This is a genomic window from Streptomyces sp. NPDC005899 (genome assembly GCF_040629645.1).
Taxonomy (GTDB): domain Bacteria; phylum Actinomycetota; class Actinomycetes; order Streptomycetales; family Streptomycetaceae; genus Streptomyces.
On sequence record NZ_JBEXWB010000001.1, the window covers coordinates 16956 to 74163 of the forward strand.

Sequence of the window (57208 nt, forward strand, 5' to 3'; positions counted from 1 at the left end):
GGGGCGCGGCGGGGGCGGGGGTGAGTGCGGGGGGGGGGGGGGGGGGGGGGGGGGGGGGGGGCGGGGCCAGGGGGGGGGGCGGGGGGGGGGGGGGCCCCCCTCTCCGGTGGTGCGATGTGTGGTCAGCCGTGGAAGTTGCCTCGCTTGAACACGGCCTTGCGGATGTTGACTGTCGTGCCCGGGATGGTGTTGCGGGTGCGGCGGCCGGCCAGGAGCACGGCGGCCAGGACGGCGAGGACTGCGATGGACATGACGGCCTGGCCGAGGGCGGCGAGGATGTCGTCAATGACGGCCAGGCCGGGGGCTGCGGCGCCGATGCCGTATCCGGCGAGCGCGATGAAGCCGCCGGAGGACAGGGCGAGCGCGCTGTACTGCCACACCCAGCCAGGTACCCCGGGCATCGGTACCGGTGCGGCCGGAGGCGAGGGCGGCCTGACGAAGGCCGCAGGGACCGGGGCCGGGGCGTCGGTGGGCGGGACGGGATGGCCGGTGCGGGTCTCTTCTTCGCGGCGGATCAGGGACCAGACCCGGGCCATGTATAGCTCGTCGGAGAGGAGGTCGCGGGCGTCGGCCGGGTCGAGGGGGAGCCGGTCGGGGAGGACCGGCGGGACCGGTGCGGGGGTGAGTGGGCTGGAGGTGTGGGTGGTGTTCATGGCGGGTCTCCGGGGTGTCAGGCGGTGATCTGGGCGAGGGCGGTGGCGAGGCTGGAGAGGGCGTTGTTGACGGCGGGGGCGATGCCGGTGGAGCCGAGGAAGAAGCCCAGGAGGACGGCGGCAAGGGCGGGTCCGAAGCGGAGCGATCCGGTGCGCAGGAGGATGGCGACGACGACCAGGAGCAGGACGACGGCGGAGATGGTGATGCCCATGAGCGCGATGTTCCTTCACGTTGGGTGACTGGTTAGGGGGTGTGGTGTGGGCCGCCCACGGCGGAGCCGGAGGAGGGCCGGGGGTGCCCTCGGGGGCCCCCGTCTGCCTGGTCACCGGGCCGGCCGGGGTGGGCAAGACGGCGCTGGCCCTGCACTGGGCCCATCACAGCGCCTCGGTCTTCCCGGACGGGCGGCTGTTCGCCGACCTGCGGGGCTTCAGCGAGACCGGCGCGGCCGCCCTCATCGACGTCCTGCGCGAATTCCTGCTGGCCCTCGGCGTCGCACCGCGCCGCGTGCCCGAGTCCGTCCCCGCCGCCGCCGCGCTGTTCCGTTCCCTGACCGGCCGGCGCCGCCTGCTCGTCGTCCTCGACAACGCCCGTGACTCCGCCACCGTCCGCCCCCTGCTCCCGGGTGGCACCGACTGCGTCACCCTTGTCACCAGCCGCCACCGGCTGGAGGGCCTCATCGCCTCGGACGCGGCCCGCCCCGTCCCCCTCGACATCCTGGAACCCGAGGACGGCACCGCGCTCCTCGCCGGGGTCCTCGGCGAGGAGCGGGTGTCCGCCGAACCGGTGGCGGCCCGTCGGCTCGCCGAGCTCTGCGGAGGCCTGCCCCTCGCCCTGCGCGTGACCGCCGCCCGGCTCGCCGGCCGGCCCGGCCGCACCCTCGCCGGCCTGGCCGACGAACTGGCGGACGAGCGCAGCCGCCTGACGTACCTCGAAGTGGACGACACCGGAGTCTCGGCCGCTCTGCGGCTGACGGTGCAGCAGCTCCCACCCGACGCCGTGCACCAGCTGGCGCGGCTCGGGCACCACCCGGGCAGCCACTTCGATCCCCACACCTGTGCCGCGCTCGCGGGGACGGACCCCACCCGGGCGGCGGCGGCCCTGGAGCGGCTCGGCGCCGCCCACCTCGTGAGCGAGACGGTGTCCGGGCGCTGGGTGCTGCACGACCTGGTACGCCTGTACGCCCGCGGGCTCGAGCCGGCGGCCGCACCCGAGACGCTCGTACGGGTCCTCGACCACTACATCGCCACAGCCCTCGCCGCCGCCGACACGGCGGAGCCGGGCGGTGAACCCTGCTTCGTCCTGCCGGACGGCTACCACCGCCCCTCGGCCGTCCGGGATTTCCCCGACCGGGCCGCGGCGATGGGCTGGCTGGCCGCCGAGCGCGACGACCTGACACTGGCCGCCGTCGCCGCGCGGACCGCCGGCCTCCACGACCGGGCCTGGCGGATCATCCTGCTGCAGTGGCCGCAGGTCGTGTGGCGGGTGCGGGACAGCTGGTCCCCGCTGCTGGAGCTGGCCCTGGACTCCGCCCGCGCGCAGAAGGATCCGTACGCCGAGTCACGGGTGCGCAACCTGCTGGGGTGGGTGCTGACGGAGGAGGGCAGGACCGCCGAGGCCGTGAGCCTGCTGAGCGCCTCACCCGGCCTGGCCCGGCAGGCCGGTGACCGGCTGGGAGAGGCGACGGCGCTGGTCAACCTGGCTGTCGTGCAGGCCGCCGAGGGCACCATCGGTGCGGCTCTGGAGGGCTGCGAATCGGCCGTCCGGCTGGCCCGGGAGGAGCGGGACCGGCACACCGAGATGCTCGCCCTTCAGCACCTCGCGCGGATGCTGCTCACCGCCGACCGGCCCCGGGAGGCCCTGGAGGCCGCCCGGACCGCCCTCGACCTGGGACCCGAGCACGAGGAGGCGGCCCGCCGGACGCTGCTGCTGGCCGTCGCCGGGGAGGCCCGGCTGGCACTCGGCGGGACGGACGAGGGGATCCTGCTGCTGGACCGGGCGGCGGCCGAGGCGGAACGCGCCGGGTACGACGAGGGCACGGTACGCGCCCTGGAGGTGCTGCTGCGGGTGGCACCGGGGGCGGACTACCGCAGGCGGTACGACGACGCCCGCAGAAGGCTCACCGACGAACGCTGACGGTCACGCAGAGGTGCGTCAGCGGAACGTCAGCCGGACAGCAGCGATACGTGAGCAGCGGGACCCAGACTCATGGATGTCAGCAGGTCGGCGGCCGATCGCCCGTGACCAGGCGATCGCCGCATCCATCTTCCGGGGGAATCTCCATGCGTACGTTCCGTAACCGCACCACCGTCCTCGCAGCCGCGGCCACCGCCGCGCTCGCCCTGACCCTCACCGCCTGCGGTGACGGAGGGACGGGCACCAGGTCCGCCGGCCCGGCGAACGTGCCGCAGTCGGCCGCATCGCCGGCGGAGGGCGCGAAGGCCACCGGGGGGACCGCGTCCGTGCGGGACGCCGGGGCCGCGAAGGCCGCCGGCACGTCGAGGACGACCGTCGGCGCCACCACCGTCGGCACGGCCGAGGGCACCGGCGCCTCCTCGTCCACCCCCGTCTGCACCACGAAGGACCTGCGGATCAGCGCGGCGACGCAGGACGGCCCGCCCTACACCCACATCGTGCTGACGGCGAAGAACACCACCGGCCACAACTGCCGGATGGAGGGCTTCCCGGAGGTCCGCTTCCTGGAGAACGCCCGGGGCGCCGCGCCGGCGGTCGCCCGGAGCAAGCCCGCCGCCCCCGTGGTGCTCACGGCGGGCGCCCCCGCCTACGCGCTGGTCCGGCTGTCGGACGGCGGCGTGGACGAGGACGTCGAGGCCGTCGAGGACTTCTCCGTCACCCTCCAGGGCAAGGGCGGCATGGCCATCGTGAAGGCTCCGGGTGCCGGCGGCATCGCCGTCGACCCGGCGAAGTGGGCGACGGGCTACTGGACGTACGAGCTGCGCAACGGTGCCGACGACTTCTGAGTCGCCGTCCCGGTGTACCGGACCCGGCCGGGGTCAGCCCCGGACCCGCTCGTTGATCCCGGCCGGGATCACTCCCGCTCGTCCATCCCGGCCAGGACCAGCGGGAGTCGTGACGCCCCGCCGTCCGTGACGCGGACGGGCACGCCCCAGTCCTGCTGGTGCACGTGGCAGGCCGGGTACTCGTTCGCCGGGTCGTCGTCGCAGGAGGCCGCCATCGCCGACACGTGCAGGACGCCTTCGGTGACCTCGCCCGACAGGACCAGGTCCCGGCCCAGGTCCGTTCCCTGGCCGGAGCCCCCGGCAAGGAGCTCCGGCGGGGTCGAGGAGACCAGCAGCCGGGTGGACGGGCCGTACCGGGTGTCCAGCTTCTGCCCGGCGGGCGCCTGGAAGACGACGTCCAGCCGGAGGGTGCCGGCGGCGATGTCGGTGGCGGCCCGCCGGGTGCGGTGGGCCCGGTCCGCGACGCGCACGGCCTCCTCGGGGAGCCGCAGCCGGGTCAGCCGGTGCCGTGCGGACTCGACGACCACCAGATCGCCCTCGACGAGGACCGCGTCGCTCGGCTCACGCAGGTCCGTGGCCAGCGTCGTGACCTCGCCGGTCTCCGGGTCGTAGCGCCGCAGGGCGTGGTTGTACGTGTCGCTGACCGCGACCGAGCCGTCGGGCAGGGCCGTGACTCCCAGCGGGTGCTGGAGGAGCGCCTGGCCGGCCGGGCCGTCGCGGTGACCGAAGTCGAAGAGGCCGGTGCCGACCACGGTGTGGACGGCGCCCTCGAGGTCCACGTACCTCAGCGCGGAGGTCTCCGCGTCGGCGACCCACAGCCGGTCCCCCGACGCGGCCAGACCGGACGGCTGGGCGAACCACGCCTCGGCACCCGGCCCGTCGACCAGGCCTTCGTTGGTCGTCCCCGCGGCGACGCGCACGGTGTCCGCGGCGGGATCGTACGTCCACAGCTGGTGCACCCCGGCCATGGCGATCCACAGGCGGTCGCCGAACCACGCCAGGTCCCACGGCGAGGAGAGGTCCACCTCGGTGGCCGGACCCTCGGTGGCCGATCCCTGCCACCACTGGCGTCCCGTCCCGGCGAGGGTGGTCGTCACGCCCGTCACCGGATCCAGCGCCCTGATCGCGTGGTTCACCGTGTCGGCGACGGCGATCCGGCCGTCGGGCAGGACAGCCAGGCCCTGCGGCTCGCTGAACCTCGCCCGGTCCGGATCCCCGTCCGCGAAGCCGCGCTCACCGGAGCCGATGTGCCTGCGCACCGTCTCGCCGTCCGGCTCCAGCTCGACCAGGCGGTGCCGGGTGGTGTCGGAGACCAGGAAGCCGCCGTCGGGCAGCAGGAGTGCCTTGGCGGGAAAGCGCAGGTGGGTGGCGACCGGTTCCGGAGCCACGTAGGGCCCGTCCCCGCGCCGCAGGGTGCCCTTGGCCGCGTGCTCGGCCTCCAACTCCTCGACGAGCTTCCCGATGGCGTGCGCGTGTCCCTCACCGGCGTGCTGCGCGACGACGTACCCCTCCGGGTCCACCACGACGAGCGTGGGCCAGGCCCGTACGGCGTACTGCTTCCAGGTGGCGAGCTCGGGGTCGTCGAGGACGGGGTGGTGGACCCCGTAGCGCTCGACGGCGTCGATCACGGCCTGGTGCTCGGCCTCGTGCACGAACTTCGGCGAGTGGACCCCGATGATCACCACGGTGTCGCGGTGCTTCTCCTCCAGCTCGCGCAACTCGTCCAGGACATGCAGACAGTTCAGGCAGCAGAAAGTCCAGAAGTCGAGGATGACGATACGTCCCCGCAGGTCGGCGAGGGTGTATGAGCGGTCGCCTGTATTGAGCCAGCCGCCCTTGCCGATCAGTTCGGGGGCGCGGACACGTGCACGAGCTGTCATGACACCAGTCAACATCACCGTGGCCTGCGCGCATTCCGGCAGGGCGTCGGGGAACCTGTGATCCATGAGACTTCTCGTGCGTGAGCGTCTGTTCGCCGTGGGTGACGACTACTGGATCGAGGACGCGGACGGACGGAAGCTGTTCCTCGTCGACGGCAAGGCGATGCGGCTGCGCGACACGTTCGAGCTGAAGGACACGGACGGCCGGGTGCTCGTCGACTTCCACCGCAAGCTGGTCAGTCTGCGCGACACGATGGTCATCGAGCGCGGTGGCGAGGCGCTGGCGCAGATCAAGCGGAAACGCCTCTCCCTCCTGCGCAACCACTACCGGGTGTCCCTGGTCGAAGGCACCGAGCTGGACGTCAGCGGCAGGATCCTCGACCGCGAGTTCGCCGTCGAATACGACGGGGAACTGCTCGCCCAGGTCTCCCGGCGGTGGCTGACCGTCCGTGACACCTACGGCGTCGACATCATCCGGGAGGACGCCGATGTGCCCCTGCTCATCGCCGTGGCCGTGTGCGTGATCGTCCTCGCCGACAAGGAGCGCGACGAGGGATGAGTGGCCGCCGAAGCGCCGCCCCCGGTTTCACGTGAAACCGGGGCGTCACAGTCCCGCCCACTCAGTGCGGCGGGGCGAGCCCGAGGCGCCGGTCCTTCAGGGCCGGGAACTGCTCACGCGTGGCGGATACCTTCGCCGGGTCGAACTCCACCGTGAGCACCTCCTCGGCCGATCCGGCCTCGGCGAGCACCTCTCCCCAGGGATCGACGACGATGCTGTGCCCGGCCTGCTCGACGCCGCCATGGGTTCCCGCCGACCCGACGGCCAGGACGTACGCCTGGTTCTCGACGGCCCGCGCCTGGGCCAGCAGCGTCCAGTGCGGGCGGCGGCGCTCCGGCCAGCCCGCCGCGACGACGAGGGTCTCGGCACCGGCGCCGACGAGGCCGCGGAACATCTCCGGGAAACGCAGGTCGTAGCAGGTGGACAGGCCCAGGGTGGTCTGCGGCAGGTCGACCGTGACCAACTCCTCGCCCGCGCCCATCATCACCGCCTCCCCCTTGTCGAAACCGAAGCGGTGGATCTTGCGGTAGGCGGCGGCCCGCTCGCCCTCGGGCGAGAAGACGAGCGAGGTGTTGTAGAGGGTGCCGTCCTCGGCACGCTCCACGAACGAACCCGCGTGCAGCCAGACCCCCGCCTCGGCGGCGGCCTTCGCCATGACGTCGTACGTGGGACCCCGCAACGGTTCGGCCTCGTCGGCGAACTCCGTGTAGGCGAAGGCACCGACCGGCCACAACTCCGGAAGGACCACCAGGTCCGCTCCCCGCTGGGCCACGACCATCGAAGCCGCGCGCTCTCTGCGGGCATTGACCGACTCGTCCGGGTTTACCGCGATCTGGATGAGGGAGGCGCGCACACTACCACCGTCCTGGCATGGGGGCCGTCAACACGGGCCTACGATCGTCACACGAAAGCACTGCCGGGGTGCCTGCTCGCAGCGTAACTTAGCGAGCGAACCTCCACGCAGCCCGCAGACAGCGCCGTCAGTGCCGGCCAGCCCGCCGGCACTCCCTGCTCTCCAGCCCATGCACCGCAGAACCGCACGAGGGGTCCCGTGACCGTCCATCCCAGCCTCCAGACCTACGCCGACGCCTGGACCCACTCCATCGAGTCGATAGCCGAGCTGGTCAAGCCGCTCGTCGAGGGGGAGTGGAACCGCCGTACACCCTGCCCCGGCTGGTCGGTGCGCGACATCGTCTCGCACGTCATCGGCATGGAGTGCGAACAGCTCGGCGATCCACGGCCGATCCACACGCTGCCGCGCGACCTCTACCACGTGCAGAACGACCACCAGCGCTACATGGAGATGCAGGTGGACGTGCGGCGCCACCACACGGCCCCGGAGATGACGTCGGAGCTGGAGTACACGCTCATCCGGCGCATGCGTCAACTGCGCAACGAGTCCCGCGCTCCCGAGACGATGGTGCGGGCGCCCCTCGGGGCCGAGCAGACACTGGAACTGGCGCTGCACATGCGCGCCTTCGACGTCTGGGTGCACGAGCAGGACCTGCGCACGGCCCTGGGCCGGCCCGGCAACCTGGACTCCCCCGGCGCGCTGGTCGTCCGGGACACCCTCCTGGCGGGGCTGCCCAAGGTGGTCGCCAAGGACGCGGGGGCGCCGCCCAATTCGGCCGTCGTCCTGGACGTCCACGGTCCCGTCGAGTTCCTGCGCACGGTGCGGGTCGACGGCGACGGCCGCGGTTCGGTCGACGGTGCGCCCTCGCTCGGCCCCGCCGTGACGCTGGCGATGGACTGGGAGACGTACTACCGGCTGGCGTGCGGACGGGTACGGCCGCACGCGGTGGAGGACCGGATCAAGATCGACGGTGACCAGGAGCTCGCGGCCGCGATCCTGAAGCACTTCGCCCTGACCCCGTAGCGCCGCCGCCACGCCTCGGGAGGGGCGGGAAGACCGCCGCGGCCCGCGCGGTGGTGCCGGGCCGGCGGCCGATCCCCGCCGCCACGCGGGCGGGCGACCGGCCCCCGGGGACCTCGACGGACAGGCCGGGCCGGCACCCCCGGCGGGCCGCACACCGCGCCCGCGCGAACGGGCCGTCAGGCCGGCACGTGCACGGCCTCGACCCGGCTCACGACGTGGTGGTCGCGTTCCCGGTGCGTGGCGCCGGCGTGCAGCCGCAGGATCTGCGCCACGCCGATCGCCTCCAGGACGAAGACCGAGGCGAAGGCGACGCGGTAGTTGTCACCGGTCGCGTCGAGCAGGACGCCGACCGCGAACAACGTGGTCATCGACGCGACGAATCCGCCCATGTTGACGATCCCCGAGGCGGTGCCCTGGCGCTCCGGCGGATTCGCCGGCCGGCCGAAGTCGAACCCGATCATGGATGCGGGCCCGCAGGAGCCGAGCACCAGGCACAGGGTGACCAGGAGCCACATGGGCGCGTGCGGACCCGGATAGAAGATCGTCGACGCCCAGAGGAGCGCGGTCAGACCGACCGTACCGAGGGCGAGCGGGGTGCGCGCGCCGTGGTGCCGGGCGATGACCTGTCCGTAGACGAGTCCCACCACCATGTTGGAGAGCACGACGAGGGTGAGCAGCTCCCCGGCGGTGCCCCTGCTCAGCCCCTGGGCCTCCACCAGGAAGGGCATGCCCCACAGGAGCAGGAAGACCATGGCCGGGAACTGGGTGGTGAAGTGCACCCACATGCCCAACCGGGTGCCCGGCTCCCGCCAGGAGGCGGCGATCTGCCGGCGGACGAAGGCGGCGCCGGCGTGCTGGGCGGGCGGCGGCTCGTGGCCTTCGGGGTGGTCCTTCAGGAAGAGCAGCAGCAGGACGAGGACGACCACACCCGCGACCGCGCTCCCCGCGAAGGTGGTGGTCCAGCCGAACCCGTGCAGCGCGCGGGCGATGACGAGGGTCGAGACGAGGTTGCCCGCCATGCCGAAGAGCGCCGCGACCTGACCGATGAGCGGTCCGCGCCGGGCCGGGAACCACCGGGCCCCGAGCCGCAGCACGCTGATGAAGGTCATCGCGTCGCCGCAGCCGAGCAGGGCCCGTGAGGCGAGTGCCGTGCCGTACGAGGGGGAGAGCGCGAAGCCCAGCTGTCCCACGGTGAAGAGCGCCGCACCGATGGCGAGGACCTTCTTGGTGCCGAGCCGGTCGACCATCAGGCCGACGGGTATCTGCATGCCCGCGTAGACGAGGAGCTGGAGGATGGAGAAGGTCGACAGGGCGGAGGCGTTCACGCCGAACCGGTCCGCCGCGTCGAGTCCGGCGACGCCCAGGCTCGTACGGAAGATGATGGCGACGAAGTAGACGGCGACTCCGATGCCCCAGATCCGGGCGGCCCGCCGGCCGCCGGGCGGATCCCCGGGCAGGGAGAGGGTGGGGGACGAGGAGCTCACCGGTCATCACCCCGGACGAGGACCCTGACCCGGCCGACATGGCGCCGCACGACCAGCGCCGCACCGTCCGCGTCGCCCGCCCTGATGGCGTCGAGCAGCTCGCCGTGCTCGGTGATGTTGGCGGCGATCCTGTCGGGGTGGGCCTCCATCACGGCGACGCCCATGCGCAGCTGGCGGTCGCGGAGCTGGTCGTAGAGGCGCGACAGGATCTGGTTGCCCGCGTTCTTCACGATCTCGGCGTGGAAGCAGCGGTCCTTGACGGAGACGGCCGCCAGATCCCCGATCCCGGCCAGCTGCCGCTGTTCCTCCAGGAGTTGCTCCAGCCGGGCGATCAGCCGCGCGGAGGCGGGCACGGCCTTGCGCGCGGCGAACTCCTCGACGAGCAGCCGGGTCTCCACCACGTCGGCGATCTCCTGGGCGGAGACCGCGAGCACGAGGGCGCCCTTCTTGGGGTAGAGCTTGATCAGCCCTTCGACCTCCAGGCGCAGCAGTGCCTCCCGCACCGGTGTCCGGGACACGCCGACGGCGTCGGCGAGGCCGCCCTCGGTGAGGAGCGTGCCGCCCTCGTAGCGGCGGTCGAGAACCGCTTCCTTGACGTGGGTGTAGACGCGTTCGGCGGCCGGGGGCTGTTTGACGGCGGCTTTCACGGACCGGGTGGCAACAGGAGGTGCGGCAGGCATGCACACAGCATAGATACAACATGCACGCATGAGGGGACCGGTCCGCGATACGGACACGACGCACCCGGCCCGCCCGGTCCCGCACCCGCCTTCCGGAAGTCTCGGAAATCACCCCTCCGACAACACATCCATATACCCCTCTCATGAGTCTCACCACCGAGCGGCACCCTCATGAGGCCGCAATACAGGGGTATTTGGAGCGTTTGACTTGAATATCGGTCTTAAGGGCATAAACCGCGCGACCGTCGCCGCCACCGTGGTCCTCACCGCGGGTGCCGTCCTGGGCAGCAGCGCGTTCGCCACCGCCGCCCAGGCAGCGACGCCGCCCACGCCGTCGATCACCGCCAAGGGCGGCTTCGTGATGGACAGCGCCAACGCGAAGACGCTGTACAGCAAAGCCGCGGACACCCGCCGCTCGACCGGCTCCACGACGAAGATAATGACGGCCAAGGTGGTACTGGCCCAGAAGAACCTCAACCTGAACACCAAGGTCACGGTCCAGAAGGCGTACAGCGACTACATCGTCTCCAAGAACGCCTCCTCGGCCCGGCTGATCGTCGGCGACAAGGTGACGGTCCGCCAGCTGCTGTACGGGCTGATGCTGCCGTCGGGCTGCGACGCCGCCTACGCTCTCGCGGACAAGTTCGGCTCCGGCACCACCCGCGCCGCCCGGGTGAAGTCGTTCATCGGCAAGATGAACGCCGACGCCAAGAAGCTCGGCCTGAAGAACACGCACTTCGACTCGTTCGACGGCATCAGCAGCGGGTCCAACTACTCGACGCCGCGCGACCTCACGAAGATCGCCGGCAGCGCCATGAAGAGCTCCACCTTCCGCGCGATCGTGAAGACGAAGTCGACGAAGCAGAAGGTCACGACCAAGAGCGGCGGATACCGCTACATGTCGTGGACCAACACCAACCCGCTGCTCGGCAGTTACAGCGGGGCGATCGGCGTGAAGACCGGCTCCGGCCCGACGGCCAAGTACTGCCTGGTCTTCGCCGCGACCCGGAACGGCAGGACGGTCATCGGCACGGTCCTCACCGCGACCTCCACCACCACCCGCTCGGCCGACGCCAAGAAGCTCCTGGACTACGCCTTCAAGAAGAAGTAGCCGGACGTAGCGAGGAGGGGCCTGCCGCAGCACGCGGCAGGCCCCTCCTTCGTGTCCCCGTCACCTCTCACCGAGCCGTCAGGCCCAGGTGATCAGCCGCTTCGGCTGTTCCAGGACCGCCGCGACGTCGGCGAGCACCTTGGAGCCGAGCTCTCCGTCGACCAGCCGGTGGTCGAACGACAGGGCCAGCGTGGTGACCTGGCGCGGCTTCACCTTGCCCTTGTGGACCCACGGCTGGAGCTTGATCGCCCCGACCGCCAGAATCGCGGACTCGCCCGGGTTCAGGATCGGCGTGCCCGTGTCGACACCGAAGACGCCGACGTTGGTGATGGTCACCGTGCCGCCCGCCATGGCGGCCGGGGAGGTCTTCCCCTCACGGGCCGTGGAGACCAGCTCGCCGAGTGCCTCGGCCAGCTGGGGCAGTGTCTTGTCGTGCGCGTCCTTGATGTTCGGCACGATCAGGCCGCGCGGGGTCGCCGCGGCGATGCCCAGGTTGACGTAGTGCTTCTGCACGATCTCCTGGGCGGCCTCGTCCCAGGCCGCGTTGACCTCCGGATTGCGCTTGATCGCGACGAGGAGGGCCTTGGCGATGATCAGGAGCGGATTGACCCGCACCCCCGCCATGTCCTTGTCCTCCTTGAGCTCCGCCACCAGCTTCATCGTGCGCGTCACGTCGACGGTCACGAACTCGGTGACGTGCGGCGCCGTGAAGGCGCTGCCGACCATGGCCTGCGCGATCGCCCTGCGCACGCCCTTGACCGGGACGCGCGTCTCCCGGGCGGCGTCCCCCACGGGGGCTGCCGCCGCCGGGGCGGCCGGGGTCGCCGGCGGCTGCGCGGGTGCCTCCGCGGCGACGGGCGCGGCCGCGGCGTGGACGTCCTCACGGGTGATGACGCCGCCCTCGCCGGTCGGGGTGACGGTCGCCAGGTCGATGCCCAGGTCCTTCGCCAGCTTGCGCACCGGCGGCTTGGCGAGCGGGCGGCTCCGCGGGGCGGCGACGCCGTGGCCGTTCATCTCGGCCTGGATCGCGGCGTCGGCCGGGCCTGGGACCTCGGCCCCCTTGCGGGCGCGGCGCTTCGTGGAGCTCTCGGACACGCCGTAGCCGACCAGTACCGGCTGGCGGCCCTTGGGAGTCTCCGGCTCGGGCTGCGGCACGGGCTCCTGCACGGGCTCCCGCACGGCTTCGGAGGCCGCCGGCACATCGCCGCTGCCGGGGGCCACGTCCACCGCGATGATCACCTGGCCCACGTCGACCGTGGTGCCCTCGGGGAAGCGCAGCTCGTGCACCACCCCGTCGAACGGGATCGGCAGCTCGACCGCGGCCTTCGCCGTCTCGACCTCGCACACGACCTGGCCGTCGGTGACGGTGTCGCCGGGCTGCACGAACCACTTGAGGATTTCCGCCTCGGTCAGTCCTTCGCCCACGTCGGGCATCTTGAACTCACGGAAGCGAGCAGACGTCTCGGTCATCGTCGTCACGGACCCTCTCCTCAGTACGCCAGCGAGCGGTCGACGGCGTCGAGCACCCTGTCGAGACCCGGCAGGTACTCGTCCTCGAGCCGGGCCGGCGGGTAGGGGGCGTGGTAGCCGCCGACCCTCAGCACGGGTGCTTCGAGGTGGTAGAAGCAGCGCTCGGTGATCCGGGCCGCGATCTCCGCCCCCGAGCCGTAGAACACCGGTGCCTCGTGGACCACCACGAGCCTGCCGGTCCTCTCGACGGAGGTCTGGACGGTGTCGAAGTCGATCGGGGACATCGACCGCAGGTCCACGACCTCGATCGACTTGCCCTCCTCCTGCGCGGCGGCGGCCGCCTCCAGGCACACCTTCACCATCGGGCCGTACGCCACCAGCGTGAGGTCGGACCCCTCGCGGGCGACCGTGGCCTTGTGCAGCGGGCCCGGGATGGCCTCGGTGTCGAGGTCTCCCTTGTCCCAGTAGCGTCGCTTCGGCTCGAAGAAGATGACCGGGTCGTCGCTCTGGACGGCCTGCTGCATCATCCAGTAGGCGTCGGCCGCGTTCGAGGGCGAGACGACCTTGAGGCCCGCCACGTGGGCGAACAGGGCCTCGGGCGATTCGCTGTGGTGTTCGACGGCGCCGATACCGCCGCCGTACGGGATGCGCACGACGACCGGCATCTTGACCTTGCCGAGCGCCCGGGCGTGCATCTTGGCCAGCTGCGTGACGATCTGGTCGTACGCGGGGAAGACGAAGCCGTCGAACTGGATCTCGACGATCGGGCGGTAGCCGCGCAGGGCCAGTCCGATCGCCGTCCCCACGATGCCGGACTCGGCGAGCGGGGTGTCGATCACCCGGCCTTCGCCGAAGTCCTTCTGGAGGCCGTCCGTGATACGGAAGACCCCGCCGAGCTTGCCGACGTCCTCACCCATGATGAGGACCTTGGGGTCGGTCTCGAGCGCCTTGCGCAGCGACTCGTTGAGTGCTTTCGCGATGGACATCTTCTGCATGGCCATGGCTAGTTGCCCTCCTCGGCGAACGATGCCTGGTACGCGGCGAACTGCGCGCGCTCCTCGTCGACGAGCGGGTTGCCGTCGGCGTAGGCGTGGTCGAAGATCGCCAGCCGGTCCGGGTCGGGCATGGCCCGCACCGCTTCGCGGACCCGCTTGCCGAGGGTCTCGCTCTCCTCGTCCAGCGCGGTGAAGAACGCCGCGTCGGCGAGGTCCTGCTTCTCCAGGTAGGCGCGCAGCCGGAGGATCGGGTCCTTGGCCTCCCACGCCACCCGCTCCTCGTCCGCCCGGTACTTGGTCGGGTCGTCGGAGGTGGTGTGGGCGCCCATGCGGTAGGTGAACGCCTCGACGAGCGTGGGGCCCTCCCCCCGCCGGGCGCGCTCCAGCGCCGACCTGGTGACGGCGAGGCACGCGAGCACGTCGTTGCCGTCGACCCGGACGCCGGGGAAGCCGAAGCCCTGCGCGCGCTGGTAGAGCGGCACCCGGGTCTGCTTCTCGGTCGGCTCGGAGATCGCCCACTGGTTGTTCTGGCAGAAGAAGACCACGGGGGCGTTGTAGACGGCGGAGAAGGTGAAGGCCTCGGCGACGTCGCCCTGGCTCGAGGCACCGTCACCGAAGTACGCGATCACGGCCGAGTCCGCGCCGTCCTTGGCGACGCCCATGGCGTAGCCGGTGGCGTGGAGGGTCTGCGAGCCGATGACGATCGTGTACAGGTGGAAGTTGTTGGTGTTCGGGTCCCAGCCGCCGTGGTTCACACCGCGGAACATCCCGAGCAGGTTGGTCGGGTCGACGCCCCGGCACCAGGCGACGCCGTGCTCCCGGTAGGTAGGGAAGACGTAGTCGTCGTCGCGCAGGGCCCGGCCCGAGCCGATCTGTGCCGCCTCCTGGCCGAGCAGCGAGGCCCACAGGCCCAGCTCGCCCTGCCGCTGGAGCGCGGTGGCCTCGGCGTCGAAGCGGCGGGTCAGGACCATGTCGCGGTAGAGGCCGCGCAGCTCGTCCGCGCTCAGGTCGATCTCGTAGTCCGGGTGCTCGACACGTTCGCCTTCCGGCGTCAGCAGCTGCACCAGCTGGGGCTCGGAACTCTGTGGCGTCTTCGCGGCGCTGGTCCGCTTGCTGCTGCGTCGCGGTTTGCGCGCGGCAGCAGTGCTCTCCACGGTCACGTGCGTGCTCCTCCGTCGGTCCGGCCCCCGGGATGGCCGGGAACCAGTGCGGCTCGCCTGTGTCCGGACCCGGGCACGGGGTGGGTGCCGCTCGGCCGGAACAGGCGTGACAGGTGCCCCGGCGAGCGCCCTGACATAGGCACGTTACCCAGTGCGTCGCATAACTGCGAAACACCTTGTGACCTGCGATTTTGCTTGGATTTCCAAGTAAATCGAAAAAATCGCGAAGTCCTGCTGGTCACAGCACTGGTAACGGCCTCGCGGCCGCCGGAACAACGGCACGTTATCCCGGCCGACTGCGGCAGGGAAGGGCGGACGGGAAAGGAGTGTGTGAGACTGCGATTGTGCCCCAAGATGGAAAAATCACTGTATTTCTGCTTGATGATCACGAAGTCGTCCGGCGGGGCGTGCACGAGCTGCTCTCCGTCGAGGACGACATCGAGGTCGTCGGCGAGGCCGGCACGGCGGCGGACGCCCTCGTACGGATCCCCGCCACCCGGCCGGACGTGGCCGTCCTCGACGTCCGGCTCCCGGACGGCAGCGGCGTGGAGGTCTGCCGGGAGATCCGCTCCCGGGACGAAGGCGTCCACTGCCTGATGCTCACCTCGTACGCCGACGACGAGGCCCTGTTCGACGCGATCATGGCCGGCGCCTCGGGATACGTGCTGAAGGCGATCCGCGGTAGCGAACTGCTGAGCGCGGTGCGGGACGTGGCGGCCGGCAAGTCCCTGCTGGACCCGGCGGCCACGGCCCGCGTGCTGGAACGGCTCCGGGAGGGGAGGACCGGCCGGAGCGACGACCGGCTCGCCGGCCTGACCGACCAGGAGCGCAGGATCCTGGACCTGATCGGCGAGGGGCTGACGAACCGGGTCATCGGGGAGCGGCTCCACCTGGCCGAGAAGACGATCAAGAACTACGTGTCCAGCCTCCTCGCCAAGCTGGGCATGGAGCGGCGCTCCCAGGCGGCGGCGTACGTGGCGAGGCTCCAGGCCGAAAGGCGCTGAACGGGCCGCCGCGGCGCCAGGGCGACGGCGCGGGGCAGGGCCGCCGCCGGAGCACGGTGGCAGGGGGCGCCGAAGACCTCCGGCGCGGGGGCGCCCCGGGGTCGCGCCCCGGATCGGGCGGGCGGCGCCCCGGACGCCGTGGTCGGCCCGGGCGGACCGGTGCTCCCGCCGGGACTCTGCTCCCGCCGGGACTCTGCTCCCGCCGGGACTTTGGTCCCACCGCGACGGGGGCGGCGGACCCTTACCGGGGCCCTACAGGTGACGGACAGTGGGACGCATGCTGCCCTCCCGCCCCGGTGACGAACGCCGCGCCATCGAACTGCTCGGCCGTGTCCGATACGGCCGCCTGGCCACGAGCATGCGGGCCCTGCCCTTCCTGGCCGTGGCCCGGCACCTCGTCGTCGACGGCCACGTCGTCCTCCGGATGCACCGCGGGCTCGGCCACCACGAGTCGTGCGACGGCAGCGTCATCGCCTACGGGGCGGACAACCTCGACTCCCGGGACCCCTCCCGCCCCGGCGGGACCGGAGACGCCCGGGACGGGGCCGGGGACGCCCGGGTCGGGACCGGAGACACCCGGGTCGGGACCGGGGAAGCCCGGGAACTGTGGTCGGTGCAGTGCACCGGGCCGGCGGAGATCGTGCGCCCCGGCCCGGAGCAGCGCGCGCTCTTCGGCACCGGCCCCGCCGCCGTCGACGGCGAGCCGTTCGACCCCGTGTATCTCCGCCTCGATCCGCACGTGATCCGGATGCACACTCTGAGCTACGACGCAAGTCCGTAAAACCGGCCACATAGCGTCACCTAACATGTGGCGAGTGCCGCGCTCATCTGTGACCCTCCCACCAGTACCCCCGGTCGGCGAGGTCCTGCGCCGCTATCCCGATGCCGGTGAACCCCTCGACTGCGAGCCCCTCACCAAGGGATTGCTCAACCACGGATACCGCGTCTCCACCACCCGCGGCCAGTACTTCCTCAAGCACCATCTCGACAAGCACCACCTCGACGACCCCAGCGGCGACCACGCCACCATCGTCCGCCAGCACCGGGCGACCCAGCAGCTGCACTCCCTCGGTGTCCCCGTCGCACCGCCTCTCGCGGACACGCGGGGTGAGACGGTCACGGTCATCGACGGCCGGCGCTACGCCCTGCACCCCTGGGTCGACGGGCTCCACCGGGACGGCGCACAGCTGACCACAACCCAGTCACGACGTCTCGGGGCGCTCCTCGGAGCCGTACACACAGGCCTGGAACGCGTCATGGAAGCGGATGCCCCGCCTCCGGCGCAGGGACAGAGTTCCGACCCGGCCGACACCTTCGCGCTGATCGACGAGCTCCTGGCGGCCGCCCGTGCCATGGGCCCCCGCGACGCGTTCGACGAGCTCGCCGTGCACCGCCTCGTCGAACGCCGCGCCCTGCTGGAACAGCACGCCCACCGGCGGCCCCCCACCCCCGGGGGCGAGGCCAGAGGCTGGGTGCACGGTGACTTCCACCCGCTGAACCTGCTCTACCGGGGCGCCGATCCGGTCGCGATCGTGGACTGGGACCGGCTCGGGGTGCAGCCAAGGGCCGAGGAGGCCGTGCGGGCGGCGGCGATCTTCTTCGTGCGGCCGGACGGCGAGCTGGCGCTGGAGAAGGTCCGGGCCTACGCCCGCGCCTACCGGTCGTCGGCCGGCGCGGGGGCGGCCGAGCTGGCCGCCGCGGTCCACCGGGTGTGGTGGGAAAGGCTCAACGACTTCTGGATACTGCGCTGGCGCTACGGCCTCCACGACCGCAGGGCCGACCCGCAGTTCCCTGCGGTGTCGGCCCTGGCCGTGTGGTGGACGCGCGCCTACGAGGCGGTCAGCGAGGCCTTCACGGGGTGAGCCCGTGACGCCGGCTCCCTGATCAGGACGTGGCGTCCCAGCTCATGGGGTGGTGCCCGTGCCCGTGCCGGCGGTCGTACCCGCGGCGGCGCCCGCCGCGGCCCCGCCCGGCGTGCCACCGCTGCCCTCGGTCGTCGTACCGGCCCCGTCGGTGGTGCCCTCGGTGGTGTCCCCGCTGTCGCCGCCGCTGTCGGTGGCGCCCGTGTCGCCGGTGGTGCCCTCGGTCGTCGAGCCTCCGCCGTCGCTCGTTCCCGGCTCCGGCGAGGTCTCGGTGTCCGTGGGCTCCTGGCTCGGCTGGGTCGGCGTGTCCGAGGGGCGCCACGACGGCTGCTTGCTCCGCCAGGTGTTCCCTCCCGTGGAGGGGGCCGGCTTCTCCGACTCCTCCTCCGTCGCCTCGTCCGAGGGTTCCGGGGAGGGCGTCGTCTCGGACGGTGACACGCTGGCGGACGGGGTGGTGGTCGGCTTCTTCTTCGTGCCGCCGTCGTTCGCCGCCTGGACGGCGAACGCGACCCCGGCGCCGATCGCGATCAGGGCCAGCAGGACGAACAGCCACATCTTCCCCCGGCCGCCGCTGTCGCGCCGGCCGCCGCCGGCGTACGCGCCGTCGTCGGGGTTCATGGGCGGAAGGATCGGCCCCTGCGAGGTGTCCCCGTGCAGGGGATGCGCCATGGCCGCCGTACCGCCGCCGATGGTCATCGCCGTCGTGCGGCCACCCTCGTGCGCCATGACCGGGCCCGTGTTCCACGTGCCCGTGTGCCCGCCCTGGACCTGCAGCATCTGCAGGCTGTACTGGACGAGCCCGCGCATCTCCTCGGCGCTCTGGAACCGGTCGTCCGGGTCCTTGGCGAGGGAGCGCATGACGAGACCGTCCAGCTCCGGCGGCACGCTGCCCGCGACCTCCGACGGCGGGACCGGAATGTCCTGCACGTGCTGGTACACGACGGACAGCGGCGTCTCGCCGGTGAACGGGGGCCGCAGGGCGAGCAGTTCGTAGAGCAGGCAGCCCGTGGCGTACAGGTCGGAACGGTGGTCGACCGCCTTGCCGAGCGCCTGTTCGGGCGAGAGGTACTGGGGCGTGCCCATGACCATGCCCGTCTGCGTCATCGTCGACTGGGCGCCGTGCAGCGCACGGGCGATGCCGAAGTCCATCACCTTGACGGCACCGGAGTTGGTGATGATCACGTTCGCCGGCTTGATGTCCCTGTGCACGATGCCGTGCTGGTGCGAGTAGGCGAGCGCTTCCAGCACACCCGAGACGATGATCAGTGCCTGCTCGGGCGGCGGGGCCTCGGCACTCATCAGCAGATCACGGATCGTGCGGCCCTCGACCAGCTCCATCACGATGTACGGCACGGTCGCCCCGCCCACGACGTCCTCGCCGGAGTCGTACACGGCGACGATCGCGTGGTGGTTGAGCCCCGCGACCGACTGTGCCTCGCGGGTGAAGCGGGCCTTGGAGACCGGGTCCTCCGCGAGGTCGGACCTGAGGAGTTTCACCGCGACCGTCCGTCCCAGCCGGACGTCCTCCGCGGCGAAGACCTCGGCCATGCCGCCGCGGCCCAGCCGGTGGGTCATGCGGTAGCGGCCGTCCCCGACAACGCCACCGACGCCCCAGGAGTCGGTGCCATCCGAAACTCCGCCGCCGTTTGCTTCGGAATCGGGTGCCATCAGTCCTCGCCGTCGTATCTGTCCCCGCGCGTGCGGGTTCTCACGGTGCCTTGCTGCATTGCCACGTCACGCTACAGCCTCCGGAGGACACACCGGTTTCCAGAGTGACGGGTCATCCAATCGGCTGGCGCGGCGACCACGCAAATTCCATGCGCATCCTGTAACGCTTCCGAGACGCTTCCAGCGCGTACGGTCACGGAACGGGCACCCGGCTTGACGTGTCACCCCCCTCGGGCAGACTTGCCCCGTAACAGGGATCACCGCGTCCGTCGGGCGCCGAGGGGGATGCAAGTCATGAGCCACGACGGCGCACACGGCGCACAAGGGCGCTACGCGGGCGGATCCGTGGCCGGCGGACGCTACCAGCTGCGTGACCTGCTCGGCGAGGGCGGAATGGCGTCCGTCTACCTGGCGTACGACTCGGCGCTCGACCGCCAGGTCGCCATCAAGACCCTGCACACGGAGCTGGGTCGCGAGCAGTCCTTCCGTGAGCGCTTCCGGCGCGAGGCCCAGGCCGTGGCCAAGCTGCAGCACACCAACATCGTCTCGGTGTTCGACACGGGCGAGGACGAGCTGGGCGGCGCCCTGATGCCGTACATCGTCATGGAGTACGTCGAGGGGCAGCCGCTCGGCTCCGTGCTCCAGTCGGACATCCGGCAGTACGGCGCGATGCCCGCCGACAAGGCCCTCAAGGTGACGGCCGACGTGCTCGCCGCCCTGGAGACCAGCCACGAGATGGGCCTCGTCCACCGCGACATCAAGCCCGGCAACGTGATGATGACCAAGCGCGGTGTCGTCAAGGTCATGGACTTCGGCATCGCGCGCGCCATGCAGTCCGGGGTCACCTCCATGACCCAGACGGGCATGGTCGTCGGCACCCCGCAGTACCTCTCCCCGGAGCAGGCCCTGGGCCGCGGGGTGGACGCGCGCTCCGACCTCTACTCGGTCGGCATCATGCTGTTCCAGTTGCTCACGGGGCGCATCCCGTTCGACGCGGACTCGCCGCTCGCCATCGCGTACGCGCACGTCCAGGAGGAGCCGGTCGCTCCTTCCAGCATCAACCGGTCCATCACCCCGGCCATGGACGCGCTGGTCGCCCGGGCTCTCAGGAAGAACCCGAACGAGCGCTTCCCGAGCGCCGCCGCCATGCAGGACGAGGTCGCCCGCGTGCTCAACGCGAGCGGACCGGCGGGCAGCCCGGTGATCATCGGCGGTGGTGCCCCGGTGAACAGCGGCTCGGGCGTGGGCTCGGCGGTCTTCCCGCCCGTCGACCAGACCGCTCCCGCGCCGCACGGCGTGCAGACGCCGTACCAGCCGCACCCGCACCAGCCCGGCCCCTACGGCGCACCGGCGCCCGCCCCGGCCCCCGGATACGGCTACCCGCAGACGGCCCAGACGTACGGCACACCGGCTCACCAGGCGCACGGGACCCCGCCGCCGTACACGATGTCCCCGCAGACGGCGACGGGGTCCGGCGGCAGCGGCGGGGCCAGGCGCAACATGCCGGTCGTCGTCGGATCGATCGTCGTCGCCCTCGTCGCGATCGGTGGCCTGATCGCCCTCCTGAACATGGGCGGCGGGTCGGAGAACGGCAAGGGCGGTGGCACCGGCGCGTCCGCGGAGGCGGGGGAGCACAAGCCCCCGGAGCGCAACCGGACGATGAAGACCGAGGAGTGCACGGACGCCACCGAGGACACCGACGACCCGGCGAAGGTGCAGGCACCGAACTTCATCTACAAGGACATCCTCTCCGCGAGGGCGTGCGCCGACGCGGCGGGTTGGACGGTCAAGGTCATCGAGGTGGAGGGCAACACCTACGCGGAGGACCAGGTCATCGACCAGTTCCCGACCGCGGGTTCGGCCGTGGCGGAGCGGGACACACACTTCGAGCTGCGCATCGCGACCGGCGACCCGGCCTGAGGTCTGTTCCCCGGGTCCGTGGGCGGCTGCGGGCTGGGCCGGTTGAGGGCGCGGTGCGTCTGCGGACCGGTCTGCTGGAGCCGGGTGTGTGCTGTGGGCCGGGGGTGCCCGAGTGGTGACGCCGGGGGTGTCCCGTGGGACGGTCTGCTGAGGCCGGGTGTGTCACGTGGGCCCGCGGTGCGCCTTATGGGCCGTGGGTACGCCTTGCGGGCGGGCAGGCCGGCTAGCTGGGGTCAGGCGGCGTGCTGAGCCGCGCCGCCGAGCCCGCCCCGGGATCCGCACGCGCGGCGGTTCGTCCGGGCGTGCTCGTTCGTGCCCGATCCATCGGGTCGCTGATCGTTCGAGTGGGATTGGGCCGGCCTGACCGATCCGGATGGTCGTTCCGGTCCGGTCCGGTCCGATCGGGGACGTCCGGACGGTCCGGTCGGCCCCGGCCCGTCCGGATCCTCCGGTCAAGGCGGCCGTGCGATCGACGGGGCGGGGTGCGCGGGGACGAAGGGGCCCGAAACATGCCGGTCCTCCGGCCGGGATGCCGGGCACCTCGTCGCGTGTGACGCTGATCTCATGCCTCCGGGACTCCTGGCTTCACGGTCGTCACGATGCGTGGCCTGTCTGGTGATGGCGGCCGGAGTGGCCCTCGGGCCGGTCGCCGCCGGGGCGGCCACCCCGGCTGACGGGCGCGTACGCCATGGGCGCGTACTCCCCCTCTCCGAGGCCCGGCCCGGGTACGGGCCGTCCGCGGGCGCCCTCCCCACCCGCGCCGTGCGGGACGGCGCCGGTGGTCCGGCGTCGCCGCCCCGGCGCTCCCCCGCCGCGAGTCCGTCCGCCAACGACTCCCCGATGGCCGGGAGGCAGGCGGCCAAGGGCCGGGTCCGGCCCGGGCGATCGCTGACGCCCATGGAGGCCGCGCGCATCGAGGCCACCGCGGACGAGGTCCCGCCGGGTCCGGACCCTCACGAGGTGCCTGTGTTCACTCCGCCGCCCGGCGCCTTCCCCGAACCGGGCCACGCCGCTCGGCAGCGCCGGGCGATGGAGGAGCGGGCCGCCCGGGAGGCGCCGCGGCTTTCCCTGGGCAGCGGCATCGTCCTGGTCGGGCTGGGTCTGGGATTCCTCGCTTTCCGCATGCGCCGCGCGGTCTGACCGGAACCGCGGGCCGCTCCGGAGCCGACCGCGGCCGCCTGCGGGTCACCTGTGCCTCAACCGGGCCGGCGTCGGCGGGAGCCGCGACGGCGCTTGCGCGCTGGAGCATACTCGGTATACATACTCGGTATGTCGATCCGCCACGGGCTGCTAGCCCTGCTGGAGCGCGGGCCTAGGTACGGCTCGCAGCTCCGCACCGAATTCGAGTCCCGCACGGGCTCCACCTGGCCGCTGAACGTCGGACAGGTCTACACGACGCTCAGCCGTCTGGAACGCGACGGCATGGTCGCCCAGGACGGCGAGGACGAGGCCGGGCACGCCCTCTACTCGATCACCGAGGACGGACGCGGTGAGCTGAGGAGCTGGTTCGAGACCCCCGTCGACCGCAGCAGTCCGCCCCGCGACGAGCTGGCGATCAAGCTCGCCATGGCGGTCGGGGCCCCCGGAGTGGACATCAGGGCCGTCATCCAGGCGCAGCGCGGCCACACCCTGAAGGCGATGCAGGACTACACCCGGCTGAAGGCTCGGGCACTCGCCGACGTTCCCGCAGACCGCGACGAGGTCGCCTGGCTTCTCGTGGTGGAGCAGCTGATCTTCCAGGCTGAGGCGGAGGCGCGCTGGCTCGACCACTGCGAGTCGCGTCTCGTGCGCCTCGCCGAGGCCGCCGCGACCGAGCCCGCCGTACACCCCGCCGCGTCCACGAACCGGGGGGCCGCCCGGACCGCCGCCTCACGCCGGTCCGCCCGCCACTGACGCCGGCGAAGCCGGCCGGTCCGGCCCGCGCCACCCTTCCGCACACCGTTCTCAGGGGGGAACAGCCCACCATGTCCTCGTCCGTCCCCGCACCGTCCACCGGTCTCTCCGTGGACACTCCCGTCCTCCAGCTGAGAGCCCTGACGCGCACCCACGGCTCCGGTATCGCCGAGGTCCACGCCCTGCGCGGCATCGACCTGTCCGTCCACACCGGTGAGCTCGTCGCGGTGATGGGGCCCTCGGGCTCCGGCAAGTCCACGCTTCTGACCCTGGCGGGCGGGCTGGACACCGCGACCAGCGGCCAGGTCGTCGTCGAAGGCCAGGACATCGCCACACTCGGCCGCAAGGGCGTCGCACGTCTGCGCCGGCGCAGTGTGGGATACGTCTTCCAGGACTACAACCTGATCCCCGCGCTCACCGCCGTGGAGAACATCGCCCTGCCGCGCGAGCTCGACGGCGTCCCCGTACGCAAGGCGCGCAAGGAGGCCATGGCCTCGCTGGAGGAGATGCGCCTCGGAGAGGTCGCCGACCGCTTCCCGGACGAGATGTCCGGTGGACAGCAGCAGCGCGTCGCCATCGCCCGCGCCCTCGTCGGTGACCGCCGCCTGGTGCTCGCCGACGAGCCGACCGGAGCGCTCGACTCCGAGACCGGCGAGGCCGTGCTCGCCCTGCTCCGCAACCGCTGCGACCAAGGAGCCGCCGGGGTGATGGTGACGCACGAGCCCCGGTACGCGGCCTGGGCGGACCGGGTGGTCTTCCTCCGGGACGGGTCGATCGTGGACCAGACGGTGGCCACCGCCGCCGAATCCCTGCTCGCCGCCGAAGGTGCCGAGTGAGCGGCCTCAGCGGGTGGCGCGCCGCCCTCCGGATCGCCCGGCGCGATGCCTTGCGGGCCAAGGGCCGCAGCGCACTCGTCGTCGCGATGATCGCCCTCCCGGTCCTCGGTGTGACGGCCGCCGACGTGACGTACCGCAGTTCCACCCCCACCGTCGCCGAGGGCCTCACGGCCCGGATGGGGTCGGCGGACGCCGTCTACAGCTCGGCGGGCGTGGGTCCCGTCCCCATCGAGCAGATGCCCGACGCCAGCACGTGGGGGACCACTCCCGACGGGGCGGAGATACCGGCCGAGGAGGAGCGCGACCCCGTCGACGTACGGGCCGCCTTCCCGAAGGGGTCGCGGTACCTCACCGAGCAGTCCGTCCCGGCCGCCGTCACCACCCGGCACGGGGTCGCCGACACCGAGATCGTGGAGCTGCGCACCTCCGATCCGGCGGTCCGTGGGCGGCTGGACCTGGTCGACGGGGCGTTCCCGCACGGCAAGGGAGAGGTCGTCGCGACCGAGCACTTCCTGGAGTCCGCCGGACTCGGTGTCGGCTCCCGCACGACGCTGCGGGGCCCCGAGCAGACGTACACGATCACCGGGAGCGTCGAGCTACCGGACGACCTGGGCAAGAGCGCGCTGTACGCGGACCCGGGCACGGTACTCGCCCCGTGGGCGGCGGCCGCCGCACGCGACAAGGAGATCGTCCCGCCGTATCCGGGAGACGTCACCTGGCTCGTGCGAGGCCCGTCAGGCGCCGGTGTCACCTGGCCGGACGTGCTCGAGGCCAACGAGAAGGGCGTCCTGGTGCTGTCCCGCCAGGTCGCTCTCGATCCGCCTCCGGACTCCGAGGTACCGCTGCTCGCGCACCAGGACGCCTCCTCCTACGAAGACGGCTCCTCGGAGCTGAGCGCGGCGGTGGTGACCGTCGTCGCCATGGCGGTCCTGGAGATCGTCCTGCTGGCGGGCCCCGCGTTCGCCGTGGGGGCCAGGCGTTCGCGCAGGCAGCTCGGCCTCGTCGGCACCTGCGGCGGCGACCGGGGGCAGGTGCGGGCCGTCGTGCTGTCCGGGGGCCTGGTGCTCGGCACGGTGGGAGCGGTCACCGGCACCGTGGCCGGAATCGGCCTCACCGCCCTCTTCCGCCCGATGATCGAGGGCTGGACCGCGAGCCGCTTCGGCTCCCTCGACATCCGCCCCTGGGAGCTGCTGACCATCGCCTTCATCGGCCTCGTCACCGGTGTCCTCGCGGCCCTCGCGCCGGCCGTCGTGGCCGGACGGCAGTCCGTGCTCGAATCCCTCACCGGCCGGCGCGGAACGCGCCGGAGCTCCCGCGTCCTGCCCGTCGTGGGCTGCGTGGTGCTGGCGGGTGGGGTAGCCGTCGCCGGCTACGGGGGCTCGGCCGGGGACACCGCCTTCGTCGCCGGCGGCTCGGTGATCGCCGAACTCGGGGTGCTGGCATGCATCCCCGTGATCGTCGGCTTCCTCGGCCGGCTCGGCACCCGTCTTCCGCTCTCCCCACGCATGGCACTGCGCGACGCGGCTCGCAACCGAGGACGTACGGCGCCGGCGGTCGCCGCCGTCATGGCGGCCGTGGCGGGCACCGTCGCCGTCGCCACGTACACCACCAGCGTGATGGCGGAACACGACTACGACCACGTGCGCACCCTGATGCCGGGCACAGTGGCGCTGGTGGCCTCCGAGCCGGCCGCCGTCGACCGGTTGCCCCTCGCCAGAGCGGCCGTGGAGAAGAATCTGGCGGTCAGCGGCGGCCGTGCCGACATCGGGCGGATCTGGGCCGGCTCCGACTGCAGCGTCTACTACGAGGAGGGCGGCTGCGGCACCCTCGACCTGGTCAAGCCGACCGGGGAGGGACACAGCTGCCCGCTGCAGGGACCGGGCGCGAAGAAGCTCGCCGAGAGCCTCAGCGCCGGGGAGCACAAGAAGCTGATGAACTCCCCCGCCTGCGTCGACGAGTACGTCACCGCGCAAGCCCTCTCCACAGGCGAGGGCAACATCGTCGTCGGGGACGCCGCGCTGCTCAGGTCGTACGTGAAACTCGACGATCCCGCCGCGGCCGAAGCCCTGGCGGCCGGCACGCCCGTGCTGCTCAACCCGGCGTACGCGAAGGACGGCCAGGTCACGCTCAAGGCCGTCCACACGTACAACGAGCGCGACAAGGAGAACCACGCACGTCACCCGGGCGAGGCGAAGGCCACCACGGACCGGCTGAAGGTGTACGTGGCACCCGACTCGTACGCCGCCACCCCGGGGGTCCGCATGATCCTGCCGCAGCGGACCGCCGACCGGCTCGGTCTGCACACCGCGGCCTACGGAAGCCTCTACACGGTGACGCACCCGCCGACGGACGCCGAGACGCAGGCTGTGTCGGCGGCCTTCACCCAGGCCGGGAACGGGATCTACCTCCAGAGCGAGAACCCGGCGGAGGACAGTGACGAGGACGTGATCCTGCTCGTCCTCGCCCTCTTCGCGGGCGTGGTCACCCTGGGCGCCGCCGCCATCACCACCGGACTCGCGAAGGCCGACGCGCAAGCCGACCTCACCACCCTGAGCGCCGTGGGCGCACCCCCCGGTGTGCGGCGCACCCTTTCCGGGTTCCAATGCCTGGTGGTCGCCCTGACGGGCGTCCTCCTCGGCACGGCCGCGGGTGTCGTGCCGGCCGTGGCACTGCGCCTGGTCGACCTGGGCGAGGCGATGAAGGCGATGCGGGCGCAGCCCATGGACTCCGCCTACACGCCGATCGTGATGCCGTGGGAGACCCTCGGGCTGCTGGCACTGGTCGTACCGCTGCTGGCAGGGCTGCTGGCGGCCGCATTCGCCGGATCGAGGCTGACGCTGACCCGCCGCACGGGCTGAACACGCCGGGCGCGTGAGCCTCCTCGGCGCGTCGCCCCCGCGAGAGGACCGGCGGCTGATCGGTGCCCCCGGGAAGGGTGGATCATCCCTTTCCGGGGGCACCACCGTGGTGTGCAGCAGGTGTGGGAGACAATGGCGACATGGAGATGCCGAGGAATGACCGGTCGCAGGAGCACCCCCAGGTCCTCGTGGTGGGGCAGGACGGAATGGCTGTCGGCGGCGGAGGCAGCGACGACGAGTCGCGTGAGGTCCCGGTGACGGAGATGGTCGAGCAGCCCGCCAAGGTCATGCGCATCGGCAGCATGATCAAGCAGCTTCTGGAGGAGGTCAGGGCGGCCCCCCTCGACGAGGCGAGCCGGGTGCGGCTCAAGGAGATCCACGCGAGCTCGGTGAAGGAGCTCGAGGACGGACTGGCCCCCGAGCTCGTGGAGGAGCTGGAACGGCTCTCGCTGCCGTTCACCGAGGAGTCCGTCCCCTCCGAGGCCGAGCTGAGGATCGCGCAGGCCCAGCTGGTCGGCTGGCTCGAGGGTCTGTTCCACGGGATCCAGACGGCCTTGTTCGCGCAGCAGATGGCGGCACGGGCCCAGCTGGAGCAGATGCGCCGCGCGCTTCCTCCCGGTGCGGTGCACGAGGACGAGGAAGGCGGCGCGGACCCGCACGGTCCGGCGCGCTCCGGTCCCTACCTGTAACCGCCGCGTTCGGTCCCTGCCCGTGACCGCCGCGCTCCGGTCCCTGCCCGTGACCACCGGGTTCGGTCCCTGCCCGTGACCGCCGCGCTCCGGTCCCTGCCCGTAACCGCCGGGTTCGGGCAGTCCGGCGGTGCGCGGCACACGGAACGCGCGCGCCGGACCGAACACGCGCGGTCCGGCACACCACACGCGTGGTGTGCCGGACCGGCGTGCCTGCCGAGCTGAGCGGTGCCCGTGCTGCGGGCCGCCCGGTTCGCAGGCTGACCCTCCCACCGACGGACTCGTCCACAGCGGCCCGAACCTGAGGCAGGCTGCTGCTCAGGGCATTCACATCCCGAGGCAGCCGGTTCTGCGGGCGGGTGGAACCTCGGGCAGCCGGTTCCGCGGGCGGGTCGAGCCCCGGGCGCCCGGTTCCGCGGGCGGGTCGCCCGAGGGTTCTGCGGGCGGGTCGAACCTCGGACAGCCGGTTCCGCGGGCGGGTCGCCCGATCTCAGGGCGTCGGAGCGAGCAGCAGCACCTTGCCGATGTGCGTGCTGGATTCCAGGACCCGATGCGCCTCCGCCGCGTCCTCCATCGGCATCGTGCGGTCCACGACGGGCTTGACTACGCCCTCGGCGATGAGCGGCCAGACGTGCTCCCGTACAGCGGCGATGATCGCGGCCTTCTCCGCGAGCGGGCGTGCGCGGAGCGAGGTGGCGGTGACGGCGGCCCGCTTGCTCAGCAGAGCGCCCAGATTCAGCTCCCCCTTGGCACCGCCCTGCATCCCGATGATCGCGAGTCGCCCGTTCACAGCCAGCGCCCGCACGTTGCGGTCCAGGTACTTGGCCCCGACGATGTCGAGGATCACGTCGGCCCCCGCGCCGTCCGTCGCCCTGCGCAGCTCGTCGACGAAATCCTGTTCGCGGTAGTCGATGAGGATGTCGGCGCCGAGCTCCTTGCAGCGCGCGAGCTTCTCGGGCCCGCCCGCGGTGACCGCCACCCGAGCTCCCACAGCCTTGGCGAGCTGGATCGCCATCGTGCCGATGCCGCTGGAGCCGCCGTGGACGAGCAGCGTCTCGCCGGGGCGCAGGTGAGCCACCATGAAGACGTTGGACCAGACCGTGGCGGTGACCTCGGGCAGCGCCGCGGCCACAGCGAGGTCCACTCCGTCCGGCACCGGCAGCAGTTGCCCGGCCGGCACGGCCACCTTCTGCGCGTAACCGCCGCCCGCCAGCAGCCCGCACACCTCGTCGCCCACCGACCACCCGGTGACGCCAGGCCCGAGAGCCGCGACGCGGCCCGCACACTCCAGGCCGGGATAGGGGGACGCGCCGGGGGGCGGGTTGTAGAAGCCCTGCCGCTGCAGTACATCGGCCCGGTTGACCGCACCGGACACGACCTCGACGAGAACTTCGCCATCGCCTGGTACGGGATCGGGGACCTCGGTCCAGACGAGCGCCTCGGGGCCACCGGGTTCGGGGATCGTGATCGCATACATGGCCGCGAGGCTACTCCGTAGCGCCTGGTGAACGCGTTCGACGAGCCAGCATCCCCGTTTCGGTGCCCCGGATCTCTACTGCCGTTGGTTGGAGTGCGGCGGCTGGAGCGTCGGAGGGACGTGGAGCGGCGAGGCCCGGACGATCGTGATGAGGCGGTCCGTCAGCTGCAGAGGGCTGGCCGCCGGGTCGTCGTAACCGAGCAGCCGGTGGCCGCGCAGAACGCTGACCACCAAGTCCTCGGTCTCCCGCACGCTCTTGCCCACCTCGGCCTTTATCACCGGCCGCTCGACGAGATCGAGACCGCTGCCCTGCTGGATCAGATCCTCCATCACCGTGCCGGCACTGGGGCTGAGCACGGAAAGGCCCAACAGCCTTCCCGCCGCGCTCGCGCTGGTGATCACGGCATCGGCGCCGGACTGCCGCAGCAGCGGGGCGTTCTCCTCCTCGCGCACGGCGGCCACGATCTTGGCGCCACGGTTGAGCTGCCGTGCCGTCAGGGCTACCAGCACGGCCGTGTCGTCGCGTTGCGTCGCGATGATGACCTGCCGTGCCTTCTGCAGCTCGGCCCGCAACAGCACGTCACTGCGCGTCGCGTCACCCAGCACGCCTACGAAGCCCTCGGCGTTGGCGGCCTCGATCACCTTGCCGGCCGGGTCGACGATGACGATCTGGTCCTTCTTCAGCCCGGTGGCACAGAGCGTCTGGATTGCCGAGCGGCCCTTCGTGCCGAAGCCGACGACAACGGTGTGTTCACGCAAGTTGGTTCTCCAACGGTTCAGCCGGAAGTCCTCCCGGGTCCGCTCCGTCAGGACCTCGAGGGTGGTGCCGACAAGGATGATCAGGAACAGCACACGCAACGGCGTCACCAGGAGGACGTTGACGAGCCGGGCAGGATCGCTGTACGGGACGATGTCGCCGTAACCGGTGGTCGACAGCGTCACCGTGGCGTAATAGACGGCGTCGAGGAAGTCGACCTTCCCGTCGGCGTTGTCGTGATAGCCGTCGCGGTCCGCCCACACGATGAAGACGGTGGTGGCCAGCACCGCCAGCGCCATCGCCAGCCGTTTGGCGACCTGTCGCAGCGGCCGGTCGACGACTCGCCGAGGCAGGAGTACCCGGGTGGGCACCACGTGTTCGTCGGCGCGCCTGGCCATCGCGTCTTGGCCGGGAAGTTTCACGTGAAACACCCTTCCGTCCAGGGCGTCGCGGAGGCCCACGGCAGATCGAGGATCTCCACCTCGGTGCCGGACCGTACCCCGCCGGGAGGCACGACAGCCAGTCCATCGGCCGCAGCGACCCCCCTGAGCATCGCGGGACCGTTGTAATGGAGCGGCAGCACGCTGTCCCCCCGGTAGATGACAGGGACGAGCCGGGTGTCCTGCGGATGCCCGTGCACCTCTTCGCGCATGGGCGCACGGAACGGTTCCTGGGCGGATCGGCCGGCGATCCCCCGGATCAGCGGCTCGGCCAGTGTGAGCAGGCCCGACACGGCCGCGAGCGGGTTGCCGGGCAGTCCCACCAGGTAGGGACCTTCGTCCGCGAGCCTGGCCAGGAGCATGGGGTGGCCGGGACGCACAGCCACCCCATCGACGAGCAACGTGGCGCCCGTACCGGCAAGAACCGGGTGGACATGATCGACCGGGCCGGCTGCTGTACCGCCCGTCGTGACGATCAGGTCGGCCTCCGACGTGGCGAGGGTACGGCGTAGACCCTCCGCGTCGTCGCCGAGGTGCCTGGGTGGGGTGACCTCCGCCCCGAGAGCGCGGAGCCAGGGCACCAGCATGGGCCCGAGAGCGTCACGGATCAGCCCTTCTCGCGGCAGGCCGGCAGTCAGCAACTCATCGCCCAGGACCAGGACATCGACGCGCGGCCGGGGCGTGGCGATCAGAGCGTCGTACCCCGCAGCGGCCGCCAGCCCGATCACGGGCGGGGTCACGAGGGTGCCGACAGGCAGGAGTTGGTCGCCGGAGCGGCACTCCTGGCCCCTGGGCCGGATGTCCTGACCGGGAACGACGTCCCGATCCGTGTGCAGCAGCCCCTTGGACTCGTCCGCGTGTGCGTGCTCGCTGCGGATGACAGCGGTGGCTTCGGAGGGGATGCGCGCGCCGGTGGCAATCCGTACTGCCGCGCCATCGGGAAGCGGCGCCGCTGTGCCCTGCCCGGCGAGTAGGCCCTGGCCCGCGTGCACGGTCCACGGGCCCGGCCCCGCGACCACCCACCCGTCCATGGCCGACGTGTCGAAGGACGGCAGGTCGGTCAGTGCGACGACAGCCTCGGCAAGGACGTGCCCGAGCGCCCGGTCCAGGGAGAGCCGGTGAGCTGCTCGCGGGGTGGACGTGCCGAGGCGCTCCGCCAGCGCACGCGCGTCGGGCCAGGAGGTCACTCGGTGCTGACGGGGGGAGGGGCTGTGGGGGGAGGTGCTGTGGGGCGAGGGGTTGTGCGGGGAGCGGCTGTGGGGGGAGGGGTTGTGCGGAGAGGGAGGGGCGCCGTGGGCGGACGGGACCCGTGCACCACTTCGTGAGGCTGGTGAAGAGGCGAGCGAGGGCCCGCCCACATCCGAGACCGAGGCACCGGAAGCGGCAGTGGGGTCGGAGGACGCGGTGGGGCCGGAGGGGACGGAGGAGATGGTCGGGTCGGAGGGGTCGGAGGACGCGGTGGGGTGTGAGGAGATGGCGGGGTCGAAGGAAGTGTTCGGGCCGGTCGGGTCGGGTCTGCTCGGCGTGGGGTGCGAGGTCGGCGTGCGGCGCCCGACCAGAGCCAGCGCCTGCTCGACAGCCCGTTCCTCCTCGGCGGCCCGGGCCGCCTCCGCCACGCGGAGGTTTTCTGCCGCATGGAACTCCTCGGCGGCGCGTACCGGATCAGCCGCGTGGTACTCCTGGGAGGCACTCACCGGATCAAGCGCCTGGTGCAGCCGGGAGTCAGGGAGCGGATCAGCCGCAGAGACCGGACTGGACGCGTGCGACCGCGAGGTGGCGCCGGCCGAGTGCCTGCCCAGGCGCCGCTCCGAGGCGAGGGGGTCTCCGGCCCCGCCTTCTCGCGCTGTCATGGTGTGCCGGTCTCTCTGCCGGGCTCTGTCTCTTCTTCCCAGCGGAGAGCCAACGCGGCGGCCTTGCGAGCCGCGTCCGCCACAGCGGCGGCTGCGGCCTCCGGGCTCGCCCCGCTGCTCGCCTTCGCCGCCGCGTACCCCACCAGGAACGTGGTCAACGGCGCGGCGGGCCGGGCGACACCGTGCGCGGCGTCACGGGCGAGATCGAGCAGGACATCGGTGTCGACGTCGAGTTCGATGCCCAGTTCGTTCTTGACTGTGGTGATCCATTCGTCCAGCACAGTCCCATGGTCCCTGATGCGCGCCCTGGCTGCGGCAACGTCTTCCCAGGTGTCGCAGTCGAAAGAGGCGAGAGGGCCCGCCTCGACCCGGGCCAGGTCCAGTTCGGCCGTCAGCAATCGCAGTGGAAGCCCGGCGAGCGTGCCGTGTTCGGTGGCCAGGAGCGCGAGTTCGCGGCGCAGCGGCTCGGCTCGGTAGCCCGCCACCAGCGGCTGGTCCCGGCCGTTCGGGTCGGTGCACAAAGCACCTTCCCCGGTCCCTGTCCGGATCGCGTCCAGCAGAGAACGGACAGTAGCCTCCTGCAGGAACGGCAGATCCGCGGAGAGTACGAGAACCGTTTCCTCGGTGATCTGCCGCAGCCCTGCGCCGAGTGCCGCCAAAGGCCCGCCGCCGGGCGGCGTTTCACGCGTCCAGAGGACCGGTCGCGTGGTGGGCCTACGGCTGCCCACCACCACGGTGGTCCGAGCATCGGTGCACGCAGCGAGCACCCGATCCAGAAGCGCCCGGCCGCCCACCCGGAGCCCGGGTTTGTCGGCTCCCCCTAGCCGCTTGGCGGCTCCCCCGGCGAGGACGATGGCGTCATACGCGGTCATGCCCCGAGTATGCGGTGCGCCCACTCCTACCGTCCGCCCCGGGGGAGGTCTAGTCGCCGCCCCACGCCCCCTACGGGGTGGTGAAATCGGGAGCTCCGACCGACCCCACGGACACGCGCTTCCCAGCTCCGCCCCCGCCCCCTGCCCGGTCATGCCCTGCCTCTGCCCCCCTCCCGTCCACGGGTACGGTCCTCGACCGGAACACAGCCCCGACGCCGATCGCCGTGCGTCCAAATCACAGCCCGGCCGGACCTCAACCCGGTCAGATGTAGCCCGGCCGGACCTCAGCCCGGTCAGATGTAGCCCGGCCGGATCGTGCCCTTCATGCCTGATCGGGTCGGTGGGCGGCTGGCCAGGGCCGGTGGTGAACGGAGTGGTCCAGTGGTGGACGGAGTGGTCCGGTGGTGGACGGGATGGTCCGGTGGTGGACGGGATGGTCCGGTGGCGGCCGCTTGATGCCGGGATGGACGGCTGGCGCATCTGACGAACCGGGCCCGCGTCCACCTGGCGCAACAATGCCGCACCGGCATTCGCGCCCGGTCCCGTACAGGCCCACCGAACACCTCTCGCCTCCCGGTAAGCCGACGTCGATGCTCCCCGACGGGCACTTCCGCGTGGAACACCTTCCGGCTCCCGGCCAGCCGACGTCCGATACCCGGCTACTCGGCCTCGACGGACACTCCGTCCCCTCCCGGACACCGCCCCGCCCGCTCCCGGTAGAACCGTCCCCTCACAGGGTGCGCAACAGCACCACCGGCTGTTCCACGCAGTCGGCCACATACCGCAGGAAACCACCCGCCGTGCCACCGTCACAGACTCGGTGGTCGAAAGTGAGCGACAGCTGGACGACCTGGCGGACCGCCAGTTGTCCCTGATACACCCAGGGCTTCGGCACGATACGGCCGACCCCGAGCATCGCCGCTTCCGGATGGTTCACGATCGGCGTTGAGCCGTCGACACCGAAGACCCCGTAATTGTTCAGCGTGAAGGTTCCGCCTGTCAGATCGGCCGGGCTCAGCTTCCCGCCGCGAGCCGCCTCGGTGAGCCGGCTGATCTCCGCGCCGATGGACTCAACATTGCGTACGTGCGCCCCACGGACGACAGGCACCACCAGGCCTCTTTCCGTCTGGGCGGCAAAACCCAGGTGGATCTCCGGCAGCCGCACGATCTCACGGGCTTCGGTATCGACTGTCGCGTTGAGTTCAGGGAAGCGGGTCAGAGCAGCCGTACAGATGCGGGCCAGCAGCGCGAGCACCGAGACCTTCGACGCTGCCGTGCCGCTGCCGGCGGCATTCATCGCCGCCCTCGCCGCCATCAGTTCGGTGGCATCGGCGTCGACCCAGCACGTGGCATCGGGAATCTCCCGTCGGCTGCGGGCCAGCTTGTCCGCGACCGCCCCACGGACTCCGCGCAACGGGATGCGCTCACCGGGCGTCGCCGCCTCATGCCTTGCCGCAGGGGTCACCGCGGCGACAGGCTGTTCCGCCCCGTTCCTGATCGCGGATTCGATGTCGTTACGGAGGATCAGACCGTCCGGCCCCGAACCCCTGATCTGCCGGAGATCGAGGTCGTGCTCCCGCGCCAGCTTCCGCACCAGTGGGGAGATGACCGGCACCGGTCCGTGTGCTGTCTCCACATCCGGGTTGGAAGCGGTGACCGAAGGGAGGGCGGGCACGGCGACTACACCCGGGGCGGGGGCCGGAGCCGCGGTGAACGATGTGGGTCTCACCCGGCGGCGCCGTGCCGCAGGTGCAGCCGTGCCGTAGCCCACCAGGACGTTGCCGGACGACTCGACGACCGGGTCAGGGCCGGAAGGGGCAGCCGTACCCGAGGTGGGCCCAGCAGCCGGTCCCGATCCAAAGCCGGCAACCGAGCGCGAGGTGGAACCGGCAGCCGGATCCGACGTGGAACCCTCCGTGGCACGGCCGGTTCCGGGGCTTGTCGATCCGACCGCCACCGTCAGGAGCGGGGAGCCGACGGGGAGTTCCGTGCCTTCCTCACCGAACCTCGCCGTCACCACGCCGCCGTACGGGCATGGGACCTCCACCATGGCCTTGGCCGTCTCGACCTCGACGACCGGTTGGTCAATGGCGACCACGTCGCCGACCTCCACCAGCCAGCGCACGATCTCCGCCTCGGTCAGTCCCTCACCGAGGTCGGGCAACTTGAACTCGAGCACCTGCGCCATCAGCCCTCGGCCTCCCACTGAAGACGGGCCACCGCGTCGAGCACCCGGTCCACGCCCGGCAGGTGGTGTCGTTCCTGCATCGGTGGCGGGTACGGAATGTCGAAGCCGGCTACCCGTAGCACGGGCGCCTCCAGGTGGTGGAAGCACCGCTCGGTCACCCGCGCCGCGATTTCGCCGCCCGGCCCGCCGAATCCGGAGGACTCGTGGACGACCACCGCGCGGCCTGTGCGCCGTACCGACGCGGCGACGGTCTCGTCGTCGAAGGGCACGAGTGACCGAAGGTCGACGACTTCGAGTTCCCAGCCCTCTGCCACGGCTGCCTCCGCCGCCTCCATACACACCGGGAGCGACGGCCCGTAGGTGATCAGGGTCGCGCTACGGCCGGAGCGGCGCACGACGGCACGGCCGATCGGCTCCACCGGGGTCGGCTCATCAGGAGACCAGGACGCCTTCGACCAGTAGAGACGCTTGGGCTCCAGGAAGACCACCGGGTCGTCCGAGGCGATCGACGCTCTCAGCAGTCCGTACGCGTCCTCGACCGTGGCCGGCGTGACGACGTGAAGGCCCGGTGTCGCCATGTAGTAGGCCTCGGAGGAGTCGCTGTGGTGTTCGACCCCGCCGATCCCCCCGCCGTAGGGCACCCGCACGGTGATCGGCAGGGGCATGGCGCCCCCGGTACGGTTCCGCATCTTGGCGACATGGCTGATCAACTGCTCGAACGCCGGGTAGGCGAAGGCGTCGAACTGCATCTCCACCACAGGCCGCAGCCCGTACATCGCCATTCCGACGGCGGCGCCCAGGATGCCCGCCTCGGCCAGAGGTGTGTCCGTGCACCGGTCGTCGCCGAATTGCTCGGCCAGGCCGTCGGTGACCCGGAAGACCCCGCCCAGGGTGCCGACGTCCTCACCGAGAACATGCACCGCCGGATCCTCGGCCATCGAGTCGCGGAGCGCACGTCCGAGTGCCTGGGCCATCGTGGCGGGCCTCGCCGCGCCGGTTCGCCCACCGGCCGTCGCCGCAACCGTGGTCATCGACTGTCCTCCGCGCTGCTCTCGTCGTGCTCCGCGTCGAGCTCGCCCCGGAGCCGGGCGGCCTGCTCACGCAGCTGCGGGGTCTGCTGCTCGTACACGTGGGTGAACAGGTCCATGGGATCGAGCACCGGGTCGGCATTCATCTGCTCGCGCAGTTCGGCGGCCATCCGCTCCGCCGCCTCCCTCACCACCCCGATGTGCTCCTCGTCCAGCACACCCCGTCCGGTCAGCTCGCGCTCGAGCAGCTGGATCGGGTCGTGGGCACGCCACGCCTCCACCTCGCTGTCACCGCGGTACCGGGTGGCGTCGTCAGCGTTCGTGTGCGCTTCCATGCGGTATGTGACGGCCTCGACCAGCGTCGGGCCCTCCCCGCGTCTGGCTCTCGCCACCGCCTCGCCCAGGACCTGGTGCACCGCGACCGCGTCGTTGCCGTCGACCAGCCGACCGGGCATTCCGTACCCGACCGCCTTGTGGGCGAGGGACGGCGCGGCACTCTGTTTGGCCAGAGGGACGGAGATGGCGAAGCCGTTGTTCTGCACGAGGAAGACCACCGGGGCCCGCCAGACCGCCGCGAAGTTCAGCGCCTCGTGGAAGTCGCCCTCGCTCGTCCCGCCGTCGCCGACCATGGCCAGGGCGACGACGTCGTCACCCTTCAACCGGGCCGCGTGAGCCAGGCCCACCGCATGCGGCAGCTGGGTGGCCAGCGGGGTGCACAGTGGGGCGATCCGGTGCTCGCGCGGGTCGTAACCGGTGTGCCGGTCTCCTCGCAGGAGGGTCAGCGCCTCGACCGGGTCCAGGCCGCGTACCACTGCCGCAAGCGTGTCGCGATAGCTGGGGAAGAGCCAGTCCCGCTCCTCCAGGACAAGGGCTGCCGCGACCTCGCACGCCTCCTGGCCGGTGCTGGACGGATACACCGCGAGACGGCCTTGTCTGGTCAGAGCGGTGGCCTGAGCGTTGTACCGCCTGCCGCGGACCAGCTCGGCGTACAGGCGCAGCAACAGCTCCGCGTCCGTCTCCGCAGCGGCCGCCGTGCCGAGCACCCGGTACGGTGCGGAGTCCGGAAGCAGCGGCGCAGGGTCGGTGAGCGGCTTCCAGGCCGGGGGCGGCACGGGCCGGTAAGCGGCCGCGCCGGGCAGCTCTTGGACCGTCATGGCTGGCACCTCCTGGCATCGGGATACATCGAGGATGTCGAAATCGCAGCAGCGAAATCTGCGGGAATGTCGAGGGGTGAGCAAGGCGCCGGAGTGGTGGCCTCACCTACCGATTGTTCGGTCGTGAACGCATTTTGGCTACAGGCACCGTCAGCCTGTGGACAAACGGTTCTCCACAGCCTGGGATGGGGGCAGGTCGTCCACAACAGGGAGGTGCGGGCAGATGGCCGCTGAACAAATGGCCGACGCGGGCGGCGATCCCGGTCAGGTGCCTCCTGCCCGTCCCCTCGACTCGATCGACCGCGACATCCTCCGCATCCTGCAGACGGACGGGCGGGCCTCCGTACGAGCCGTCGCCGAACGTGTCCACGTCTCGCGCGCCAACGCCTACGCCCGCATCAACCGCCTCGTCGAGGACGGGGTGATCCGCGGCTTCAGTGCGCGCGTGAACCATGAACGGGCCGGCCAGGGCGCCTCGGCCTACATCACTTTGAAGATCGTCCAGAACTCGTGGCGCACCGTGCGTGAGCAGTTGCAGGCACTGCCGGGTGCCACTCACATCGCGCTGGTCAGTGGCGACTTCGATGTCCTGCTTCTCGTGCACTCACCGGACAACCGGGCGCTGCGTGAATTGGTCCTGACAAGAATCCAGGCCATACCGGAAGTACTCTCCACCCGGACCCTGCTGGTGTTCGAGGAGACCGACCTCGGCCCGCGGCCCGACCGGCCTGCCGAACTCTCCTAGGCCCTGCCCCTCCTGGAACCTGCCGGCAGCACCGACCTGCCGACAGCGAGGACCTGCCGACCGGGCACCTGCCGGGCCGGGTACCTGACGGGTCGACCCGGCCGGGCGAGACCGGATGGTCCGGTGCGACACCGGGCCCGGCCGGTGCCGGCCTCCGGCAGCCCGCTCAGCGACTGGCCCGCATCCCCTCGAAGGCCAGCCGGACGACGGTGTCGGCCAGCTGCTCCTCCTCCGGCGACCCGCCGGGCTGAGGGCGGTACCACTCGACCAGGGAGTTCACCATGCCGAACAGAAGCCTGGTGGCCAGGCGTATGTCGACGTCGGCGCGGAGGTCGCCCTCGGCGACGGCGGCCTTGAGCAGCTCGGACACCCGCTGGTCGAACTCGCGTCGCCGCTCGAGCGCCCAGCATTCGGTACTCGTGTTGCCGCGGACGCGCAGCAACAGCGTGACGTAGGGCAGCTCACCCATCAGGACCTCGACGGTGCGGCGCGTGACGTACTCGACCCGTGCGATGGCCCGCCCCCGGGCCGCACCCGGTTCGTCGAGGATGGCGAAGAGGCCGTCGAGCGCACGGCTCACCGCCCGGCGCAGCAGTTCCTCCTTGCCCGCCACATGGTGGTAGATCGACGACTTGGAGATGCCGGCCGCCTTGGAGAGGTGCTCCATGGACGTGCCGTCGTAGCCGCGCTCGTTGAAGACACGGACGGCAACGGTGAGGAGGGATTCCGGTGTGTACGTGTCCCGCTTGGCCGTGGTCATGACCGCGATCCTCCCCCATGAGTTGTCCACAGGTCTCCCGGGGGCCTTGTCCCGACCGATCGTTCGGTTACTCTAACTCCGTCCGTACTTCCCTGCCCGGCTCGACGAGGAGTTGGTCCGTCATGGCCGCCGAGCTTTCCCCCGAGAAGCTGTCCGAGACCCACCGCCCGACGCTCGACCAGGCACTCGACGCCATGCGTACGCGCGCCTACTGGTCCCCGCACCCCGAGCATCCGAAGGCCTACGGTGAGGGCGGCCTCCCCGGCAGCCTGGGAGCGGCCGAGGGCAAGGCCGCGTTCGACGCCGTCCTGAACACCCGGCTCGACCTCGATCAGCCCGGCACCGACGGCTGGACAGGCGGCGAGGTCTCGCCGTACGGCCCGGAGCTGGGCGTCGAGTACCCGCACGCCGACCCGGACGTCCTGCTCCCGGCGATGCGCGCCGCCATGGGCACCTGGCGGGCGGCGGGGCCGGAGACCAGGGCTCTCGTCTGCCTGGAGATCCTCGCGAGGATCAGTGCCCGCACCCATGAGCTGGCCCATGCCGTCATGCACACGAGCGGGCAGGCCTTCGTCATGGCCTTCCAGGCAGGCGGCCCCCACGCGCAGGACCGCGGCCTGGAAGCGGTGGCCTACGCGTACGCGGAGCAGACGCGTACACCGCTGACCGCCGACTGGTCGAAACCGCAGGGCAAACGGGACCCGCTCCAGCTGCGCAAGTCCTACACCGCGGTCGGTCGCGGCATCTCCCTCCTGATCGGCTGCAACACCTTCCCCACCTGGAACGGCTACCCCGGCCTCTTCGCCTCGCTGGCCACCGGCAATCCTGTGCTGGTCAAGCCGCACCCCCGGGCCGTGCTCCCGCTCGCCCTCACCGTCCAGCTGGCCCGTGAGGTCCTGAGGGAGACGGGCTTCGACCCGAATCTGGTGGCGCTGGCCGCGGAACGGCCCGGCGAGGGCATCGCCAGGACGCTGGCGGTGCGCCCCGAAGTGAAGATCATCGACTACACCGGCTCCACCGGCTTCGGCGACTGGCTGGAGGTCAACGCCAGGCAGGCCCAGGTCTACACGGAGAAGGCCGGCGTCAACTCCATCGTCATCGACTCCACCGACGACTACCGGGGCATGCTCTCCAACCTGGCCTTCTCGCTCTCCCTCTACAGCGGCCAGATGTGCACCACCCCGCAGAACCTGCTCATCCCTCGGGACGGCGTGACGACCGACGCGGGCCCGAAGACGTACGAGGACGTGGTCACGGACGTTGCGGAGGCCGTGCGCGGGCTCCTCGGTGACGACGCCCGCGCCAACGGACTGCTCGGTGCGCTGGTCAACCCGGACGTGCGGGCGCGTCTGGAAGCGGCCGGGGAGCTGGGCGAGGTCGCCCTCTCCTCCCGTCAGGTCGCCAACGCCGACTTCCCTGACGCGGTGGTGCGGACGCCGGTGCTCGTAAAAGCTCGACGGCACCAAGCCGGACGACGGCGCGGCGTACCTCTCCGAGTGCTTCGGGCCGGTCTCGTTCGCCGTCGCCGTCCAATCGACGACAGCCGCGCTCGACCTGCTGCGCCGCACCATCCGCGAGAAGGGTGCGATGACAGTGGGGGCGTACACCACGTCCCCCGAGGTGGAGCGAGCGGTGGAGGACGTCTGCTTCGACGAGTCGGCACAGCTCTCGCTCAATCTCACCGGTGGTGTGTACGTCAACCAGACCGCGGCGTTCTCCGACTTCCACGGCTCGGGGGGCAACCCTGCGGCCAATGCGGCGCTGTGCGACGGAGCGTTCGTGTCCAACCGCTTCCGCGTGGTGGAGGTCCGCCGCCAGGCCTGACACGCTCCCCGCATGGCTCTGCCATCCTGTCGTGGCGGCAGGGCCATGCGCGCCGTCCGGCCGGGCAGCCGTCCCAAGGCGTTCCGCCGGTCACCTGTTCGAGGGGTCCGGGATGTCCGCGTACCGCTGCACCCAGGCGTGCATGGCGATGGCAGCCGCCGCACCCGCGTTGATCGAGCGGGTGGAGCCGAACTGCGCGATGGAGCACACCATCGTCGCGTGCTCGCGGGCTTCCTCCGTCAGCCCCGGCCCCTCCTGCCCGAACAGCAGGAGGCACCTGCGGGGCAGCTCGGTCCGTTCCAGGGGCACAGCACCGGGAAGATTGTCGATTCCGATGATCGGCAGCCCTGCAGCCGCCGCCCAGGCGGTCAGATCGGCGGTGTCCGGATGGTGGCGGACATGCTGATAGCGATCGGTGACCATCGCTCCACGCCGGTTCCACCGCCGTCGGCCCACGATGTGGATCTCCTTGGCGAGGAACGCGTTGGCCGTACGGACCACCGATCCGATGTTGAAGTCGTGGCCCCAGTTCTCCACCGCCACGTGGAAGTCGTGCCGGCGGAGGTCCAGGTCGGCGACGATGGCCTCCCGTGTCCAGTACCGGTAGGCGTCGCCCACGTTGCGCCGGTCGCCCTGGGCGAGCAGCTCGGCGTCGTACCGCTCCCCCTCGGGCCAGGGAAGCGGATGAGGGCCGACACCGATCGGGTTGCCGTACCCGTCGTCGTACTGGATCGGCTCCGCAGGGGGATCCGTCTCTCCGGGTCGATCGGTCTCCCCGGACGCGAGGGAGTCCGCCGATACGCGTGGTTCTTCTGCACTGCCGGTCTCGCTGGTCACCCGACGAGCGTATGGCCCCCGCCGTGACCGTGGGGCAGGGGCTCCTCCTCGCCGTCGGCCCGCCGCTGTCGCGGCAGCCGGACCTTGCTCCCGGCTCGGGACGACAGCCGGTCCCGGCCGGACGTCACCCTGCCGCCCAGCCACAGCAGGAAGGCCGTCGGAAGGAAGACCGCGTCCGCGGCGATCATCGCCATCGAGAAGAACGGCAGTCCGAGCAGGACGGCGATCCCGGCGTGTTCCCCGATCATGAGCACCAGAAGGACGTTCTTGACCCGCCGGTTGAACAGGGTGAACGGGAAGGCGACCTGCACGATGACCGTGGCGTACGTCAGCACCATGACCACCAGCGCGCTGGACGCGAAGAGACCGGACAGTTCGGGCCACGGCGTGAAGTAGTCCAGCTTGAGCGGATAGTAGAGGGCCGTACCGTCCTGCCAGCGGGACCCCTGGACCTTGTACCAGCCCGCGGTCGCGTAGATCAGGCACACCTCGGCCATGATCACGAGGAGACCGGCGTTGTGGGCGAGGTTGGCCAGGACGTCGAGCAGGGTCCGGAGCTCGGCCTCCGGTGCGTGGCGGCGCAGTACCCACCAGAGGCCGTTTCCCAGCCACAGCGCCCACAGCAGGGAGGGAAGCCACCAGGTGCCGCCGAGCCCTTCCGTGATCGTGGCCGGCACCAGCACGGAACCGGACGCGGCCCACAGGACCGGCCCCACGATGTCCCGCGCCGGGCGGTGTCCTGCCGAGTGCCGCTCGGCATCCCGTGCGGCACGCCTCGCGTCCAGCGACCAGACGCGGGCGCACCGCGTGAGCACCAGGTAGATCGCCATGAGGTGGATGACGTTGTCTCCGCCGTCTCCCATGAAGATGCTGCGGTTCTGCAGGGACAGCACCCCCACCAGGAACAGCACGGACGTGACGCGGGTCCGCCAGCCGACCGTCAGGAGCGCGGCTGAGACCAGTGTCAGTCCGTAGACGACCTCGAACCAGAGCGTGCTGTCCGACCACATGAGAACGGTGAAGGCGTCGTTGCTCTCGAGGAGCCGGCGCGCCATGTCCCAGCGCCACGGACTGTCGGGACCGTACAGCTCCCGGCGGTGCGGCAGCTCCCGCAACAGGAACAGCAGATACGTGGCAGAGACACCGATCCGTACGACGGCGCTCTGGTACGCGCCCAGCGGCATGGAGGTGACGAGCTGGATGGCGCGAGCCAGACGGCGGGCGGTACTCCGCACGCGGTACTCGGCGGACGTGCTCACTTCTCCTCCCCCGTCCCGGTCCGCTCCGCGTCCGCGCCGGCCTCGCCCGGCAGATCGGAGGGGGTCACGGTCCACCACGGGAGTGTCCGGTAGTTCGGCTTCGTGCCGATCTTCTCGTCGCTCCAGGCCGGAGCACCGACGGAGCGTACGGATGAGCGCACCTGGATCCGCTCGACCGTGCCCCCGTAGTCGTGCGCTGAGAGGCGGAGCATGACGATCCGGCGGATGTAGCGCTCGGAGAGGTCTCCGCGCAGGCCGGCGGGGCGGTTCTCGTCGTCGTGGGACCCGGCGTAGAAGTCCCAGGCCCGGCGCAGCTCGTTCTGGTGGATATGACTGGGGAGCGGGTTGCCGCGTATCGCCTTGCCGTCCTCGTGGGAGAGGCTCATCCAGCGGGTTGTGTTGCGGCCGTGGGCACCTGCCACCTCGGCGCGTACGTGCACGGCGACGTTCTGCTGCAGCGGGTTGGGAGCGAACAGCTTCCAGTTCTGCTCGAACTCCGGGTAGATCCAGTCACTGACGGCTTCACCGTGCTGTTTCGTCATCGTGTTCGACGGCGCGACGTGGAGGAAGACCATGGCGAGGTGTCCGCAGGCCGCCAGCCCCATCACGGACAGCGCCAGCGCGGCGACGATCTGGTAGGGAAGGGAGAGACCGGCTATGCCGCCGCCCTCGCGGCGCGGGGCTGCCTGCCGCCCGGCAGCCGTGCCGCCTGTCATCGGGTCCGGCCGGCGATTCGGTCCGGCCCCCGGTATCACCGCGGGTCCGGTCTCCGCATCCGCCCTCCGACCACCCTGCTCCGCGTGCGAACCCGTTCCCGCGGGCGCGCCGCCTGGATCGGGACCGTCTCGGCGCGGCACCTCCGGCCAGGCGGGCTTCTTCTCGTTGCCCGCACGCCCACCGTGGTCCGAATCCATCCCGCCCCGATCACCGTCGATCACCGCTCAGTTATCCACAGGGTTGACACCCTACGGGCCCTCGACTCACCATTGAAGTCAAGGAACCGAACGATCGGTCGGTAGGGAGCTCGGAATGGCGGCAGTGACTGCGGAGCAGACGACGCGCGGGACGGCAGACGCGGGAGCGCAGGAGGCGGCACGCGTCGCCGCCTTCGACGCCGCCGTCGCGGCGGATGACCGGATCGAGCCGCGGGACTGGATGCCCGACGCCTACCGCGCCACGCTGATCCGCCAGATGGCCCAGCACGCGCACTCGGAGATCATCGGAATGCAGCCCGAGGCCAACTGGATCACGCGCGCGCCCTCCCTGCGCCGCAAGGCGATCCTGATGGCGAAGGTGCAGGACGAGGCCGGCCACGGGCTGTACCTGTACAGCGCGGCCGAAACCTTGGGCACCAGTCGCGAGGAGTTGCTGGACAAGCTGCATGCCGGTCGGCAGCGATACTCCTCGATCTTCAACTACCCGACGCTGACGTGGGCCGACGTGGGAGCAATCGGCTGGCTCGTCGACGGAGCCGCCATCACCAACCAGGTACCGCTCTGCCGCTGCTCCTACGGCCCCTACGCCCGGGCGATGGTCCGCATCTGCAAGGAGGAGTCCTTCCACCAGCGTCAGGGGTACGAGCTGTTGCTCGCCCTGAGCCGGGGGACTCCGGCCCAGCACGAGATGGCACAGGACGCGGTGAATCGCTGGTGGTGGCCGTCACTCATGATGTTCGGCCCTCCCGACGACGCATCGGCACACTCGGAGCAGTCGATGGCCTGGAAGATCAAGCGCCACTCCAACGACGAGTTGCGCCGGCGCTTCGTCGACATCTGCGTGCCGCAGGCAGAAGCCCTGGGGCTCACCCTCCCGGACCCCGACATCCGGTGGAACGAGGAGCTCGGACAGCACGACTACGGAGCGATCGACTGGACGGAGTTCCAGCAGGTCCTCAAGGGCAACGGCCCCTGCAACGAGGAGCGGCTCGCTCAGCGCCGCCGGGCCCACGAAGAGGGTGCCTGGGTCCGGGCCGCCGCAACGGCATACGCAGACAGACACGCGGCACGACCCGGGACGTCCGAGGCGACCGCAGAGCCCGTGGAGGCGACCGCATGAGCAGCTCGACAGACTGGCCCCTGTGGGAGGTGTTCGTTCGCTCCCGCCGCGGCCTGTCCCACACCCACGCGGGCAGCCTGCACGCACCGGACGCCGAGATGGCCCTGCGCAACGCCCGTGATCTGTACACCCGCCGCTCGGAGGGCGTCTCCCTCTGGGTGGTGCCGTCGACGGCGATCACCGCCTCCTCCCCGGACGAGAAGGACTCCTTCTTCGAACCGGCCGGGGACAAGCCCTACCGCCACCCCACGTTCTACGAGATCCCGGAAGGGGTGAAGCACCTGTGACCGCGGCCCTCGCCCTCGGCGACGACGCGTTGGTGCTCTCCCACCGCCTGGGGGAGTGGGCGGGTCACGCCCCCGTCCTCGAAGAGGAAGTAGCTCTGGCCAACATCGCCCTGGACCTGCTGGGCCAAGCGCGGATGCTGCTCTCGTTCGTCGGCGATGAGGACGAGTTGGCCTTCCTCCGCGAGGAGCGGTCCTTCCGCAACGTCCAGTTGGTGGAGCAGCCCAACGGCGACTTCGCCCACACCATGGCACGCCAGCTGTACTTCTCGGTCTATCAGCACCTGCTGTACGAACAGCTGGCCGCCGGCGTCGGCGGGTTCGCCGACCTTGCGGCGAAGGCCGTCAAGGAGGTCGCCTACCACCGCGACCACGCCGAGCAGTGGGTTCTGCGGCTCGGAGACGGCACCGCCGAGAGCCACCGGCGTATGCAATCCGCCCTGGACGCCCTGTGGCGGTTCACCGGCGAGCTGTTCGAGCCTGTCGAGGGACTCGACGTCGACTGGGATGCGATCGAGTCCGGCTGGTCACGCGCCGTGGGGAACGTGGTGGAGAGGTCCACCCTGACCCTCCCGTCAGGCCCTCAGGCCGGCGCGTGGAGCGCGGGGGCCGGCCGGCAAGGGGTGCACACCGAGCCGTTCGGGCGGATGCTCGCCGAGATGCAGCATCTGCACCGCAGCCATCCGGGGGCGTCATGGTGACGCAGACACTGCTGGAAGCGGAGCTGCACCGTCTCGCGGGCTCGGTCCCCGACCCGGAGCTTCCGGTCCTCACCCTGGAGGAGCTGGGAGTGCTCCGCGGCGTACGGGTGGAGGGGCCCGGGCGGGTCACCGTTCAGCTGACACCGACCTACACGGGCTGTCCGGCCATCGAGGCCATGTCCGCCGACATCGAGCGGGTTCTCCACGCCCACGGTATGGCCGAGGTCTCCGTGGTCACCGTACTGGCCCCGGCCTGGTCGACGGACGACATCAGTGACGACGGGCGGCGCAAGCTGGCGGAGTTCGGCATAGCGCCACCGCGCCCACACAGCGGGCCGTCCGGACCCGTGCCGCTGGCGCTCTCGGTGCGATGCCCGCACTGCGGATCCACGGACACGGAGTTGCTGAGCCGGTTCTCCTCCACGGCCTGCAAAGCGTTGCGCCGATGCGTGGACTGCCGTGAACCGTTCGACCACTTCAAGGAGTTGTAGATGTTCCACTCGCTCCGGGTCAGCTCCATCGAACGGATCACGGACGACGCCGTGGCAGTCACCTTCGCCGTACCGCCCGCGCTGCACGACACCTTCCGCCACCTCCCGGGCCAGCACCTGAATGTGCGTTACAGCGCCGGCGGAGAGGAGATCCGCAGGTCCTACTCGATCTGTGCCGCCGCGACCGAGCAGCCGGACCCACCGGCGCTGCGGGTGGGCATCCGCATGGTCGACGGTGGTGCGTTCTCCACGTACGCCCTCAAAGAACTCGCGGTCGGCGACCAAGTCGAGGCCATGCCCCCGACGGGGCGCTTCGTCCTCAGACCCCGCCCCGGCCACTTCGCGGCCATCGTCGGAGGCAGCGGAATCACACCGGTTCTGTCGATCGCTTCGACGTTGCTGGCCCGCGAACCGGAAGCGCGGTTCTGCCTGATCCGCAGCGACCGGACAGCGGCCTCCACGATGTTCCTCGACGAGGTGGCCGACCTCAAGGACCGCTACCCGGACCGCTTCCAGCTGGTGACCGCCCTGTCCAGGGAGGAGCAGGCCGCCGGGCTTCCCTCGGGTCGGCTCGACCGCGAGCGGCTGAGCGGGCTGCTGCCCGCGTTGGTGTCCGTTCCCGATGTGCGGGGCTGGTTCTTGTGCGGCCCACTCGGCCTGGTCAGGGAGGCTGAAGGTGCCCTGCGAACGATAGGTGTGGACCGCGCCCTCATCCACCAGGAGATCTTCCACGTAGCCGATGAGAAGACGTCCACCCCGGCGGTCGGCCGGATGGCCACCCCGGCCGAGAGCACCCTCACCGCGACGCTGGACGGCCGCTCCGGCAGCTGGCCGGTCCAGGACGGCGAGTCGCTCCTGGACACGGTCCTGCGGAGCCGCTCGGACGCCCCGTACGCCTGCAAGGGCGGTGTCTGCGGGACGTGCAGGGCACTCCTGGTCAAGGGCGAGGTGCGCATGGACCGCAATTTCGCCTTGGAGCCCGAGGAGACCGGCGCGGGCTTCGTGCTCGCCTGCCAGTCGCACCCCGTTACTCCGGAGGTGGAGATCGACTTCGACCGCTGAGTTCCGTGCCCGCCTCCCGGGACGCAGCTCTTCTCCGGCGACTTGGCCGCGGACAGACCCGCGCCAGCGCCCACGCCCGATCGGCGTGCGACGAAGCGCCGCGCACGAGCCACAGGGCCAGGGACGGCGTGGGCACTGGCCGGAGGCAAGGTGGCCCTCCAGGAAGCGCGGGCAGGGCGAAGGCGGGGCAGGGGCGCGGGCAGCCGAGCGCCCTGGCCCAGGGTGAAGGCACAACAGGTGCAGGCGCAGTGGAGCGGGTGCAGCGCAGTGCGGGCGCAGGCGCGGTGCAGCGCAGTGCGGGCGCAGGCACAGTGGAGCGGGTGCAAGCCAGAGGCAGCAGAGTTTCACGCACGGGTCGAAGCACGCAGGGCGGAACCGGCCAAGGGGCGGGCCCGGCCAAGGTTGGTATGAGAGCCAGGAGGGCGCCCACGGGCCGGAGATGGTGCTGCGGCAGCAGGACACCCGGAGCCGGGACTGCGGCAGGCCACGCGGGTGCGGTGCCGCGACAAGTCCGACCTGCGGTCGGTGCCGCGGCGGACCGATCGAGACTCAGCGAACCGAGAAGTACCAGCGCTGAAAGCAACACGGAGGGCACCGCTCAAGCCGGCCGACCGATACTAGCGCTCCCGCGCTCCCGCGGGCCGCATGGTGGCAGCGGTGCGGCGGCCGACCGGTACCGGCGCCACGGCGCGCCCGCCGCCCCGGGGACCGTGACGGCGCCGAGCCGACAAGGCGGAAGGGTCCTGCACGGAAGGGTCCTGCACAGAAGGGCGCTGCGCGGACGGGCGCCCCGGTGCTCGCCCGTGCAGGGCATCCCCGGCCACCGAACTCCTGCCCCGACCTAGCCCCGACCCGCCCCCATCCCTCCGCGTCCCCTGACAGCCCCCATCGGCCGCCGAGCGAGCGTCAGAGCACGAAGGCCGGGTCCCCGCTGTCCGTGACCATCGGGCGCCCTGCTCCGTCCCAGGCCAGCATTCCGCCCTCGATGTTCACCGCGTCGATGCCCTGCTGCACCAGGTACTGGGTGACCTGGGCGGAGCGGCCGCCGACCCGGCACATCACGTGGACACGCCGACCGTCCTCAGCCGCCTCGGTCAGCTCACCGAAGCGGCCGACGAAGTCGCTCATGGGGATGTGCAGCGCTCCGTCGACGTGTCCGGCCGCCCATTCGTCGTTCTCCCGGACGTCCAGTACGAAGCCGTCCGACGGCACCGCCGCGACATCCACCGAGGGCAGCGGAGCGAAATTCATGAGTCATGCCTTCTCTCGTACGTAACGCGCCAGGGTCACGGAAACGCTACTGCACCAGCTCCGTCAGCTCGGCCTCGCGCTGAGCGACGTCGGCCAGGAGCTTTTCCGCGATGTCGTCGAGCAGCCCGTCGGGATCGTCCGGTGCCATGCGCAGCATGGAGCCGATAGCGCTGTCCTCCAGCTCGCGGGCGAGGACGGTGAGGAGTTCCTTACGCCGGCTCAGCCACTCCAGCCGGGCGTAGAGCTCATCGCTCTCACCCAACTGGAACTCCGGGGCGACCGGCCCGGCAGCCCACTCCGCGGCCAGTTCCTGCAGCAGCGCGACGTCCCCCCGGCCGTAGGCCGCGTTCACCCGTGCGATGAACCCGTCACGCCGGGTTCGCTCAGCCTCGTCCGGTGCCAGGTCCGGGTGGGACATGCGCACCAGTTCCCTGTAGAGCTTGCGCGCCTCCTCACTGGGCCTGACGCGCTTCGGCGGCCGGACAGGCTGCTCGGTGAGCATGGCGGCGGCCTCCGGTGACAGCCCGTCGGAGTCCATCCAGTCGTGGAAGAGTTCCTCGACCCCCGGCATCGGCATGACGATGGCCCGGGCCTCATCGGCCCTGCGCCGGTCCTCCGGATCGCCGGTCTTCGCGGCCCGCGCCTCCGCGATCTGCGCGTCGAGCTCGTCCAGACGGGCGTACATGGGGCCGAGCTTCTGGTGGTGCAGCCGTGAGAAGTTCTCGACCTCGACGCGGAAGGTCTCCACCGCGATCTCGAACTCGATCAGGGCCTGCTCGGCCACCCTGACTGCCTTCGCGAGACGCTCCTCGGGCCGGGGGGACGTCGCGCCCGCCGAGCTGCCGTCGGCCCCGCCACCGGCCGCTCCGCCCGGGACGGCCCGCGGTTCGCCGTCCGGGCCGCCCGCCAGGTCAGCCTGGGACGCACCTGACGCGTGCTGCGGCTCGGTCGCCCGGTGGTGTTCCTGCGGGTCTTCGTCGTTCCGGGTGGTCGGCACCCCGGCGGCTTCGTGGCTCACCCGTCCAGCGTATGGCCACGAACGGCACCGCGGGGACGCCCGGCGGCGGCAAGATCCGCTACACGCCGACCTCTGCGGCTATTCGGCCGTTCCGAACCGCCCGCGCGAGTTCCGCGTGATCCGCTTCGGTCCGATCCGCGTACGTCACCGCGAAATCGGCCACAGCGTCGTCCAGCTCGGTGTTCTTCCCGCAGTAGCCCGCGAGCAGTCTCGGGTCGGCGCTGTGCGCGTGTGCCCGGGCCAGCAGCGCACCGGTCATCCGCCCGTAGTCGTCCACCTGGTCCGCCGCGAGCGCGGCCGGATCCACGCTTCCCTTGCGGTTCCTGAACTGGCGCACCTGGAAGGGGCGGCCCTCGACGTCGGCCCAACCGAGCAGTATGTCGCTGACGACCTGCATCCGCTTCTGCCCGAGCACGACCCGGTGCCCTTCGTGCGCCACCTCCGGCACCTCGAAACCCACCCGGGGCAGGTAAGGGGAGAGGGCGGAGGGGCGGGCCTCCTTCACCTGGAGGACCAGTGGCTCACCACGGTGGTCGAGGAGCAGCACGACGTAGGAGCGTGTGCCCACGCTGCCCGTCCCGACCACGCGGAAGGCCACGTCGTGGATCGCGTAGCGGGCCAGCAGCGGGGTGCGGTCCTCCGAGAGTGTCGCGAGGTAGCCCTCCATGCCTGCCGCGACCGCTGCGGCCTCAGCGTCCTTCACCCGGCGCAGCACGGGCAGCGCGTCGACGAAGCGGCGCCCGCCGTCCTCGCACTCCTCCGTGGAGCGGGCGGCGAAGCGGGCGCTCGTGTTGCTGCGGGCCTTGGCCGACACCCGTTCCAGGGTGCCCAGCAGGTCCCGCGCGTCCGCGTGCGACACCAGTTCCTCATCCGCGATGGCGTTCCACGCGTCGAGAGCGGGCAGCCCGGCCAGCAGGCGCATCGTGCGGCGGTAGGCACCCACCGTGTCGTACGCACCCCGGCGGCAGGTGTCCTCGTCGGCGCCCGCCTCCCGCCCGGCGAGGACGAGCGAGGTGGCAAGCCGCTTGAGGTCCCACTCCCACGGGCCGAACACCGTTTCGTCGAAGTCGTTGAGGTCGATGACCAGGTTGCCCCGGGCGTCGCCGTACAGGCCGAAGTTGGCCGCGTGCGCGTCTCCGCAGAGCTGGGCGCCGATGCCCGTGACCGGTGTGCCCGTGAGGTCGTGGGCCATCAGCCCTGCCGAACCGCGCAGAAAGGCGAACGGCGTGGCGGCCATGCGTCCCACGCGGATGGGAGTCAGGCCGGGCACGCGGCCCTTGTTGGACTCCTCGACCGCCTGGACCGCGTCGGGCCGGCCCGCCGGGGCGACGAAGGTGCTGTGCGCGGTGCGCGGCACCTGGCGTCTCAGCGCCTTCCCCACCGCCTTCGGCGATGACCCCCGGTCTTCCGCCGATCGCCCCCCGGCAGGCGCACGTTGCGCGAACCCGGGCACGACCGGTATGCGTGCCCCCACCGCCGGTCCTCGTCCCGGCGCCGTCGCCTCGGCCTCACGCATGGAACGCCGCCTCCCCCGCCCTTGCCGCTGTCCTGTCCGAACATCAACTGCGCATGACCGTACAGCGGCGCCACGACGGGCGTCTCCCCCTGTGGATGACGGTTTCCCCACCTGCGGAGAGAGGCTCTTGGTGAGTGACGCCGACGACGCGCGACCGGCGCCACGCGCGAAATCCAGGGCCGGCCCCCACCGGCCCCCACCGACCCCCACCGGCGCCCACCGGCATGTGGTGGGTCGGTCGGCAGGCCCTCACCGGCCCTCCCCGGCCTGTGACGGACCGGCCACCCGGCGGGAATGCCGGCGGCTCAGACGCCGACCGCCTCCTCCATCTCCTCCTCGGCCCCCGCTCCCGCGGCCGGGAGCGCCGCCTCCCGCGAGCGCTCGGCAGCCGCACGGCGCCTCGTCGACTCGGCCAGTCCGGCGACCGAGAGGATCACCAGTCCCGCCAGGAACCACAGCGCCAGGACGAGCACGTGGCCCCCCAGCCCGTGACCGCCGAAGTACACGTGGCTGCGTACCCCTTCGACGAAACCCGCACCGTTCCAGAAGGCGTGGAGGGAACCGAAGAGACCGGGCTGGAGCTCGGGGCGGAAGATGCCGCCGGAACTCGTGAAGTTGAGCATGACGAAGAGGACCATCACGCCGAGCGTGGTCCAGCGCTTCAGGAACGTGTGGAGCCCGACCCCGATCAGGAGGATGCCCGCCGAGTAGAGCCAGGCCATCGCCCAGAGCCCGCCGAGGCCGTGGTCAACGAGGCCGAACATCGGCCCGGCGAACACCGCGCCGACGGCGCTAACCACGAGTGAGGCTCCGAGCGCGAGCGCGGCCCTGATCCGCAGCGCCAGTACCGCCCCCGCTCCACCGATCACCGCGACCGACGCGTACGAGCCGATGCTCACCGCGACCAGCAGGAAGAAGATGCCCTGGCCCGTCGGATCACCCTCGGCCGTCGGCGCCACGTCCGTCACTTCGAGGGGGGAGTCCTGTCCGGCGGCGACCTCGGTGAAGACCTTCTGGACCACCGTCGCGCTGGTGTCGGACGAGGCGGTCGCGACCAGGAGTTCAGGGCTGTCGCCCGGGAGGTAGGCCCCGAAGGCCCGCTCGGTCATCAGGTGGTTCACCGCAGTGTCGCGGTCGGCCACCGTACGCACGCTCAGCGCACCGTCGCCCTTGTCCTGCAAGGTCTGCGCGAGCACCTGGGTACCGGCTCCCGAGCCGACGACATCCACCCGCAGGTCATGCGGTTGCGGGGCGTGGAAGGCGCCCAGGTAGGCGAGGCCCATGCCGATGCACATCAGGAGCGGGGTGACCAGATGGCTGAGTACATGACGCAGCGCGCCGGCAGTGGAGCCCGGGGCATCGCTCGGACCTGTGGACATGGGGCCGCTCCAAGTAGTTGGCTTTTACAACTCCTGCTTTCGTTGTACTCTACAACTGAAATCCGAGAAAGGTGAAGTCGTGGCAAGCACCCCCCGGGAACGCGAGGAGTCGCTGGAGGTCATCCAGCGGGAGCTCACGGCGTTCGCACGACGCGCGCGCGCAGCGGCGGCTCGACTGCATCCCGATCTGCCCCTGGTCTCGTACACGCTGCTCGCCCACATAGACCGCAGCCAAGGGTGTCGGGCGGCCGACCTCGCCGCGCACTACATGCTGGACAAGTCGACGGTGAGCCGGCAGATCAGCGCACTGGAGAAGCTGGGCCTGGTCGAGCGGCATCCCGACCCGAACGATCACCGCATCCAGGTGCTGCGCCCCACCGCAGCCGGCATCACGACCCTCGCCTCCACCCAGGCCAGCCGTCGCGCGGCATACCGGGAGCGGCTCGGCGACTGGACGGCCGACGATCTCGCACAGTTCGCGGAGTACCTGCTTCGCTACAACGAAGCAGGTGAGGACGCGGGACGTTTCACGTGAAACGGGCCCCCCGACCCTCCGTACACCGTTGCGTGCTTCATCACATCGACCGGCCACTCCGCTGCGCACCAGCACCAGCACCAGCACCCGCGCCCGCGCCCGCCCGCACCCCACCACTCGGCCACGACCACCGACCACCGGGCCACCAGGCCACCGGGCCACCGGGCCACCGATCACGGTCATAGCCGCCGCTCACTCGGCCACCGGCTTCAGCTCAGCACCGCACGCTTCTCACCGTGACCCACCGAAAGCCCGCCGAAAGCCCGCCCGAAAGCCCGCCGCCCCTTCCGCGCTCCGCACCCCGCCCGCAGCCGGCCCCGCGACACCACGAGGCACTATGAGGCACCACGGCAGGCGGCAGCCCCTAGGCCCCAGGCTGCAGCCGGCAAGGCACCCGGCACCAGCGCGCGGACTCCCCGAGGGCAGCAGGCGCCCAAGCGCCGGGCGAGCCATGCGTCTTCCCGCTCCGGCGGCACAGCCGGGCACAACGAAGAACCCCCGCCTCGGATCTCTCCGAGGCGGGGGTTCCGTCGAACCAACCCGACAGTCGCAAGCGACTGCCCGTTGTGCGCGAGGGGGGATTTGAACCCCCACGTCCCTAAGGACACTGGCACCTGAAGCCAGCGCGTCTGCCGTTCCGCCACTCGCGCATGAGTGGTGTTTTCAGACTCTCCCACCGTGTGGTGCGAGCGCCTGGCGACATCCGGAAGATTAGCACGCTGGACAGGGAGGATTCACATCCGTTGTTTCGCCCTACCCACGACGGGCATCGGGAACCCGAAGACGCCGCCCCCACTCCTCCGGAGAGCACGCGGAGTGCGGGACACTGTCGGGAGGGCACCTCTACGATCCGTGTGAGAGGTGACACTCATCCACTGTGCAGACAAGGGGAACCAGCCGATTTCCCGACGCGTGGATACGATCAGTAAGCAGTACAGGGATGACGACACCGGAGGAGGTGCCCCATGGGAGTCATGAAGCGTTTCGAGCAGCGTCTCGAAGGTCTGGTCAACGGCACCTTCGCCAAGGTCTTCAAGTCCGAGGTGCAGCCCGTCGAGATCGCCGGTGCGCTCCAGCGCGAGTGCGACAACAACGCGACGATCTGGAACCGCGAGCGGACCGTCGTACCCAACGACTTCATCGTCGAACTGAGCACGCCCGACTACGAGCGGCTCAGCCCGTACTCGGGCCAGCTCGGCGACGAGCTCTCCGGCCTCGTCCGGGACTACGCCAAGCAGCAGCGGTACACCTTCATGGGCCCCATCAAGGTCCACCTGGAGAAGGCGGACGACCTCGACACGGGGGCACAACGTAAGCTGTACCGGTGCTGATTCGCGGCAATGTGGGGCGATACGTCCCCCGGCGCCCCGCCCGTTGTGCGCCGACCGCACTCGGGAAGACGAGCGGCGTGTCCGAAAAGGGATGTTTTGGGTCAGCAGTGTAGAACGGGAGATATGACGGCAATGATGGGAAGTCTCCAGTCCCGACGTGGTGTCGCCGTCCCCGCGTCGGGCGGTACACGGTGACCCGCACCCCCCGGACGCGCACCGACGCCGCCACCGGCACGCTCGACAAGGCCGCCGGCGAGAACTTCCCCGTGGCGCCCTTCTTCCTGCCCCGCGCCTGGCGTGACGACCTGATGGCGGTCTACGGATTCGCCCGCCTCGTCGACGACATCGGCGACGGCGACCTCGCCCCCGGCGGTGCCGACGCCCGCCACCTCGGCCTGGAGTCCGGACAGACCGAGGACCGGCCGGCGATGCTGGACGCCCTGGAGGCAGACCTCCACCGCGTCTTCGGCGTACGGGGCGAAGGCCCGCGGCACCCCCTGATGCGTGCCCTGCGCCCCACCGTGCGGCGCTGCGCGCTCACCCCCGAGCCCTTCCTCGGCCTCATCGAGGCCAACCGCCAGGACCAGAAGGTCCGCCGCTACGCGACCTACGAGGAGCTCCTGGGCTACTGCGAGCTCTCCGCCAACCCCGTGGGCCGGCTCGTCCTGCAGATCACCGGAACGGCCAGTCCCGAGCGGATCCGCCGCTCCGACGCCGTCTGCACCGCGCTGCAGGTCGTCGAGCACCTCCAGGACGTGGCCGAGGACCTCGGGCGCGACCGGATCTACCTGCCCGCCGCGGACATGGCCCGCTTCCACGTCGGCGAACCGGACCTGGCCGCACCGTCGGCAGGCGCCTCCGTGCGCGCCCTGATCGCCTTCGAGGCCCAGCGCGCCCACGACCTGCTCGACGAGGGCATCCCCCTGGTGGGCAGCGTCCACGGCCGGCTCCGCCTGCTCCTCGCCGGCTTCGTCGGCGGAGGGCGGGCCGCCCTCACGGCCGTCTCGGCGGCCGGATTCGACGTACTGCCCGGACCACCCGGGCCCACCGCGCCCAGTCTGCTGCGTGCCGTGGGGACCGTCCTGCGAAGAGCGCACAGAGAGGGGTGAGCCGGACCGTGGAGGGACAGACGACGTACATGTCGGCACCGGTACAGGCCGCGTACAGCTACTGCGAGGCCGTCACCGGACAGCAGGCCAGGAACTTCGCGTACGGCATCAGACTCCTGCCGTACGAGAAGCGGCAGGCGATGTCGGCCCTGTACGCCTTCTCCCGTCGGGTCGACGACATCGGCGACGGCGAGCTGGACCCGGCGACCAAACACACCCGGCTGCGGAGCACCCGCGAACTGCTCGACCGCATCCGGGAGGGCGCGGTCGACGAGGACGACACCGATCCGGTGGCCGTCGCGCTCAGCGACGCCGCGCGCCGGTTCCCGCTGCCGCTGGGCGGCCTGGACGAGCTGATCGACGGCGTGCTGATGGACGTGCGCGGCGAACACTACGAGACCTGGGACGACCTCAGGGCCTACTGCCGGTGCGTCGCCGGGGCGATCGGGCGGCTCAGCCTCGGCGTCTTCGGCACCGCGCCGGGCGCCCCCGGCGCCGACCGGGCCGCGGAGTACGCCGACACCCTCGGCCTCGCGCTCCAGCTCACCAACATCCTGCGTGACGTCCGCGAGGACGCGGGCAACGGGCGTACGTACCTGCCCGCCGACGACCTCGCTAAGTTCGGCTGCGCCGCCGGATTCAGCCGGGCGGCCCCGCCGCCCGGCTCCGACTTCGCCGGGCTGGTGCACTTCGAGGTGCGGCGCGCCCGCGCGCTGTTCGCCGAGGGCTACCGGCTGCTGCCCATGCTGGACCGGCGCAGCGGTGCCTGCGTGGCCGCCATGGCCGGCATCTACCGCCGGCTCCTGGACCGCATCGAACGCGATCCCGAGGCGGTCCTGCGCGGCAGGGTCTCGCTGCCCGGCCACGAGAAGGCGTACGTTGCCGTACGCGGCCTGTCGGGACTCGACGCGCGGTACATCTCACGCCGGACGGCCAGGGGGCGGATCCGATGACGCGTCACCACCGCTACGGGCGCGGGCGGCGGGCAACCCCCCGCCCGCGCGCCGCGTCCCTGACTGCGACACGACGGCGAGAGGGGAACCCATGACCGGCCGGCACCCGCACGACCCCCACCGCGCGGTCGTCGTCGGCGGCGGCCTCGCCGGAGTCACGACCGCGCTGCGCCTGGCCGACGCCGGGGTCGGCGTGACCCTGCTCGAAGGCCGGCCCCGGCTGGGCGGACTGGCCTTCTCCTTCCGGCGGGGGGACCTGACCGTCGACAACGGCCAGCACGTCTACCTGCGCTGCTGCACCGGCTACCGCTGGTTCCTCGACCGCGTCGAGGGCGCCCACCTCGCGCCGCTGCAGGACCGCCTCGACGTGCCCGTCCTCGACGTCGCCCGGCCCGCCGGACCGAGGCTGGGACGGCTGCGCCGTACGGGCCTGCCCGTACCGCTGCACCTCGCGGGCGGGCTCGCCGCCTACCCGCACCTCTCGCTCGCCGAGAAGGCGGGCGTCGCCCGGGCCGCGCTGGCCCTGGGCCGCCTCGACCCCGCCGACCCCGCCCTCGACGGGATCGACTTCGCCACCTGGCTGCGCGGGCACGGGCAGTCGCAGCGCACCGTCGAGGCGCTGTGGGACCTCGTCGGCGTCGCCACCCTCAACGCCACGGCGCCGCACGCCTCCATGGCACTCGCCGCCATGGTCTTCAAGACCGGCCTGCTCTCCGAACCCGGCGCCGCCGACATCGGATGGGCCGCGGTCCCGC

48 protein-coding genes, 1 tRNA gene and 3 pseudogenes (1 of these 52 running past the window's edge) are annotated in these 57208 nt (G+C 71.4%); 26 read left to right on the plus strand and 26 right to left on the minus strand.

Annotated features, from left to right (window positions below; translation table 11 throughout):
- Positions 1–122 precede the first annotated feature (122 nt).
- Both ABZ371_RS00075 and ABZ371_RS00080 read right to left on the minus strand, forming a co-directional pair.
- On the minus strand, positions 123–653 hold the full coding sequence (locus ABZ371_RS00075) for a hypothetical protein (protein WP_358672288.1): 531 nt from the start codon (positions 651–653) through the stop codon (positions 123–125).
- Positions 654–670: 17 nt separating this feature from the next.
- Positions 671–865 carry a hypothetical protein gene (locus tag ABZ371_RS00080; RefSeq protein WP_358672289.1) on the minus strand — a complete coding sequence of 65 codons (195 nt, stop codon included), beginning with the start codon at positions 863–865 and terminating at the stop codon, positions 671–673.
- A 95-nt stretch (positions 866–960) separates the two neighbouring features.
- On the opposite strand from ABZ371_RS00080, the pseudogene ABZ371_RS00085 reads away from it, so the two are divergent.
- Together ABZ371_RS00085 and ABZ371_RS00090 are read left to right on the plus strand one after the other, a co-directional pair.
- Positions 961–2787, plus strand: a pseudogene (locus ABZ371_RS00085) (NB-ARC domain-containing protein); the annotation flags it as partial.
- Between the two features lie 146 nt (positions 2788–2933).
- The gene (locus tag ABZ371_RS00090; RefSeq protein WP_358672290.1) at positions 2934–3632 is read left to right on the plus strand and encodes a DUF4232 domain-containing protein; all 699 of its coding nucleotides are present in this window, start codon (positions 2934–2936) and stop codon (positions 3630–3632) included.
- A gap of 68 nt (positions 3633–3700) precedes the next feature.
- Here ABZ371_RS00090 and ABZ371_RS00095 read toward each other — a convergent pair whose 3' ends face one another.
- A complete protein-coding gene (locus ABZ371_RS00095) occupies positions 3701–5512 on the minus strand; it encodes an NHL domain-containing thioredoxin family protein (protein WP_358672291.1) in 1812 nt (603 codons plus the stop codon).
- A gap of 64 nt (positions 5513–5576) precedes the next feature.
- On the opposite strand from ABZ371_RS00095, the gene ABZ371_RS00100 reads away from it, so the two are divergent.
- The gene (locus ABZ371_RS00100) at positions 5577–6071 is read left to right on the plus strand and encodes an LURP-one-related family protein (RefSeq protein WP_358672292.1); all 495 of its coding nucleotides are present in this window, start codon (positions 5577–5579) and stop codon (positions 6069–6071) included.
- 61 nt (positions 6072–6132) lie between these two features.
- On the opposite strand, the gene ABZ371_RS00105 is transcribed toward ABZ371_RS00100, so the two are convergent.
- Complete coding sequence (locus ABZ371_RS00105; protein WP_358672293.1) at positions 6133–6924, minus strand: carbon-nitrogen family hydrolase; 792 nt, start codon at positions 6922–6924, stop codon at positions 6133–6135.
- Between the two features lie 198 nt (positions 6925–7122).
- Here ABZ371_RS00105 and ABZ371_RS00110 point away from each other — a divergent pair, with 198 nt between their 5' ends.
- Positions 7123–7947, plus strand: a complete 825-nt coding sequence (locus ABZ371_RS00110) for a maleylpyruvate isomerase family mycothiol-dependent enzyme (protein WP_358672294.1) — start codon at positions 7123–7125, stop codon at positions 7945–7947.
- A 176-nt stretch (positions 7948–8123) separates the two neighbouring features.
- Here ABZ371_RS00110 and ABZ371_RS00115 read toward each other — a convergent pair whose 3' ends face one another.
- Both ABZ371_RS00115 and ABZ371_RS00120 read right to left on the minus strand, forming a co-directional pair.
- Positions 8124–9431: an MFS transporter gene (locus ABZ371_RS00115; protein WP_358672295.1), complete on the minus strand. Its 1308-nt coding sequence runs from the start codon at positions 9429–9431 to the stop codon at positions 8124–8126.
- On the minus strand, positions 9428–10111 hold the full coding sequence (locus ABZ371_RS00120; protein ID WP_358672296.1) for a GntR family transcriptional regulator: 684 nt from the start codon (positions 10109–10111) through the stop codon (positions 9428–9430). Before ABZ371_RS00120 ends, ABZ371_RS00115 begins: the two co-directional genes overlap by 4 nt.
- 208 nt (positions 10112–10319) lie before the next feature.
- Here ABZ371_RS00120 and ABZ371_RS00125 point away from each other — a divergent pair, with 208 nt between their 5' ends.
- Positions 10320–11222, plus strand: a complete 903-nt coding sequence (locus ABZ371_RS00125) for a D-alanyl-D-alanine carboxypeptidase (protein ID WP_358672297.1) — start codon at positions 10320–10322, stop codon at positions 11220–11222.
- Between the two features lie 78 nt (positions 11223–11300).
- Here ABZ371_RS00125 and ABZ371_RS00130 read toward each other — a convergent pair whose 3' ends face one another.
- Genes ABZ371_RS00130 through pdhA (ABZ371_RS00140) form a run of 3 tightly spaced genes read right to left on the minus strand, consistent with a single transcriptional unit; the run spans position 11301 to position 14847 of the window.
- Positions 11301–12701 (minus strand): dihydrolipoamide acetyltransferase family protein, encoded by a 1401-nt coding sequence (locus tag ABZ371_RS00130; RefSeq protein ID WP_358672298.1) that lies wholly within the window; start codon positions 12699–12701, stop codon positions 11301–11303.
- Positions 12702–12712: 11 nt separating this feature from the next.
- Positions 12713–13693: an alpha-ketoacid dehydrogenase subunit beta gene (locus ABZ371_RS00135; protein WP_358672299.1), complete on the minus strand. Its 981-nt coding sequence runs from the start codon at positions 13691–13693 to the stop codon at positions 12713–12715.
- 2 nt (positions 13694–13695) lie between these two features.
- Positions 13696–14847 (minus strand): pyruvate dehydrogenase (acetyl-transferring) E1 component subunit alpha, encoded by a 1152-nt coding sequence (pdhA, locus tag ABZ371_RS00140; protein ID WP_358672300.1) that lies wholly within the window; start codon positions 14845–14847, stop codon positions 13696–13698.
- Between the two features lie 344 nt (positions 14848–15191).
- Here pdhA (ABZ371_RS00140) and ABZ371_RS00145 point away from each other — a divergent pair, with 344 nt between their 5' ends.
- The 3 genes from ABZ371_RS00145 (at position 15192) to ABZ371_RS00155 (ending at position 17713) form a co-directional block, all read left to right on the plus strand.
- Positions 15192–15851 carry a response regulator transcription factor gene (locus tag ABZ371_RS00145; RefSeq protein ID WP_358672301.1) on the plus strand — a complete coding sequence of 220 codons (660 nt, stop codon included), beginning with the start codon at positions 15192–15194 and terminating at the stop codon, positions 15849–15851.
- Positions 15852–16128: 277 nt separating this feature from the next.
- Positions 16129–16632: a hypothetical protein gene (locus tag ABZ371_RS00150; RefSeq protein ID WP_358672302.1), complete on the plus strand. Its 504-nt coding sequence runs from the start codon at positions 16129–16131 to the stop codon at positions 16630–16632.
- 25 nt (positions 16633–16657) lie between these two features.
- Complete coding sequence (locus ABZ371_RS00155) at positions 16658–17713, plus strand: phosphotransferase (RefSeq protein WP_358672303.1); 1056 nt, start codon at positions 16658–16660, stop codon at positions 17711–17713.
- Positions 17714–17755: 42 nt separating this feature from the next.
- Here ABZ371_RS00155 and ABZ371_RS00160 read toward each other — a convergent pair whose 3' ends face one another.
- Positions 17756–19381 (minus strand): protein kinase, encoded by a 1626-nt coding sequence (locus tag ABZ371_RS00160; protein WP_358672304.1) that lies wholly within the window; start codon positions 19379–19381, stop codon positions 17756–17758.
- Between the two features lie 294 nt (positions 19382–19675).
- On the opposite strand from ABZ371_RS00160, the gene ABZ371_RS00165 reads away from it, so the two are divergent.
- From ABZ371_RS00165 to ABZ371_RS00190, 6 genes are all read left to right on the plus strand, one after another.
- Positions 19676–21301, plus strand: a complete 1626-nt coding sequence (locus ABZ371_RS00165; protein ID WP_358672305.1) for a protein kinase — start codon at positions 19676–19678, stop codon at positions 21299–21301.
- Between the two features lie 603 nt (positions 21302–21904).
- Entirely contained in the window at positions 21905–22441 is a 537-nt protein-coding gene (locus tag ABZ371_RS00170; RefSeq protein ID WP_358672306.1) for a hypothetical protein, read from the plus strand.
- 129 nt (positions 22442–22570) lie between these two features.
- The gene (locus ABZ371_RS00175; RefSeq protein WP_358672307.1) at positions 22571–23194 is read left to right on the plus strand and encodes a PadR family transcriptional regulator; all 624 of its coding nucleotides are present in this window, start codon (positions 22571–22573) and stop codon (positions 23192–23194) included.
- A 71-nt stretch (positions 23195–23265) separates the two neighbouring features.
- Positions 23266–24030: an ABC transporter ATP-binding protein gene (locus tag ABZ371_RS00180; protein ID WP_358672308.1), complete on the plus strand. Its 765-nt coding sequence runs from the start codon at positions 23266–23268 to the stop codon at positions 24028–24030.
- Positions 24027–26888, plus strand: a complete 2862-nt coding sequence (locus ABZ371_RS00185) for an ABC transporter permease (RefSeq protein ID WP_358672309.1) — start codon at positions 24027–24029, stop codon at positions 26886–26888. The genes ABZ371_RS00180 and ABZ371_RS00185 overlap by 4 nt, the downstream gene beginning before the upstream one ends.
- A 140-nt stretch (positions 26889–27028) precedes the next feature.
- Positions 27029–27577, plus strand: coding sequence for a bacterial proteasome activator family protein (locus tag ABZ371_RS00190; protein WP_358672310.1), 549 nt, complete (start codon positions 27029–27031; stop codon positions 27575–27577).
- Between the two features lie 490 nt (positions 27578–28067).
- Here the strand turns inward: ABZ371_RS00190 and ABZ371_RS00195 are convergent, their stop codons facing one another.
- From ABZ371_RS00195 to pdhA (ABZ371_RS00225), 7 genes are all read right to left on the minus strand, one after another.
- Positions 28068–29054, minus strand: a complete 987-nt coding sequence (locus ABZ371_RS00195; protein ID WP_358672311.1) for an NAD(P)H-quinone oxidoreductase — start codon at positions 29052–29054, stop codon at positions 28068–28070.
- A gap of 75 nt (positions 29055–29129) precedes the next feature.
- Entirely contained in the window at positions 29130–30272 is a 1143-nt protein-coding gene (locus tag ABZ371_RS00200) for a potassium channel family protein (RefSeq protein ID WP_358672312.1), read from the minus strand.
- Positions 30230–31945 carry a molybdopterin-binding protein gene (locus ABZ371_RS00205; protein WP_358672313.1) on the minus strand — a complete coding sequence of 572 codons (1716 nt, stop codon included), beginning with the start codon at positions 31943–31945 and terminating at the stop codon, positions 30230–30232. Before ABZ371_RS00205 ends, ABZ371_RS00200 begins: the two co-directional genes overlap by 43 nt.
- Before the next feature lie 152 nt (positions 31946–32097).
- Entirely contained in the window at positions 32098–32973 is an 876-nt protein-coding gene (locus ABZ371_RS00210; RefSeq protein WP_358672314.1) for an NTP transferase domain-containing protein, read from the minus strand.
- 730 nt (positions 32974–33703) lie between these two features.
- Positions 33704–35161, minus strand: a complete 1458-nt coding sequence (locus ABZ371_RS00215; RefSeq protein WP_358672315.1) for a dihydrolipoamide acetyltransferase family protein — start codon at positions 35159–35161, stop codon at positions 33704–33706.
- The gene (locus ABZ371_RS00220) at positions 35161–36192 is read right to left on the minus strand and encodes an alpha-ketoacid dehydrogenase subunit beta (protein WP_358672316.1); all 1032 of its coding nucleotides are present in this window, start codon (positions 36190–36192) and stop codon (positions 35161–35163) included. Before ABZ371_RS00220 ends, ABZ371_RS00215 begins: the two co-directional genes overlap by 1 nt.
- Positions 36189–37343 (minus strand): pyruvate dehydrogenase (acetyl-transferring) E1 component subunit alpha, encoded by a 1155-nt coding sequence (gene pdhA, locus ABZ371_RS00225; RefSeq protein WP_358672317.1) that lies wholly within the window; start codon positions 37341–37343, stop codon positions 36189–36191. The genes ABZ371_RS00220 and pdhA (ABZ371_RS00225) overlap by 4 nt, the downstream gene beginning before the upstream one ends.
- 223 nt (positions 37344–37566) lie before the next feature.
- On the opposite strand from pdhA (ABZ371_RS00225), the gene ABZ371_RS00230 reads away from it, so the two are divergent.
- Positions 37567–38088: an Lrp/AsnC family transcriptional regulator gene (locus ABZ371_RS00230; protein WP_358672318.1), complete on the plus strand. Its 522-nt coding sequence runs from the start codon at positions 37567–37569 to the stop codon at positions 38086–38088.
- 166 nt (positions 38089–38254) lie between these two features.
- On the opposite strand, the gene ABZ371_RS00235 is transcribed toward ABZ371_RS00230, so the two are convergent.
- Positions 38255–38848: a TetR/AcrR family transcriptional regulator gene (locus tag ABZ371_RS00235; RefSeq protein WP_358672319.1), complete on the minus strand. Its 594-nt coding sequence runs from the start codon at positions 38846–38848 to the stop codon at positions 38255–38257.
- 122 nt (positions 38849–38970) lie between these two features.
- Between ABZ371_RS00235 and paaN the strand changes: the two are divergent.
- Positions 38971–40672 (plus strand): annotated as a pseudogene (gene paaN, locus ABZ371_RS00240) (phenylacetic acid degradation protein PaaN).
- A gap of 90 nt (positions 40673–40762) precedes the next feature.
- On the opposite strand, the gene ABZ371_RS00245 reads toward paaN, so the two are convergent.
- The 3 genes from ABZ371_RS00245 to ABZ371_RS00255 form a co-directional block, all read right to left on the minus strand.
- On the minus strand, positions 40763–41404 hold the full coding sequence (locus ABZ371_RS00245) for a TrmH family RNA methyltransferase (RefSeq protein WP_358672334.1): 642 nt from the start codon (positions 41402–41404) through the stop codon (positions 40763–40765).
- 101 nt (positions 41405–41505) lie between these two features.
- Entirely contained in the window at positions 41506–42768 is a 1263-nt protein-coding gene (locus tag ABZ371_RS00250) for an HTTM domain-containing protein (protein ID WP_358672320.1), read from the minus strand.
- On the minus strand, positions 42765–43682 hold the full coding sequence (locus tag ABZ371_RS00255; RefSeq protein ID WP_358672335.1) for a DUF5819 family protein: 918 nt from the start codon (positions 43680–43682) through the stop codon (positions 42765–42767). Before ABZ371_RS00255 ends, ABZ371_RS00250 begins: the two co-directional genes overlap by 4 nt.
- Before the next feature lie 115 nt (positions 43683–43797).
- Here ABZ371_RS00255 and paaA point away from each other — a divergent pair, with 115 nt between their 5' ends.
- From paaA to ABZ371_RS00280, 5 genes are read left to right on the plus strand one after another with little or no spacing between them, the layout of a single operon-like run.
- Positions 43798–44823, plus strand: coding sequence for a 1,2-phenylacetyl-CoA epoxidase subunit PaaA (gene paaA, locus ABZ371_RS00260; protein ID WP_358672321.1), 1026 nt, complete (start codon positions 43798–43800; stop codon positions 44821–44823).
- Positions 44820–45110 (plus strand): 1,2-phenylacetyl-CoA epoxidase subunit PaaB, encoded by a 291-nt coding sequence (paaB, locus tag ABZ371_RS00265; protein ID WP_069171673.1) that lies wholly within the window; start codon positions 44820–44822, stop codon positions 45108–45110. The genes paaA and paaB overlap by 4 nt, the downstream gene beginning before the upstream one ends.
- Complete coding sequence (gene paaC / locus ABZ371_RS00270; protein WP_358672322.1) at positions 45107–45808, plus strand: 1,2-phenylacetyl-CoA epoxidase subunit PaaC; 702 nt, start codon at positions 45107–45109, stop codon at positions 45806–45808. Before paaB ends, paaC begins: the two co-directional genes overlap by 4 nt.
- Positions 45802–46299, plus strand: coding sequence for a 1,2-phenylacetyl-CoA epoxidase subunit PaaD (paaD, locus tag ABZ371_RS00275; RefSeq protein ID WP_358672323.1), 498 nt, complete (start codon positions 45802–45804; stop codon positions 46297–46299). Before paaC ends, paaD begins: the two co-directional genes overlap by 7 nt.
- Entirely contained in the window at positions 46300–47361 is a 1062-nt protein-coding gene (locus ABZ371_RS00280) for a 2Fe-2S iron-sulfur cluster-binding protein (protein WP_358672324.1), read from the plus strand.
- 906 nt (positions 47362–48267) lie between these two features.
- Here the strand turns inward: ABZ371_RS00280 and ABZ371_RS00285 are convergent.
- From ABZ371_RS00285 to ABZ371_RS00300, 4 genes are all read right to left on the minus strand, one after another.
- Entirely contained in the window at positions 48268–48612 is a 345-nt protein-coding gene (locus ABZ371_RS00285; protein ID WP_358672325.1) for a rhodanese-like domain-containing protein, read from the minus strand.
- 46 nt (positions 48613–48658) lie between these two features.
- Positions 48659–49630, minus strand: a complete 972-nt coding sequence (locus ABZ371_RS00290) for a J domain-containing protein (RefSeq protein ID WP_358672326.1) — start codon at positions 49628–49630, stop codon at positions 48659–48661.
- 58 nt (positions 49631–49688) lie between these two features.
- The gene (locus tag ABZ371_RS00295; protein ID WP_358672327.1) at positions 49689–51146 is read right to left on the minus strand and encodes a DUF2252 domain-containing protein; all 1458 of its coding nucleotides are present in this window, start codon (positions 51144–51146) and stop codon (positions 49689–49691) included.
- A gap of 305 nt (positions 51147–51451) precedes the next feature.
- Entirely contained in the window at positions 51452–52525 is a 1074-nt protein-coding gene (locus ABZ371_RS00300; RefSeq protein ID WP_358672328.1) for a hypothetical protein, read from the minus strand.
- 79 nt (positions 52526–52604) lie between these two features.
- Here ABZ371_RS00300 and ABZ371_RS00305 point away from each other — a divergent pair, with 79 nt between their 5' ends.
- Positions 52605–53060 carry a MarR family winged helix-turn-helix transcriptional regulator gene (locus tag ABZ371_RS00305; RefSeq protein ID WP_358672329.1) on the plus strand — a complete coding sequence of 152 codons (456 nt, stop codon included), beginning with the start codon at positions 52605–52607 and terminating at the stop codon, positions 53058–53060.
- A gap of 567 nt (positions 53061–53627) precedes the next feature.
- On the opposite strand, the gene ABZ371_RS00310 is transcribed toward ABZ371_RS00305, so the two are convergent.
- Positions 53628–53710: transfer RNA gene (locus ABZ371_RS00310), tRNA-Leu, on the minus strand.
- Positions 53711–54025: 315 nt separating this feature from the next.
- On the opposite strand from ABZ371_RS00310, the pseudogene ABZ371_RS00315 reads away from it, so the two are divergent.
- From ABZ371_RS00315 to hpnE, 4 genes and pseudogenes are all read left to right on the plus strand, one after another.
- Positions 54026–54364, plus strand: a pseudogene (locus ABZ371_RS00315) (DUF3662 domain-containing protein); the annotation flags it as partial.
- Between the two features lie 218 nt (positions 54365–54582).
- Positions 54583–55500: a squalene synthase HpnC gene (gene hpnC / locus ABZ371_RS00320; RefSeq protein WP_358672330.1), complete on the plus strand. Its 918-nt coding sequence runs from the start codon at positions 54583–54585 to the stop codon at positions 55498–55500.
- 29 nt (positions 55501–55529) lie between these two features.
- Entirely contained in the window at positions 55530–56453 is a 924-nt protein-coding gene (gene hpnD / locus ABZ371_RS00325; RefSeq protein ID WP_358672331.1) for a presqualene diphosphate synthase HpnD, read from the plus strand.
- Between the two features lie 91 nt (positions 56454–56544).
- The coding region annotated (gene hpnE / locus ABZ371_RS00330) for a hydroxysqualene dehydroxylase HpnE (RefSeq protein ID WP_358672332.1) crosses the window boundary (this coding region is incomplete at its 3' end): on the plus strand, positions 56545–57208 show 664 of its 1178 nt. Its footprint extends 514 nt past the window's final position.

What these genes read in the sequence shown, in the direction of transcription:
- paaB (WP_069171673.1), top strand. Translation starts at nt 44,820, where the DNA reads ATGAGCAGCTCGACAGACTGGCCCCTGTGGGAGGTGTTCGTTCGCTCC.
- ABZ371_RS00285 (WP_358672325.1), bottom strand. Translation starts at nt 48,612, where the DNA reads ATGAATTTCGCTCCGCTGCCCTCGGTGGATGTCGCGGCGGTGCCGTCG.
- ABZ371_RS00210 (WP_358672314.1), bottom strand. Translation starts at nt 32,973, where the DNA reads ATGACCGCGTATGACGCCATCGTCCTCGCCGGGGGAGCCGCCAAGCGG.
- hpnD (WP_358672331.1), top strand. Translation starts at nt 55,530, where the DNA reads ATGTCGGCACCGGTACAGGCCGCGTACAGCTACTGCGAGGCCGTCACC.
- ABZ371_RS00195 (WP_358672311.1), bottom strand. Translation starts at nt 29,054, where the DNA reads ATGTATGCGATCACGATCCCCGAACCCGGTGGCCCCGAGGCGCTCGTC.
- ABZ371_RS00190 (WP_358672310.1), top strand. Translation starts at nt 27,029, where the DNA reads ATGGAGATGCCGAGGAATGACCGGTCGCAGGAGCACCCCCAGGTCCTC.
- ABZ371_RS00150 (WP_358672302.1), top strand. Translation starts at nt 16,129, where the DNA reads ATGCTGCCCTCCCGCCCCGGTGACGAACGCCGCGCCATCGAACTGCTC.
- ABZ371_RS00095 (WP_358672291.1), bottom strand. Translation starts at nt 5,512, where the DNA reads ATGACAGCTCGTGCACGTGTCCGCGCCCCCGAACTGATCGGCAAGGGC.
- ABZ371_RS00255 (WP_358672335.1), bottom strand. Translation starts at nt 43,682, where the DNA reads ATGGATTCGGACCACGGTGGGCGTGCGGGCAACGAGAAGAAGCCCGCC.
- ABZ371_RS00300 (WP_358672328.1), bottom strand. Translation starts at nt 52,525, where the DNA reads ATGTCCACAGGTCCGAGCGATGCCCCGGGCTCCACTGCCGGCGCGCTG.
- ABZ371_RS00220 (WP_358672316.1), bottom strand. Translation starts at nt 36,192, where the DNA reads ATGACCACGGTTGCGGCGACGGCCGGTGGGCGAACCGGCGCGGCGAGG.
- ABZ371_RS00160 (WP_358672304.1), bottom strand. Translation starts at nt 19,381, where the DNA reads ATGGCACCCGATTCCGAAGCAAACGGCGGCGGAGTTTCGGATGGCACC.
- ABZ371_RS00080 (WP_358672289.1), bottom strand. Translation starts at nt 865, where the DNA reads ATGGGCATCACCATCTCCGCCGTCGTCCTGCTCCTGGTCGTCGTCGCC.
- pdhA (WP_358672317.1), bottom strand. Translation starts at nt 37,343, where the DNA reads ATGACGGTCCAAGAGCTGCCCGGCGCGGCCGCTTACCGGCCCGTGCCG.
- ABZ371_RS00090 (WP_358672290.1), top strand. Translation starts at nt 2,934, where the DNA reads ATGCGTACGTTCCGTAACCGCACCACCGTCCTCGCAGCCGCGGCCACC.
- ABZ371_RS00075 (WP_358672288.1), bottom strand. Translation starts at nt 653, where the DNA reads ATGAACACCACCCACACCTCCAGCCCACTCACCCCCGCACCGGTCCCG.
- paaA (WP_358672321.1), top strand. Translation starts at nt 43,798, where the DNA reads ATGGCGGCAGTGACTGCGGAGCAGACGACGCGCGGGACGGCAGACGCG.
- ABZ371_RS00295 (WP_358672327.1), bottom strand. Translation starts at nt 51,146, where the DNA reads ATGCGTGAGGCCGAGGCGACGGCGCCGGGACGAGGACCGGCGGTGGGG.
- ABZ371_RS00280 (WP_358672324.1), top strand. Translation starts at nt 46,300, where the DNA reads ATGTTCCACTCGCTCCGGGTCAGCTCCATCGAACGGATCACGGACGAC.
- paaD (WP_358672323.1), top strand. Translation starts at nt 45,802, where the DNA reads ATGGTGACGCAGACACTGCTGGAAGCGGAGCTGCACCGTCTCGCGGGC.
- ABZ371_RS00100 (WP_358672292.1), top strand. Translation starts at nt 5,577, where the DNA reads ATGAGACTTCTCGTGCGTGAGCGTCTGTTCGCCGTGGGTGACGACTAC.
- ABZ371_RS00230 (WP_358672318.1), top strand. Translation starts at nt 37,567, where the DNA reads ATGGCCGCTGAACAAATGGCCGACGCGGGCGGCGATCCCGGTCAGGTG.
- ABZ371_RS00235 (WP_358672319.1), bottom strand. Translation starts at nt 38,848, where the DNA reads ATGACCACGGCCAAGCGGGACACGTACACACCGGAATCCCTCCTCACC.
- ABZ371_RS00165 (WP_358672305.1), top strand. Translation starts at nt 19,676, where the DNA reads ATGAGCCACGACGGCGCACACGGCGCACAAGGGCGCTACGCGGGCGGA.
- ABZ371_RS00155 (WP_358672303.1), top strand. Translation starts at nt 16,658, where the DNA reads ATGTGGCGAGTGCCGCGCTCATCTGTGACCCTCCCACCAGTACCCCCG.
- ABZ371_RS00180 (WP_358672308.1), top strand. Translation starts at nt 23,266, where the DNA reads ATGTCCTCGTCCGTCCCCGCACCGTCCACCGGTCTCTCCGTGGACACT.
- ABZ371_RS00215 (WP_358672315.1), bottom strand. Translation starts at nt 35,161, where the DNA reads ATGGCGCAGGTGCTCGAGTTCAAGTTGCCCGACCTCGGTGAGGGACTG.
- ABZ371_RS00135 (WP_358672299.1), bottom strand. Translation starts at nt 13,693, where the DNA reads ATGGCCATGCAGAAGATGTCCATCGCGAAAGCACTCAACGAGTCGCTG.
- ABZ371_RS00175 (WP_358672307.1), top strand. Translation starts at nt 22,571, where the DNA reads ATGTCGATCCGCCACGGGCTGCTAGCCCTGCTGGAGCGCGGGCCTAGG.
- ABZ371_RS00120 (WP_358672296.1), bottom strand. Translation starts at nt 10,111, where the DNA reads ATGCCTGCCGCACCTCCTGTTGCCACCCGGTCCGTGAAAGCCGCCGTC.